The sequence below is a fragment of the Streptomyces sp. NPDC096176 genome, from assembly GCF_044763255.1.
Classification (GTDB): Bacteria; Actinomycetota; Actinomycetes; order Streptomycetales; family Streptomycetaceae; genus Streptomyces.
Window position 1 is genome coordinate 1 of the sequence record NZ_JBIWFV010000005.1, and the last position, 56699, is coordinate 56699.

Annotated in this window: 49 protein-coding genes (1 of these 49 running past the window's edge); 18 read left to right on the forward strand and 31 right to left on the reverse strand. The window is 70.5% G+C overall.

What is annotated here, in order from left to right; translation table 11 throughout:
* On the reverse strand, window positions 1–935 hold a 935-nt coding region (locus ACIQ7Q_RS14765), incomplete at its 3' end, for an adenosylhomocysteinase (RefSeq protein ID WP_403860610.1).
* Window positions 936–1313: 378 nt separating this feature from the next.
* Between ACIQ7Q_RS14765 and ACIQ7Q_RS14770 the strand changes: the two genes are divergently transcribed.
* The gene (locus ACIQ7Q_RS14770) at window positions 1314–3443 is read left to right on the forward strand and encodes a fructose-specific PTS transporter subunit EIIC (protein WP_403860613.1); all 2130 of its coding nucleotides are present in this window, start codon (window positions 1314–1316) and stop codon (window positions 3441–3443) included.
* A 205-nt stretch (window positions 3444–3648) separates the two neighbouring features.
* Here the strand turns inward: ACIQ7Q_RS14770 and ACIQ7Q_RS14775 are convergent, their stop codons facing one another.
* The 6 genes from ACIQ7Q_RS14775 to ACIQ7Q_RS14800 all read right to left on the reverse strand — a co-directional run bounded on the left by ACIQ7Q_RS14775 (window position 3649) and on the right by ACIQ7Q_RS14800 (window position 9602).
* Window positions 3649–4614: a cation diffusion facilitator family transporter gene (locus ACIQ7Q_RS14775; protein ID WP_403860616.1), complete on the reverse strand. Its 966-nt coding sequence runs from the start codon at window positions 4612–4614 to the stop codon at window positions 3649–3651.
* A 93-nt stretch (window positions 4615–4707) separates the two neighbouring features.
* On the reverse strand, window positions 4708–5886 hold the full coding sequence (manA, locus tag ACIQ7Q_RS14780) for a mannose-6-phosphate isomerase, class I (RefSeq protein ID WP_403860619.1): 1179 nt from the start codon (window positions 5884–5886) through the stop codon (window positions 4708–4710).
* Between the two features lie 99 nt (window positions 5887–5985).
* Window positions 5986–7125: an SIS domain-containing protein gene (locus ACIQ7Q_RS14785; protein ID WP_403860622.1), complete on the reverse strand. Its 1140-nt coding sequence runs from the start codon at window positions 7123–7125 to the stop codon at window positions 5986–5988.
* Window positions 7126–7206: 81 nt separating this feature from the next.
* Complete coding sequence (locus ACIQ7Q_RS14790; protein WP_403860625.1) at window positions 7207–7389, reverse strand: Trm112 family protein; 183 nt, start codon at window positions 7387–7389, stop codon at window positions 7207–7209.
* Between the two features lie 210 nt (window positions 7390–7599).
* A complete protein-coding gene (locus ACIQ7Q_RS14795; RefSeq protein ID WP_403860627.1) occupies window positions 7600–8961 on the reverse strand; it encodes a phosphomannomutase/phosphoglucomutase in 1362 nt (453 codons plus the stop codon).
* A 212-nt stretch (window positions 8962–9173) separates the two neighbouring features.
* The gene (locus ACIQ7Q_RS14800) at window positions 9174–9602 is read right to left on the reverse strand and encodes a DUF3499 domain-containing protein (RefSeq protein ID WP_053557230.1); all 429 of its coding nucleotides are present in this window, start codon (window positions 9600–9602) and stop codon (window positions 9174–9176) included.
* 275 nt (window positions 9603–9877) lie between these two features.
* On the opposite strand from ACIQ7Q_RS14800, the gene ACIQ7Q_RS14805 reads away from it, so the two are divergent.
* A complete protein-coding gene (locus tag ACIQ7Q_RS14805; RefSeq protein ID WP_403860630.1) occupies window positions 9878–10306 on the forward strand; it encodes a metallopeptidase family protein in 429 nt (142 codons plus the stop codon).
* A gap of 128 nt (window positions 10307–10434) precedes the next feature.
* Here the strand turns inward: ACIQ7Q_RS14805 and ACIQ7Q_RS14810 are convergent, their stop codons facing one another.
* The 3 genes from ACIQ7Q_RS14810 to ACIQ7Q_RS14820 all read right to left on the reverse strand — a co-directional run bounded on the left by ACIQ7Q_RS14810 (window position 10435) and on the right by ACIQ7Q_RS14820 (window position 16298).
* The gene (locus ACIQ7Q_RS14810; RefSeq protein WP_403860633.1) at window positions 10435–12030 is read right to left on the reverse strand and encodes a DUF5719 family protein; all 1596 of its coding nucleotides are present in this window, start codon (window positions 12028–12030) and stop codon (window positions 10435–10437) included.
* Window positions 12027–15839, reverse strand: coding sequence for a glycosyltransferase (locus ACIQ7Q_RS14815; RefSeq protein ID WP_403860636.1), 3813 nt, complete (start codon window positions 15837–15839; stop codon window positions 12027–12029). The genes ACIQ7Q_RS14810 and ACIQ7Q_RS14815 overlap by 4 nt, the downstream gene beginning before the upstream one ends.
* Window positions 15840–16034: 195 nt before the next feature.
* Window positions 16035–16298, reverse strand: coding sequence for a WhiB family transcriptional regulator (locus ACIQ7Q_RS14820; RefSeq protein ID WP_053557226.1), 264 nt, complete (start codon window positions 16296–16298; stop codon window positions 16035–16037).
* 636 nt (window positions 16299–16934) lie between these two features.
* Here ACIQ7Q_RS14820 and ACIQ7Q_RS14825 point away from each other — a divergent pair.
* The 3 genes from ACIQ7Q_RS14825 to ACIQ7Q_RS14835 all read left to right on the forward strand — a co-directional run bounded on the left by ACIQ7Q_RS14825 (window position 16935) and on the right by ACIQ7Q_RS14835 (window position 19798).
* A complete protein-coding gene (locus tag ACIQ7Q_RS14825; protein WP_403860639.1) occupies window positions 16935–17429 on the forward strand; it encodes a cysteine dioxygenase in 495 nt (164 codons plus the stop codon).
* 117 nt (window positions 17430–17546) lie between these two features.
* Complete coding sequence (cofD, locus tag ACIQ7Q_RS14830; RefSeq protein ID WP_403860642.1) at window positions 17547–18503, forward strand: 2-phospho-L-lactate transferase; 957 nt, start codon at window positions 17547–17549, stop codon at window positions 18501–18503.
* Window positions 18500–19798, forward strand: a complete 1299-nt coding sequence (locus ACIQ7Q_RS14835; protein WP_403860645.1) for a coenzyme F420-0:L-glutamate ligase — start codon at window positions 18500–18502, stop codon at window positions 19796–19798. Before cofD ends, ACIQ7Q_RS14835 begins: the two co-directional genes overlap by 4 nt.
* Before the next feature lie 39 nt (window positions 19799–19837).
* Here ACIQ7Q_RS14835 and ACIQ7Q_RS14840 read toward each other — a convergent pair whose 3' ends face one another.
* The 3 genes from ACIQ7Q_RS14840 to ACIQ7Q_RS14850 form a co-directional block, all read right to left on the reverse strand.
* Window positions 19838–20842 carry a DNA-3-methyladenine glycosylase family protein gene (locus ACIQ7Q_RS14840; protein ID WP_403860648.1) on the reverse strand — a complete coding sequence of 335 codons (1005 nt, stop codon included), beginning with the start codon at window positions 20840–20842 and terminating at the stop codon, window positions 19838–19840.
* Window positions 20843–20851: 9 nt separating this feature from the next.
* A complete protein-coding gene (locus tag ACIQ7Q_RS14845) occupies window positions 20852–21943 on the reverse strand; it encodes a sugar phosphate nucleotidyltransferase (RefSeq protein ID WP_403860651.1) in 1092 nt (363 codons plus the stop codon).
* Between the two features lie 115 nt (window positions 21944–22058).
* Complete coding sequence (locus ACIQ7Q_RS14850; protein ID WP_403860654.1) at window positions 22059–23597, reverse strand: peptidoglycan recognition protein; 1539 nt, start codon at window positions 23595–23597, stop codon at window positions 22059–22061.
* A 129-nt stretch (window positions 23598–23726) separates the two neighbouring features.
* Between ACIQ7Q_RS14850 and ACIQ7Q_RS14855 the strand changes: the two genes are divergently transcribed.
* From ACIQ7Q_RS14855 to ACIQ7Q_RS14870, 4 genes are all read left to right on the forward strand, one after another.
* Entirely contained in the window at window positions 23727–24479 is a 753-nt protein-coding gene (locus ACIQ7Q_RS14855; RefSeq protein WP_403860657.1) for a TIGR03089 family protein, read from the forward strand.
* A gap of 210 nt (window positions 24480–24689) precedes the next feature.
* The gene (locus ACIQ7Q_RS14860) at window positions 24690–26102 is read left to right on the forward strand and encodes an LCP family protein (RefSeq protein WP_403860659.1); all 1413 of its coding nucleotides are present in this window, start codon (window positions 24690–24692) and stop codon (window positions 26100–26102) included.
* Between the two features lie 222 nt (window positions 26103–26324).
* On the forward strand, window positions 26325–28112 hold the full coding sequence (locus ACIQ7Q_RS14865) for an LCP family protein (protein ID WP_403860661.1): 1788 nt from the start codon (window positions 26325–26327) through the stop codon (window positions 28110–28112).
* Between the two features lie 51 nt (window positions 28113–28163).
* On the forward strand, window positions 28164–29861 hold the full coding sequence (locus ACIQ7Q_RS14870; protein ID WP_403860664.1) for an LCP family protein: 1698 nt from the start codon (window positions 28164–28166) through the stop codon (window positions 29859–29861).
* Between the two features lie 63 nt (window positions 29862–29924).
* On the opposite strand, the gene ACIQ7Q_RS14875 is transcribed toward ACIQ7Q_RS14870, so the two are convergent.
* Window positions 29925–30953, reverse strand: a complete 1029-nt coding sequence (locus ACIQ7Q_RS14875; RefSeq protein ID WP_403860666.1) for a glycosyltransferase family 2 protein — start codon at window positions 30951–30953, stop codon at window positions 29925–29927.
* A gap of 110 nt (window positions 30954–31063) precedes the next feature.
* Here ACIQ7Q_RS14875 and ACIQ7Q_RS14880 point away from each other — a divergent pair, with 110 nt between their 5' ends.
* Window positions 31064–32551 (forward strand): LCP family protein, encoded by a 1488-nt coding sequence (locus ACIQ7Q_RS14880; protein ID WP_403860669.1) that lies wholly within the window; start codon window positions 31064–31066, stop codon window positions 32549–32551.
* A 34-nt stretch (window positions 32552–32585) separates the two neighbouring features.
* Here ACIQ7Q_RS14880 and ACIQ7Q_RS14885 read toward each other — a convergent pair whose 3' ends face one another.
* Window positions 32586–33134 (reverse strand): acyl-CoA thioesterase, encoded by a 549-nt coding sequence (locus tag ACIQ7Q_RS14885; RefSeq protein WP_403860671.1) that lies wholly within the window; start codon window positions 33132–33134, stop codon window positions 32586–32588.
* A 108-nt stretch (window positions 33135–33242) separates the two neighbouring features.
* On the opposite strand from ACIQ7Q_RS14885, the gene ACIQ7Q_RS14890 reads away from it, so the two are divergent.
* Together ACIQ7Q_RS14890 and ACIQ7Q_RS14895 are read left to right on the forward strand one after the other, a co-directional pair.
* A complete protein-coding gene (locus tag ACIQ7Q_RS14890; protein ID WP_403860674.1) occupies window positions 33243–34517 on the forward strand; it encodes an LCP family protein in 1275 nt (424 codons plus the stop codon).
* Window positions 34518–34612: 95 nt separating this feature from the next.
* A complete protein-coding gene (locus ACIQ7Q_RS14895; protein WP_403860677.1) occupies window positions 34613–35344 on the forward strand; it encodes an NADPH-dependent F420 reductase in 732 nt (243 codons plus the stop codon).
* A 96-nt stretch (window positions 35345–35440) separates the two neighbouring features.
* Here ACIQ7Q_RS14895 and ACIQ7Q_RS14900 read toward each other — a convergent pair whose 3' ends face one another.
* Complete coding sequence (locus tag ACIQ7Q_RS14900) at window positions 35441–36598, reverse strand: acyl-CoA dehydrogenase (protein ID WP_356630643.1); 1158 nt, start codon at window positions 36596–36598, stop codon at window positions 35441–35443.
* 187 nt (window positions 36599–36785) lie between these two features.
* Here ACIQ7Q_RS14900 and ACIQ7Q_RS14905 point away from each other — a divergent pair, with 187 nt between their 5' ends.
* On the forward strand, window positions 36786–38129 hold the full coding sequence (locus ACIQ7Q_RS14905) for a UDP-glucose dehydrogenase family protein (RefSeq protein WP_403860680.1): 1344 nt from the start codon (window positions 36786–36788) through the stop codon (window positions 38127–38129).
* A 63-nt stretch (window positions 38130–38192) separates the two neighbouring features.
* Here the strand turns inward: ACIQ7Q_RS14905 and ACIQ7Q_RS14910 are convergent, their stop codons facing one another.
* Window positions 38193–38696 carry a CGNR zinc finger domain-containing protein gene (locus ACIQ7Q_RS14910; RefSeq protein WP_403860683.1) on the reverse strand — a complete coding sequence of 168 codons (504 nt, stop codon included), beginning with the start codon at window positions 38694–38696 and terminating at the stop codon, window positions 38193–38195.
* 96 nt (window positions 38697–38792) lie between these two features.
* Here ACIQ7Q_RS14910 and ACIQ7Q_RS14915 point away from each other — a divergent pair, with 96 nt between their 5' ends.
* Window positions 38793–39164, forward strand: a complete 372-nt coding sequence (locus ACIQ7Q_RS14915; RefSeq protein ID WP_403860686.1) for a VOC family protein — start codon at window positions 38793–38795, stop codon at window positions 39162–39164.
* Between the two features lie 29 nt (window positions 39165–39193).
* On the opposite strand, the gene ACIQ7Q_RS14920 is transcribed toward ACIQ7Q_RS14915, so the two are convergent.
* The 4 genes from ACIQ7Q_RS14920 to ACIQ7Q_RS14935 form a co-directional block, all read right to left on the reverse strand.
* Window positions 39194–40303, reverse strand: a complete 1110-nt coding sequence (locus ACIQ7Q_RS14920) for a membrane dipeptidase (protein WP_403860689.1) — start codon at window positions 40301–40303, stop codon at window positions 39194–39196.
* A 119-nt stretch (window positions 40304–40422) separates the two neighbouring features.
* Entirely contained in the window at window positions 40423–41631 is a 1209-nt protein-coding gene (locus ACIQ7Q_RS14925) for a dipeptidase (protein WP_403860692.1), read from the reverse strand.
* A gap of 6 nt (window positions 41632–41637) precedes the next feature.
* Entirely contained in the window at window positions 41638–42174 is a 537-nt protein-coding gene (gene purE, locus ACIQ7Q_RS14930; protein ID WP_403860695.1) for a 5-(carboxyamino)imidazole ribonucleotide mutase, read from the reverse strand.
* Entirely contained in the window at window positions 42171–43310 is a 1140-nt protein-coding gene (locus ACIQ7Q_RS14935) for a 5-(carboxyamino)imidazole ribonucleotide synthase (RefSeq protein ID WP_403860697.1), read from the reverse strand. Before ACIQ7Q_RS14935 ends, purE begins: the two co-directional genes overlap by 4 nt.
* Window positions 43311–43486: 176 nt before the next feature.
* Between ACIQ7Q_RS14935 and ACIQ7Q_RS14940 the strand changes: the two genes are divergently transcribed.
* Window positions 43487–44005 (forward strand): GtrA family protein, encoded by a 519-nt coding sequence (locus tag ACIQ7Q_RS14940; RefSeq protein ID WP_403860700.1) that lies wholly within the window; start codon window positions 43487–43489, stop codon window positions 44003–44005.
* 38 nt (window positions 44006–44043) lie between these two features.
* Here the strand turns inward: ACIQ7Q_RS14940 and ACIQ7Q_RS14945 are convergent, their stop codons facing one another.
* Both ACIQ7Q_RS14945 and ACIQ7Q_RS14950 read right to left on the reverse strand, forming a co-directional pair.
* Complete coding sequence (locus ACIQ7Q_RS14945) at window positions 44044–45312, reverse strand: ATP-binding protein (protein WP_403860703.1); 1269 nt, start codon at window positions 45310–45312, stop codon at window positions 44044–44046.
* Between the two features lie 13 nt (window positions 45313–45325).
* Entirely contained in the window at window positions 45326–46003 is a 678-nt protein-coding gene (locus ACIQ7Q_RS14950; RefSeq protein ID WP_356630661.1) for a response regulator transcription factor, read from the reverse strand.
* 498 nt (window positions 46004–46501) lie between these two features.
* Between ACIQ7Q_RS14950 and ACIQ7Q_RS14955 the strand changes: the two genes are divergently transcribed.
* Window positions 46502–48007: a peptide MFS transporter gene (locus tag ACIQ7Q_RS14955; RefSeq protein WP_403860707.1), complete on the forward strand. Its 1506-nt coding sequence runs from the start codon at window positions 46502–46504 to the stop codon at window positions 48005–48007.
* A 63-nt stretch (window positions 48008–48070) separates the two neighbouring features.
* Here the strand turns inward: ACIQ7Q_RS14955 and ACIQ7Q_RS14960 are convergent, their stop codons facing one another.
* The 6 genes from ACIQ7Q_RS14960 to ACIQ7Q_RS14985 form a co-directional block, all read right to left on the reverse strand.
* Window positions 48071–49420, reverse strand: coding sequence for a hypothetical protein (locus ACIQ7Q_RS14960; protein ID WP_403860710.1), 1350 nt, complete (start codon window positions 49418–49420; stop codon window positions 48071–48073).
* Between the two features lie 14 nt (window positions 49421–49434).
* Window positions 49435–50520, reverse strand: coding sequence for a hypothetical protein (locus ACIQ7Q_RS14965; protein ID WP_403860713.1), 1086 nt, complete (start codon window positions 50518–50520; stop codon window positions 49435–49437).
* 2 nt (window positions 50521–50522) lie between these two features.
* Window positions 50523–51266, reverse strand: coding sequence for a hypothetical protein (locus ACIQ7Q_RS14970; protein WP_403860716.1), 744 nt, complete (start codon window positions 51264–51266; stop codon window positions 50523–50525).
* A gap of 3 nt (window positions 51267–51269) precedes the next feature.
* Entirely contained in the window at window positions 51270–51929 is a 660-nt protein-coding gene (locus ACIQ7Q_RS14975) for a peptidase (RefSeq protein ID WP_403860719.1), read from the reverse strand.
* 133 nt (window positions 51930–52062) lie between these two features.
* Complete coding sequence (locus ACIQ7Q_RS14980) at window positions 52063–52575, reverse strand: ATP-binding protein (RefSeq protein ID WP_403860722.1); 513 nt, start codon at window positions 52573–52575, stop codon at window positions 52063–52065.
* A 157-nt stretch (window positions 52576–52732) separates the two neighbouring features.
* Entirely contained in the window at window positions 52733–53101 is a 369-nt protein-coding gene (locus tag ACIQ7Q_RS14985) for an STAS domain-containing protein (protein ID WP_403862105.1), read from the reverse strand.
* Window positions 53102–53394: 293 nt separating this feature from the next.
* On the opposite strand from ACIQ7Q_RS14985, the gene ACIQ7Q_RS14990 reads away from it, so the two are divergent.
* Window positions 53395–54288 (forward strand): RNA polymerase sigma factor SigF, encoded by an 894-nt coding sequence (locus tag ACIQ7Q_RS14990; RefSeq protein WP_403862108.1) that lies wholly within the window; start codon window positions 53395–53397, stop codon window positions 54286–54288.
* Window positions 54289–54327: 39 nt separating this feature from the next.
* On the opposite strand, the gene ACIQ7Q_RS14995 is transcribed toward ACIQ7Q_RS14990, so the two are convergent.
* A complete protein-coding gene (locus ACIQ7Q_RS14995; protein ID WP_403860725.1) occupies window positions 54328–55065 on the reverse strand; it encodes a GNAT family N-acetyltransferase in 738 nt (245 codons plus the stop codon).
* A 92-nt stretch (window positions 55066–55157) separates the two neighbouring features.
* Between ACIQ7Q_RS14995 and ACIQ7Q_RS15000 the strand changes: the two genes are divergently transcribed.
* Window positions 55158–56060, forward strand: a complete 903-nt coding sequence (locus ACIQ7Q_RS15000) for an NmrA family NAD(P)-binding protein (protein ID WP_403860728.1) — start codon at window positions 55158–55160, stop codon at window positions 56058–56060.
* Here the strand turns inward: ACIQ7Q_RS15000 and hutI are convergent.
* A protein-coding gene (gene hutI / locus ACIQ7Q_RS15005; protein ID WP_403862111.1) for an imidazolonepropionase crosses the window boundary here: on the reverse strand, window positions 56057–56699 show its 3' portion. Its footprint extends 566 nt past the window's final position; only the last 643 of its 1209 coding nucleotides appear in the window; its start codon lies beyond the right edge, outside the window; it ends in the stop codon at window positions 56057–56059. The two genes, ACIQ7Q_RS15000 and hutI, sit on opposite strands and share 4 nt — an antisense overlap.

The following is a 56699-nucleotide window of genomic DNA, read 5'->3' on the forward strand; positions in this document are numbered from 1 at the left end:
GTCACCTGGTAGCCGTCCATCGCCGCCTGCAGCGCGCAGATCGGGTCGATCTCCGTGATGATCACCCGCGCGCCCTGGCCGCGCAGCGACTCCGCGCAGCCCTTGCCCACATCGCCGTACCCGCACACGACCGCCGTCTTGCCGCCGATCAGCACATCGGTGGCACGGTTGATGCCGTCGATCAGCGAATGCCGGCACCCGTACTTGTTGTCGAACTTCGACTTCGTGACCGCGTCGTTCACATTGATCGCCGGGAACAGCAGCGTCCCGTCACGGTGCATCTCGTACAGACGGTGGACACCGGTCGTGGTCTCCTCCGTCACACCACGGATCTCGGAGGACAGCTGCGTCCACTTCTGCGGGTTCTCGGTGAGAGTGCGGTTGAGCAGGCGCAGGATGTAGCCGAACTCCTCGCTGTCCGCCGTGGCGGGGTCGGGAGCCGTGCCCGCCTTCTCGAACTCGACGCCCTTGTGGACCAGGAGGGTGGCGTCACCACCGTCGTCGAGGATCATGTTCGGGCCGCCGGTGGGGGTGTTCGGCCAGGTCAGGGCCTGCTCGGTGCACCACCAGTACTCCTCGAGCGTCTCGCCCTTCCAGGCGAAGACGGGGACGCCCTGCGGGTCGTCAACGGTGCCGTTCGGGCCGACTGCGATGGCGGCGGCGGCGTGGTCCTGGGTGGAGAAGATGTTGCACGATGCCCAGCGCACCTCGGCGCCCAGTGCGACCAGGGTCTCGATGAGCACGGCGGTCTGCACGGTCATGTGCAGGGAGCCGGTGATGCGCGCGCCGGCGAGCGGCTGAGCGGCGGCGTACTCCTTGCGGATCGACATCAGGCCGGGCATCTCGTGCTCGGCGAGGGTGATCTCCTTGCGGCCGAAGGCGGCGAGGGAAAGGTCGGCGACCTTGAAGTCCTGGCCATTGGCGACAGTCGACATGCGAGCTGCTCCTCGTGGTTCGGGTCGAGGGGTGGGTTACGGCTGGCTCTGCGGCGGCCAGGGCATACGAATGCCCGGGAGTCCACAGGACAGTCCGTCGGAGGCCCTCTCTCCCTCGGCCGGTCCGCAAAGGGACCGCCCGACCGCCATCAGCAGCGACGTCTGACCGGTTACGAATCTACACCGATCGGCCCAGCCGACCCCAGCCGCCCCTGAGCGGGTTCCGGCCAGTTTGCAGGGGCCGTGGCGGGGAGAAGCAGCGTGACAGGAGCTTTGGCCGTTGCCGGAATCTGTTGCACGATGCTGCGACATCCTGCTGCGGGACCGGGGGCGTCCGCACCAGCGCAACCATCGCAGGACGAGCGTAAGGAGAACCATGTGACCAGTCCGGCGAGCGGGCAGCGGAAGTTGAAGCTGCTCGCGGTGACCGCCTGTCCGACAGGCATCGCCCACACGTATATGGCCGCGGAGAAGCTGGCACAGGCCGCAGAGGAGCTCTGCATCGAGATGAAGGTGGAGACGCAAGGGTCCATCGGCGCCGAGAATGTGTTCTCTGACAACGATGTCAGAGAGGCGGACGGCGTCATCATCGCCGCGGACAAGGACGTCGACCGCAGCCGCTTCGAGGGCAAGCGTGTCCTCGCCGTCGGCGTGGCAGAGGGCATCCGTCACCCCGAGCAACTGATCAAGCGGGTGCGGAGCGCGCCTGTGCACCGTACGGACGCCGGAGACGGGGCCCGGGCGGGAGCGTCCTGGACTCCTACGGGTGGCGGCGGAGGCAAGGAACGCAGCGTCGTCTACAAGGCGTTGATGAACGGCGTCTCGTACATGATCCCGTTCGTGGTCGTGGGCGGGTTGCTCATCGCCATCTCGCTGGCGCTCGGCGGTGACGCCACCGCCAAGGGCTACGTCATCCCGGAAGGCACCTTCTGGGCCCATGTGAACGCGGTCGGTGTCGTCGGCTTCGAGCTGATGATCCCGATCCTGTCGGGCTACATCGCCTACGCCATCGCGGACCGTCCCGCCCTGGTACCGGGCATGATCGGCGGCTGGATCGCCGGGCACGGAGAGTTCTACGACTCCGAGGCGGGCGCCGGATTCATCGGAGCCATCGTCACCGGTTTCCTCGCCGGATATCTGGTCCTGTGGATCAAGAAGGCCAAGGTCCCCAGGTTCGCCCAGCCGATCATGCCGATCATCGTGATCCCGATCGTGGCGACGACAGCGCTGAGTCTGTTCTTCATCTATGTCATCGGCGAGCCCATCTCGTGGATCTTCACCCACCTCACCGACTGGCTCAGCGGTATGACAGGCACCAGCGCGATCCTGCTCGGTGCGCTTCTCGGCCTCATGATCGCGTTCGACATGGGCGGGCCGGTCAACAAGACCGCGTTCCTGTTCGGAGCGGGGCTCATCGCCACCGGCAACCAGACCGTGATGGGCATGTGCGCGGCCGCCATCCCCGTCATGCCGCTGGGCCAGGGCCTCGCGACGCTGATCCGCCGCAAGCTGTACTCGGAGCAGGAGCGCGAGACCGGTGTGGCCGCGCTCTTCATGGGCATGTTCGGCATCTCCGAAGGCGCGATCCCCTTCGCCGCCGCCCGTCCCGCGCAGGTCATTCCGGCGAACATGCTGGGCGGCGCCGTCGCCGGTGCCATCGCTGGCATGGCCGGGGTCGAGGACGCCGTACCGCACGGTGGCCCGATCGTGGCGCTCCTTGGCGCGATCGGTGGAGTGCCGATGTTCTTCCTGGCGGTCGCTGCCGGCACGGTGGTCACCGCGATCACCACCAACGCACTGATCGGTATCAACGAGCGCGGCACCCGTGACACCGCCCCTGTTCTCGTCCCGGCGCGTGTCGCAGCCAGGGCCACGGCAGGACCCGAGACCCCAGCAGGCGCCGGAGCCCGGGCCGGAGCCGCGGCCCTGGTGCCCGAGACGGCGGGTGCTGGTTCGGCGTCCACAAGCGGCCCGAACGTCTTGGAAGGCGGGGCCGTCAGGACGACGGCGCCCGCCGCCCCAGCAGCGGCGGCCGAGGCGGAACCTGCGGACGAGGTCCTGTCCGGCCATCTGACCGCGGAGACCGTCAAGGTGCGGCTCGAGGCAGCCGACAAGGACGCCGCCATCCGCGAGATGGCCGCGATGCTCGCCACCACCGGCAAGGTCGCCGACCCCGAGGCGCTGGTGCAGGCCGCGTTCGCGCGCGAGGAGCAGGGCACGACGGGGCTCGGCGAGGAGATCGCCATCCCCCATGCCAAGACCGATGCCGTCACGTCGCCGATCGTCGGCTTCGCGCGGTCGTCGGAGGGCGTCGAGTGGGGGTCGCTCGACGGCACCAAGGCCAAGCTGATCTTCATGATCACGGTTCCGGAGGCCGCCGCGGGCGACGAACACCTGCGCATTCTCGCCATGCTGTCGCGCAAGCTCATGGACACGGAGTTCCGTGAGCGCCTGACCGCGGCTGCGGATGAGGCCGCGGTCCTCAGCGTGCTGCGCGAGATCCGGTAGCCCACCGGGACCACCCGGGCCTCGGGCCTCGGGATCTTGCCCCTGATCCGTCCCCGTAGGGTGCGGGCGCCGTGCATCGTCTCCGCGGCGCCCCGCGGTTCTGCGCCGTGCGGGCGGCCTTTCCCCACCCCGCACCCCGGGGTGAACGGGCAAGGCCCGGACCACCACGATCCGGGGCCTTGCCACGCGCTCTCACGCCTCGGGGTCAGTGGCCGTCGCCGCCCGGGGACTTGGCGGATTCTGCACCCGCGGCGGTCGCCGACTCGTTGTAGATGTCCGGCTCGAGGTAGATCACTCGCGCGATCGGCACGGCTTCGCGGATGCGGGCCTCCGCGGCATCGATCGCGTTCGCGACCTCGTCCGCGGTCTCGTGCCGTTCGACAGCGATCTTCGCCGCGACCAGCAGCTCCTCGGGGCCGAGGTGGAGCGTCCGCATGTGGATGATGCGGGTGACCGTCTCGCCGTCGACCGTCGCGGCCTTGATCTTCTCGATGTCGTCGATGCCCGCGGCCTCGCCGAGCAGCAGCGACTTGGTCTCCGCGGCCAGGACGATCGCGATCGCGATCAGCAGGACACCGATGCACAGGGTGCCGATGCCGTCCCAGACGCCGTTGCCGGTGCCCAGCGCCAGGCTGACACCGCCGAGGGCGAGGATCAGGCCGACCAGCGCACCCAGGTCCTCGAGGAGGACGACCGGAAGCTCGGGGGCCTTGGCGCGGCGCACGAACTGCGTCCAGCTGAGGTCGCCGCGCAGGAGGTTGGACTCCTTGATGGCGGTGCGGAAGGAGAACGTCTCCGCGATGATCGCGAAGACCAGGACGCCCACCGGCCAGTACCAGGCCTCGATCTCGTGGGGGTGCTTGATCTTCTCGTAGCCCTCGTAGATGGCGAACATGCCACCGACGGAGAAGAGCACGATGGAGACGAGGAACGCGTAGATGTAGCGCTCGCGCCCGTATCCGAAGGGATGCTGCGGCGTCGCCTCGCGCTGGGCCTTCTTTCCGCCCAGGAGCAGCAGTCCCTGGTTGCCCGAGTCCGCCAGCGAGTGGACGCTCTCCGCAAGCATCGACGACGAACCGCTGAACAGGAACGCCACGAACTTGGCCACCGCGATTGCGAGGTTGGCGGCGAGTGCCGCCACGATCGCCTTGGTACCGCCTGACGCGCTCATGTTTGCCGGATGTCCCTTCGTACGTACGCCGACCGGTCCTTTGCCCGGTCTTTGCGGTGCGCCATTGTTGCAGCACCCGCCGGCGGTGCCGACTCAGGCCACCACTGTTGCGCGGAAGACGGTTCCGGGACCTCCGCCCGTGCCCGAGATCTCCGCTTTCTCCCCTGCGGGCACGAACGCCGAGTCGCCGGGCGCAAGCGTCAGTTCGCCGGCGGTGACGCTGCCCGCCGTGCAGAGCAGGATCTGCGGCGTGGGCGCGGTGACGTCACAGGGCTCGGCGTCCGGCGCCAGCACGTAGCGCGACAGCCGGAACTCCTCGACAGGAGTGTCGTAGACCTCCTCACCGGACGGGGAGACCTCGGGGCGCAGAATGCCGGGCTCGCTCGCCTCGAACCGGACGATGCGCAGGAGTTCGGGGACGTCCACGTGTTTGGGGGTCAGCCCGCAGCGCAGCACGTTGTCGGAGTTGGCCATGATCTCGACGCCGAGGCCGTCGAGATAGGCGTGCGGGACGCCGGCGCTGAGGAACATGGCCTCGCCGGGCTGCAGTCGGACGTGGTTGAGCAGCATCGCCGCGATGACACCGGGGTCGCCGGGGTAGTGGTGGGCGAGTGTCGCGTACGGCGCGTAATCGCCGCCGAGCCGCTCGGCGGCCGCCACGGCCTCGGCGACCGTGTGCGCCATCTCCTCGCGGTCCGCGGTCAGTACGGCAGTCAGCACCTCGCGGAGGGCGCCCTCCTCCGGGTGGGCGTGCAGCAGGTCGACGTACGGCTTGAGTGAGTCGACGTCGAGACCGGCGAGCAGTTCGGCCGACTCCGCGGGCGCGCGGAAGCCGCACAGACCGTCGAACGGCGTGAGCGCGCAGATCAGTTCGGGCTTGTGGTTGGCGTCCTTGTAGTTGCGGTGCGGTGCGTCGATGGGGACGCCGGCGCTTTCCTCCGCGCCGTAGCCGTCCCTCGCCTGGGCGAGATCGGGGTGCACCTGGAGGGAGAGCGGGGCGCCGGCGGCCAGGATCTTGAGGAGGAACGGCAGACGCGGACCGAACTTGGCGACGGCCGCCTCGCCGAGTTCCCGTTCGGGGGCGGCGGCGATGACTTCGGACAGCGGCTGCTCGGCCGTGCCGCCGCGGGTCACACGGGACGGCGCTCCCGGGTGGGCCCCCATCCACATCTCGGCCTGCGGCTCGCCCGTCGGGGCGACGCCGAGCAGCTCCGGAATGGCGGTCGTGGACCCCCAGGCGTAGGGGCGCACGGTGTTGGCGAGGCGATCCATGATCTTCCTTGGTCCTTCATCGTTACGTCGTGGTGCGGGTGTGTCGTGATGCGGGGCCTGCCGGCGAGGCGCTGCTGCGGTGTGGAGACCGCGACGCGTCTACGTCTGGTGGTTGCCCGAGGACGCGAGGGCCAGGTACACCGCGGCGAAGTCGGTGATGGTGAGCAGCTCGGCGATCGACTCGAGCTGGGAGCCGTCCTCCGGTTCGAGTTCGCTGATCGGCGTGTCATGGCTGAGCGCGAGCTCACGCGCGGCGGGCGCCGCGGTGAGGCCGCCGATCGGCCGGTCGCGCAGCAGTACGACACGGGCCCGCAGCGCCTGCGGCTCGTCGACCCGGTCGCGGAAGAAGTCGTCGGGGTCGGCGCCTGCCGCGAAGTCGCCCACCAGGAGGACGCCGTGGGCCGGCAGCGCCTCCGGCAGTTCGGCGGCGAGCGCGGGGCGCCCCGCGAGTTCGGCGAGGACCGCGGCGAAGCGACGGCCCGCCGGGGCGGCCCCCGGGCCTTCGGTCCAGATGAGCGGCAGGCTGTCGGCCAGGTCGGCGGCGAGCGTCTTGGCCGGGTTGCTGTACGTCGCGATGGCGGGTCCGCACCGTTCCGCCGTGTGGTCGAGACGGTCGGCGACCTTGGCGACCGTCTCCGGCGGCGCCTCGATCAGACCCACGCGGTCGAGGAGCGCGAGAAGTGGCGTGAAGAGCGCCCACAGCACGCCGGGCGCGGCCGCCTGCACCTCCTCGTACGTCTCGTACGGCGCGGTGGCCATGGGGACGACCAGGCCGTGCACCCCGTCCACCGCCTCCGCCAGCGGTGAGCGCTGCGGAGAGACGGCGACGACGGTGCAGCCACGCCGGTAGGCCTGCTCCGCGAGCAGCGCGAGCCCCGGTTCGCTGCCGTCGGTGGTGATCAGGAGCAGCAGGTCGAGCGAGCCCGCCCAGCCGGGCAGAGCCCAGCGCAGGGCGCCTGCCGCATGCGCGACACCGGTGGGGCGCAAGGCGATGACGGGTGCGGAGGCGCCGGCCAGGGCGCCGATCAGGTCCGCGACTCCGAGCGCGGCGGTGCCGGGGCCGGCGACGAGGACGGCGCGCGGGCGGCCCTCCGGGGTGAGCTCGGCGATGCCGGCTTCGTCGGCGTGCCGGGCTGCGGTACGCACCCGTGCCCCTGCCTCGGCCGCGCCGCGCAGAAGACCTCTGCGGTCGGCGCGGGCGAGGGCTTCCGGAGCGTCGAGGAGCGACTCGTCGAGCATGAGGGTGGGTCTCCGATCGCCGTACGCGTGCGGGGAGTCTGTGCGGTGGTACGGGACGGATCCGTCCCGTACTGCCTCCGCCTAGGCGGGGCGGCGCGCCTCGTCCACGAGGAGCACCGGGATGCCGTCCCTGACCGGGTAGGCAAGGCCGCAGCCCTGGCCGGTGCAGATCAGCTCGGGTGTTTCGGCTGCCGTGCGGTCGTCGAGCGGGGCGCGGCAGGCCGGGCAGGCGAGGATCTCCAGGAGGCCGGCTTCGAGCGGCATAACAGCGGTGTCCCTTCGGGCATGTCACACATCAAACGGAGCGGTTGCGATCGCGTCGGACATGCGGTGACGGTCAAGCGGTTCAGGCGTCGTCAGCCTACCGCCGGGGGGCGGCGTGCGGCTCGTTCTGGAGGCACCCGCCGGACGCGGTCGCGCGAGGGCGGGGTGTGCACGGGTGGGGGCTGAACGTCCCCACCCGTTCGGGCGAACTCAGGCGCGCACCAGCGCCAGGACCTCGTCGCGGACCTTGCCCATCGTCGCCTCGTCGCGCGCCTCCACGTTCAGCCGCAGCAGCGGCTCCGTGTTCGAGGCGCGCAGGTTGAACCACCAGTCGGCGGCCGACACCGTGAGCCCGTCGAGTTCGTCGGCCGTCACGTCCTGCCGGGAGGCGAACGCCGCCTTCACCGCCGCCGCGCGGCCGGCCTGGTCCTCGACCTGGGAGTTGATCTCTCCTGAGGCCGCGTACCGGTCGTACTGCGCCACCAGGTCGGACAGCGTCCCGTCCTGGGAGCCCAGCGCCGCGAGCACGTGGAGAGCCGCGAGCATGCCCGTGTCCGCGTTCCAGAAGTCGCGGAAGTAGTAGTGCGCCGAGTGCTCACCGCCGAAGATCGCGCCGGTGCGGGCCATCTCCTCCTTGATGAAGGAGTGCCCCACCCTGGTGCGCACCGGGGTGCCGCCGTTCTCGCGCACGACCTCCGGGACCGACCACGAGGTGATCAGGTTGTGGATCACCGTGCCGCCGGGGTGCTTGGCCAGCTCACGTGAGGCGACGAGCGCGGTGATCGCCGAGGGCGGGACGCCCTCGCCCCGCTCGTCGACGACGAAGCAGCGGTCCGCGTCGCCGTCGAAGGCCAGGCCCAGGTCCGCTCCCTCGGAACGCACGCGCGCCTGCAGGTCGACGATGTTCGCCGGGTCGAGCGGGTTCGCCTCGTGGTTGGGGAAGGTGCCGTCGAGCTCGAAGTACATCGGGACGACGGTGAGCGGCAGGGACTCGAAGACGGTGGGGACCGTGTGCCCGCCCATGCCGTTGCCGGCGTCCACTACGACCTTCAGGGGGCGCATGGCCGACAGATCCACCAGGGAGAGCAGGTGGGCGGCGTAGTCGACCAGCGTGTCGCGCTCGGTCACGGTGCCGGGCGTCCCCGCCGGGGCCGGTGCGCCCTGCTCGGACCAGGTCTCCACGAGTTCACGGATCTCGGCCAGGCCGGTGTCCTGGCCGACGGGTGCCGCGCCCGCCCGGCACATCTTGATGCCGTTGTACTGCGCCGGGTTGTGCGAGGCGGTGAACATCGCGCCCGGCAGCCCCATGTGCCCGGAGGCGAAGTACAACTGGTCGGTCGAGCAGAGGCCGATGAGGGTGACGTCGGCGCCCCGGGCCGCGGCGCCGCGCGCGAAAGCGCCCGACAGGCCGGGCGACGAAGGGCGCATGTCGTGACCGACGACGATCGCGTCCGCTCGCGTCACCTGGACGAAGGCGGCACCGAACAGTTCGGCCAGCGACTCGTCCCACTGATCCGGCACCACCCCGCGGACGTCGTACGCCTTCACGATCGCAGACAGATCAACAGCCACGGCCCAACCCCTTCTGAAGTCCATGTTGTCACCACAAACTACCGGCACGGCAGGGTTCGACCGCCCGGCCCGGCCGGAAGAGCCCGTGCTCCGGCTCGATAAGGAGTCATGCGCGTCGTGCCGGGAGCATCGCCCGATGCGCCATGCGATCGCGCGGACGACGAACCAGGGATCGGAGCGAGGGACAGACAGAACCCGGAGACCGGCTGTGGTCAGGAGTCGGGCGAGCGCAGCACCCGCAGATGGCCGCGGCGGGCGACCTCCATCGGGTCCGCCGAGCGCCGGCCCCCCTGGCCGCCGGCCTCCGCCGTACGCCCCTGGGGGCGCGCCGCCTCGCGTACGGCGTTCGCGAGTGCTTCAAGATCGTCGCCGCTGGGGCGGGCCGGGGCGGAGCCGTCCGTGAGCCGTACGACTTCCCAGCCGCGTGGCGCCGTCAGCCGCTCGCTGTGCTCGGCGCACAGGTCATAGCAATGGGGCTCGGCGTAGGTGGCGAGCGGACCGAGGACCGCAGTCGAATCGGCATAGACGTACGTCAGTGTCGCGACGGCAGGGCGGCCGCACGCGGTGCGCGAACAGCGACGTACAGGGCTCACGACGTTGGACGGTACCGCACTCTTGAGCGGGCTGCGACGACTCTCCACCAGGTCACTCCCCCGTGTCGCCGTGTGACATCGGACATATGGGCAGCTCGAGCAACTGGCCTGACCTGCACGGAAAGAGAACCACATGGGCGACGGCCACACGCCGCGTGGTCATGAGTCGGGGTGAATCAGGTCAACGGCATCGAGATCACTGATCGCGAGAGCCTCCGAATCGAGCCCAACATCGGCCGGAAATGTTCAATTGGTGACATGCCTGCCGCCCTGCGGCTTCAGGGCGATCGTTGAATGCCCGAGAGGGCTACCCTGCGTCAGTGATGGACAGTCCTGTACCGCCCCGACCGGCAGAGCCGAGGTCCCGACGCCGTGACCGGCACGGGCGAGGCATGCGCGGCCCCGTCGCCCCTCCGCAGGTACCGCTCGCCGCGAGCCGCGCCGAGACCTTCCGTGACCTGGTCCTGGACTCCGTGGAGCGGCTCGAGCGGCGCTGGCCGCAGCTGGCCGACGTCGACTTCCTCGTGCTGGAGGTCCCGGGTTCGCCCGACGAGTCGGTGCCGCTGGGCAGCGCCGTCCCGGCGGACAAGGAGCGGCCCGCGCGGATCATGATCTATCGTCGCCCGGTCGAAATTCGGACAAAGAACCGCGACGAACGAGCACTTCTTGTTCACGAAGTCGTCGTCGAGCAGGTGGCGGAGCTGCTGGGGCTCGCCCCCGAGTCGGTCGACCCCCGCTACGGGCAGGACTGAGGCTCCCGACCCCGCTCCGGGCAGGAGCGGGTCTCCAGCCCGATCCGGGCAAAACCGGGCTTCCCCACGGCGACCCGCCGGACCTGAGCACGCGGGCGCGGCCCGGGCGCGAAGTACACCCGATCGCGTCAGTCGTCGAGCACCGACAGGTCCTGCTCCGCCTCCGGCACCGCCACAGTGCCCCGGTCGTCCGGCATCGTCTGCACGGTGAACATCGGGATGCCGTCCTCGGCGATCTCCAGCGACCTCGACGCGTGCACCGGACCGCCGACGACCGTCTCGACCGTGAGCGCGTACGAGCCCTTCAACCCGGCCGGCACGGGCGCGGTGATGGCCAATGTCGTGCCGGCCTTCACCTTGTACGTCTTGGAGGTCGGGCTGCCGCCCTCCGTGCCGGCCGATGCCGTGACCTTCACCTCCGCGGCCTTGGCCGGTGCCGTCAGCGACAGCAGAGCCCCCTTGGCGCGGTTGTCGGCCACCGAGGCGCGCTCGCCCACCGGCGCGCTCGCCGGGATGAAGGCGATCTCCTTCTTGTCACCCTTGCCCCGCACCACGCGCAGCGCGGCGACCACCGGAGTCGCCCGGCCGCTCTCGGCGGGGCTGAGGATCAGCGACCCGGCCTCGCCCCTGGTGATGTTCTCGAGGTCGACGCTCGCCGTCATCCCGGACTTCACGTGAAGCGTCTCGTGCCCGGCCGGGGTGATGGTGCCGGTCGCCCCCGCGAGCTGGAGCTTCAGCTCGGCGTCGTCGTCGCCGGGGGCGAAGGCCACCAGCTGCACGGAGGTCGCGTCCGCCGGGACACCGGGCAACACGGCCGTGCCGGACGGGTCGGAGGAGGCGCTGAGCCAGTCGCTGCCGCTGTCCTCGTCCGCGGACCGCACGACAGCGCCCACCCGGCCGGTACGGGTGGTGACATGGACGGTCACGTCCTGCGCCGGATCGGAGGTCAGGGTCGAGAGCAGGACGGGGACACTCGATCCGCCCGGGACCGTGATGCCCTCGGTCACATCGCTCTTGAGCGCGCCGTCCTTGCCGAACATCTCGATGTCGACGACGGCGGCGGCCTCGTCCGGGTTGGTGAGGTGGACGTAGTCCTGGCGCTTGTCGTCGATCGAGGCGGCGGGGAACCAGAAGTCCGTGTCCGGCGCGGTGCAGCTGACGCCGAGGAGGCCGCGGCCACCGCCCGCGGCGACCGTGGTGGTCTGCTGCGCGGTCCATCCGGGAGCGAGGCGGCCGGTGGCCGTACCGACGAGCGCCGGAGCCTGGCCGCCGCTCTCCTCCGCGGAAACGGGCTTGCCGGGCTCCTTGAGCGCGAGCAGGGGCTTGTCGGAGGCGGATTCCTTCGCCTCGTCCTTCTCCTTGTCCGCTGTGCTCTTGTCCTCGTCCTTGGCGTCCTTGGCGTCCTTCGCGGCGTCCGGGTCGGCCAAGGTGGCCGAGGACGGCTTCAGTTCGGCGGAGTCGGCCTCGGCGCCGTCCTTCGCGCCGTCCTTGGCGCCCGGATGCGCGCCGGGCTTCGCAGCCGGCGTGAACGACGTGTACTGCGTCTCCGCGAGATCCGAGCTGCTCGGCGCCGGACAGAGCAGGCTGGAACGTTCGACGGGCAGCCGTGCCGCCGCCTCGCCCGCCACCGGCTCGCCGCCGTCCGGTGCCGTCAGCGAGGCGAAGCCGGTCACCGCGGCGAGAGCCGTGGCAACTGCGATCAGGGAGATGGTCGTGCGCTTCACTCTGAATCGCCTCGCGTCCTGCCCGGGGCTTGTGCCGGGGGTTCTGGGTACTGGCCGCCGTTCGGGTCGCCGTAGCCGTAGGGGTCGTACTGGCCGTCCTGCGGAGGCTGCTGGTACTGGCCGTCCGGCAGGTACTGGCCGCTGCCGTACGCAGCGGTCTCGTACGGGTCGGACGGGTAGGGCTGCTGGTACTGGGGGTCGCTGTACTGCTGGTCCCCGCCGTACTGCTGCGCGTCGGTGTACTGCTGCGCTTCGCTGTACTGCTGACCGTCGCCGTACTGCTGACCGTCGCCGTACTGCTGCTCCCCGCCGTGGGACCGGCCCTCGTCGTACTGACCGCCGACCTGGTACTGCCCCTGGCCGTACGAGGGGTCGTAGCCGGCGTCGGCGTACGACCGCGTGTCCCACTCGCCGTACTGCTGCTGCGGCACCGCGGCATACGGTGCCTGCTGCTCGGCCGGACGATGCTCCTGGGCCTGCTCCTGCGACCCGCTCCGGCCGGTGCCCTCCGCGTCCGCATCCGCCTGTGCGGACTCCGCCTCCGCCTCCGCCTGGGCCCGCAGCCTGCGTGCCCTGCGGCCCTCCCCGGACACCGGCTGGTCCGGTACGGCGGCGGGCTCTTCCGGCAGATCGTCGTCGATCTCCCGCCGCCTGCCCGGCAGTGCGAGGACGAGCAGCACGAGCGCGAGGAACGCCTGGACCCAGATCCAGGCCGTGTGCGTGGCCGGGTCGTCATACGTGAGATCCAGGCGGCCGCCCTCGGCGGGCAGCTCGAAGCCCTGCGCCCAGCCGTCCACGGTGGTCTTCTTCAGCGGGGTCCCGTTGAGCGTGGCCCGCCAGCCCTCCGCGGCACGGTCCGCGATGCGCAGGATCCGGCCGCTGTCGCCGTCGGGGATGTCGGCGTGCGCCTCCACGGCGTCGGAGGCCACGGGCAGCGGATCACCCTTGCCGGTGACGATCGTGGCCCTGGCGACCTGGCGGTCCACACGCCACAGGGCGCTGCCGTCGAGCTGGCTGAGCCGGGTCAGGCCGGGGGTGGCGTCGAGGATGCGGCTGGTCTGGCGGGGCGCTCCGTCGCGCACGAGCACGTAGCGGATCGCGAAGCCGCTGAGCTGGCTGGTCTGGTCGGCGCCGGAACCGGCGACCAGGTTGGCGACGATCTTGTCGAGGCGGGCGTCGCCGCCTCCGGCCTCGGTCAGCTCGGCGTCGCCGAGACGGCCTCCGGAGCCCCGGACGAGCGTGTAGGACACCTTGGCCGCCGAGCTGCCTCCGAGGACGAGGGTGCGCGGCTGGTCCCGGGTGTCGCTCTCCTCCGCGACGAACGCCGGCACGTGGACCGGGTCGCGCCGCTCGAGCGGTCCGCCCGCGCCGCTCAGCATCCAGTTGGTCGCGGCGACGACGGGGGCGAGAGCTGCGGCCAGCGCGACGAGGGCGGCGACGGGCTGGCGCCAGCCGAAGCTCTGGGCGGCGACGCGGGTGCGTCCGCCCTCCGCGCCGAGCACGGCGGCGGCGAGCAGCGCGATGCCGTAGACGAGTGTGGCGGGTCCGGCCCAGCCGGCGCCGGTGTCACCGGAGCCGTTGACGAGCACCGCGAAGACGAGCGCGACCAGTGCGACGGTCCAGGCGCCGCGGATCGCGAACTGTCGCTCCTCGCGCAGCAGGGCGCCGAGCGCGGCCAGCACGATGCCGATCATCAGGAGGCCGCCGACCGTCCCGGGGCCGCCGGGGTTGATGCCGAGCAGGTCGGTCGCGCCGGCCGCGCCGCCCGCGTACTCGCGCCCCGCCTCGCGGAAGAACGCGGAGGGGCTGGTCAGCAGGGACAGCGACCAGGGGGCGAGGACGAGCACCGGCGTGCCGATGGCCGCGAGGAAGCGCAGCCCGTAGGCGGTGATGTCGTCCCGCCGCAGGACGAGAACGGCGATGCCGAGGACCACCGCGATCGGCCACACGACGGGCGTGAAGGCCATGGCGAAGGTGAGCAGCAGCGCGTACGCCCAGGTGGCCCGCCAGCTGCCGCGGCCGCCTCCGCGCTGGCGCAGACCGTGGGCGGCGACGGCCGCACGCGCGATGAGCGGCAGCACGATCGCGAGCACCGCGGTGCCGAGCCGCCCGCTTGCCAGCGCGCCGGTGGCGGCGGGCAGGAAGGCGTACGCGACGCTCGCCCAGGCCCGCAGCAGCCGCGACTCGACGATGGGGCGGGAGGCGAAGTACGCGGTGAGGCCGGCGAGCGGGACCGAGCAGACGAGCAGCACGGTCAGCGCCAGGCCGGTCGATCCGAGGAACAGCGCGGACAGCACGGCCAGGACCGCAAGGTAGGGCGGCGCGGTCTGGGTGCCGCCGGCACCGGTCGGGTGCCAGCTGTCGGCGTAGCGGCCCCAGAGGTCGGAGATGTCCGCGGGCGCCGGCAGCAGCGCGCCGCCGGCCAGCGCACCGCCGGCGAACAGTCCGCGGCAGGCGACGAGGGAGGCGACGAGCAGCAGGGCGAAAAGCAGGGGGCCCGGCTTGCGGGCGATCTTCTTCAGCCTGGCGAACTGCTCGATCTCGAGGAAGTCCGCGTCGTCGCCGCCCGGGCCGGTCTCGACGGCGCCGTGCCGGGAGCCGCCGGAGTCGGCGTCCGAGCCTCCGAAGTTGGAGACGACCTGCTCGACGGTGGCGCGGACGGTCGCACCTGGTGGCGGGAACAGGGGGCGCAGCTCGCTCGCCTCGACCGACCGTCCGGCCCGTCTGCGCCGCCGTCCCGCCAGGATGCGCTCGGGGCGCAGCAGGACGCCGAACAGGCCCATGACCTCGTCGACGGCCTGCCCGGGCACTTTGCCGACCAGGTAGGCGAGGGTGCGCAGCAGGGTGCCGAAGACGATGCGCAGCAGTACGTACGGCAGGGCGACGCCGCGGGTGTTGGTGAGCAGGGTGTAGACGGCGCCGGCCTTGTCGACGCGGTGCGGGCTGGCGACGGACCGGCCGGCGCAGTCGACGGTGCGGCGCTCGCGGGCGGCGGCCTCCGCGTGCCTGACGACGGCGTCGGGTGCGACGAGGACCCGGTGCCCGGCGGAGTGCGCGCGCCAGCACAGGTCGACGTCGTCGCGCATGAGCGGCAGTCGCCGGTCGAAGCCGCCGAGTTCCTCGAAGACGTCACGTCGGACGAGCATGCCCGCGGAGGAGACGGACAGGACGGAACGGATCTGGTCGTGCTGGCCCTGGTCCTGTTCTCGGCGGTCGAGTCCGGTCCAGCGCCGTCCGCTGTTGGCGATGGAGACGCCGGTCTCGAGGAGCTGCTTGCGGTCGTACCAGCCGCGGAGTTTGGGGCCGACGATCGCGGCGTACGCGTCGGAGTCGGCGACGCGCAGCAGCTCGGCGAGAGCGTCGGACTCGGGTGCGCAGTCGTCGTGGAGGAGCCACAGCCACTGGACGGGCTCGCCGTGCGGCAGTTCCGGCATGTCGTAGGTCTCGTCGCGCCAGGTCCTGCTCACCGGGTCCCAGCCGCTGGGCCGCTTCAGGTAGGGGAGGTCGTCGGGGCCGAGGACGCCGGCGGTGCGGGTGGCCTCGTCGACTGCGGCTCCGAAGCCGGTACGGCGTGCGAGGTGCAGTACGCGGTCGGCGCCAAGGGCGTCGGTGAGCAGCTGCGCCGAGTCGTCGGCGCTGCCGGTGTCGGCCGCGACGACGTTCTGCACAGGGCGTTCCTGGCCGATGAGTCCGGCGAGGGCGTCGGGGAGCCACCGCGCGCCGTCGTGGGAGACGAGCACGGCGGTGACGACGTGCCGCGGGAACTCGGGCGCTGCTGCCGGAACAAACTCGGCTGTGGTGGCGGACATTGAGGTACGGGCCCTCCGGCCGGGGTCGCCCTGTAGGGGCAGTGGTGCGTCACGGACGGGGCCCCACACTAACGGCTGGCATGTATGCGGTCCGCCGCCTGTGGACAACCCACAGACGGCGGACCGTTCGTTACGTATACAGTTGACACGCTTGTACCGTTTGACCGGACGGCGATCGGACGGTGATGCGGGCGTTCAGACCGCCGCCTTCTTGAGGCGCCGGCGCTCCCGTTCGGAGAGGCCGCCCCAGATTCCGAATCTCTCGTCGTTGTTGAGGGCGTATTCGAGACATTCGGAGCGGACTTCACAGGCGAGGCAGACCTTCTTTGCCTCACGGGTGGAACCACCCTTCTCGGGGAAGAAGGACTCGGGATCGGTCTGGGCGCACAACGCGCGCTCCTGCCAGCCGAGTTCCTCGTCCGCGTCCTCGACCAGCAGTTGTTCGAACAGCTCGGTCATGTGCGCCCCTCGTCTGTCTTTGCGTCCCCGTGATGTTGCCGCGATCGATTTCGGCCGAACGACACGAGTGAAATTACAAGTGTGTGGCTCCGAGCCAGTCAAGCCGAGATCTGCTATTGGGCCCGGTATTCACTCTGCGGAACCAAGGCTATGCGGAAAGTGTTCAAATCACCAAAAAGGTGACACATGCCAGCGGCCTGCTCCGCACCCTGCCCCCCTTGGAAGGGAAGACGCCTCAAACATCGATCTTGTTTCGGTCGAGCCGGCGAAGCGATCCGGATCACAGTCCGATCACTTCAGGCCTCGGTGGCGTTTACGAGCAGAGTTGCTGCCGCATGTCTCCGCGCCATCGAGTGCACAAACCTTTCTCCGCTCGCCGTAACCGGAAAAGGTGAAACATTGCCGCCAAATCGGGCATTGGGTTGACAGTGGACGAGCCGACACGTCACCTTTGATCCCATGCCAGCGACCACAGCGCCCCTTGCGACCCGTCACCGCGGGTTCCGCAGCGTTGTCCAGGCTCGCTGTTGCTGTTGCTGTTCCAGCTGTTGACGCCCACGTGCTCCAGCCGACGCTTCCGCGTCTTCTTTCCTGCTCTGCGACACCCCAGCACTTCTGCCGAGGAACCCCCGCACCATGAACAGCGACAGCGACCTCCAGATCGCCGGCGACATCCTCGCCGTCCAGCACCTTCTCCGGCCCGCCCCTGAGCACCCGGCCACCGTGGCCGAGTTCGCCGGGCTCGCCCGCTCCATCGCCGCCGACCGCGCGCAGTGGGAGCACCTCGTCGAATACGACGCCACCTCCCGCTGGTACCACCGGCTCCGCACCGGTCCCGGCTATGAGATCTGGCTGCTCAGCTGGGTTCCCGGCCAGGGCAGCGGACTGCACGACCACGGCCCCTCCTCCGGTGTGCTCACCGTCCTCGAGGGCGAACTGACCGAGCGCACCCAGAGCGACGAGCGGTCGCTCGCGGAAGGCTCCCAGCGGGTCTTCGCACCGGGCTATGTGCACGAGGTCGTCAACGACACCCTCGAACCGGCCGTCAGCCTGCACGTCTACTACCCGGGCCTCACCGAGATGCCGATGCACGCCGCCGCGCGCTGCACGGCGGACGCCGTTCCCGCATAGCGCCGGCTCAGATCCCGCCGGAGCCCGGATCGAGCCCGCGTAGTGCCCCTCTTCCGGATCCGGCCTGATCCGTAGGAGCGGCCGTGAGCCGTCGGACGGACCTGCAAGGATGTCCGTATGCGCATTGTGGTTCTGGCCGGCGGTATCGGCGGCGCCCGTTTCCTTCGCGGTCTCAAGCAGGCAGCGCCCGAAGCGGACGTCACGGTGATCGGCAACACCGGTGACGACATCCATTTGTTCGGGCTGAAGGTCTGCCCCGACCTCGACACGGTGATGTACACCCTCGGCGGTGGCATCAACGAGGAGCAGGGCTGGGGGCGTCAGGACGAGACCTTCCAGGTCAAGAACGAACTCGCGGCCTACGGAGTGGGCCCCGAGTGGTTCGGCCTCGGCGACCGCGACTTCGCGACGCACATCGTCCGTACGCAGATGCTGAGCGCCGGCTTTCCGCTCAGCGCCGTCACCGAGGCACTCTGCGACCGGTGGAACCCCGGCGTGCGGCTCCTGCCGATGTCCGACGACCGGGTCGAGACCCATGTCGCCGTGACGATCGACGGCGAGCGCAAGGTCATCCACTTCCAGGAGTACTGGGTGCGGTTGCGGGCCTCCGTGGCGGCCGAGGCTGTTGTGCCGGTCGGCGCCGAACAGGCCAAGCCGGCACCCGGCGTGCTGGAGGCGATCGCCTCCGCCGACATCATTCTCTTCCCTCCGTCGAACCCGGTCGTCAGCGTCGGCACCATCCTCGCCGTGCCGGGCATACGCGAGGCCATCGCGGAGGCGGGAGTACCGGTGGTCGGCCTCTCCCCCATCGTCGGGAACGCGCCTGTGCGCGGCATGGCCGACAAGGTGCTCGCGGCGGTGGGCGTCGAGGCGACGGCCACCGCTGTCGCCCAGCACTACGGCTCCGGGCTGCTCGACGGCTGGCTCGTCGACACGGTCGACGGGGACGCGGTGGCAGCCGTCGAGGCGGCGGGCATCCGCTGCCGGTCCGTGCCGCTGCTGATGACCGACGTGGACGCGGCGGCGGAGATGGCGCGTGAGGCGCTGGACCTGGCCCAGGAGGTACGGGCGTGAGCCAGGCGTCGTACCGGGTCTGGGCACTGCCCGGGCTCGGTGAGGTCCTGCCCGGCGACAACATCGCCAAGCTGATCGCCGCGACGTCGCCCGGGCTGGCCGACGGGGACGTACTGCTTGTCACCTCGAAGATCGTCAGCAAGGCCGAGGGCAGGATCGTCGAGGCGACGGACCGCGAGGCGGCCATCGACGCGGAGACGGTACGGGTCGTGGCGCGGCGCGGCCCGCTGCGCATCGTCGAGAACCGGCAGGGCCTCGTCATGGCGGCGGCCGGGGTCGACGCGTCCAACACCCCCGTCGGGACGGTGCTGTTGCTCCCCGCGGACCCGGACGCCTCGGCGCGTGCGATCCGTGAAGGGCTACGGGACGAACTCGGCGTCGACGTCGGCGTGATCGTCACCGACACCTTCGGACGGCCCTGGCGGACCGGACTGACCGATGTCGCGATCGGCGCGGCGGGCGTGCGGGTCCTGGACGACCTGCGCGGCGGCACCGACACGTACGGCAACCCTCTCGGCGCGACGATCGTGGCCACAGCCGACGAACTCGCCGCCGCCGGCGACCTGGTGAAGGGCAAGGCCAGCGGCCTGCCGGTCGCGGTGGTGCGCGGCCTGGCCCACGTCGTCGCCGATGACACCGAAGGCGCACGGTCGATGGTGCGTGGCGCTGCCGACGACATGTTCCGGCTCGGGACGTCGGAAGCGGTACGTGAGGCGGTGACGCAGCGCCGGACCGTACGGGAGTTCACGGACGAACCGGTGGACGGCGGGGCGGTGCGCCGTGCGGTCGCGGCGGCGGTGACGGCGCCGGCCCCTCACCACACGACGCCGTGGCGCTTCGTGCTCCTCGAGTCGTCGGAGTCCCGCGTCCGGCTGCTGGACGCGATGCGTGACGCGTGGATCGCGGACCTTCGGCGCGACGGCAAGTCCGAGGAGTCCGTCGGGAAGCGGGTCCGCCGCGGGGACGTCCTGCGCAACGCGCCGTATCTGGCGGTGCCTTGCCTGGTGATGGACGGCTCCCACGCATACGGCGACGAGCGGCGCGACGCTGCGGAACGCGAGATGTTCGTGGTCGCTGCGGGCGCCGGCGTGCAGAACTTCCTTGTGGCACTGGCGGGCGAGCGGCTGGCTTCGGCGTGGGTGTCGTCGACGATGTTCTGCCGCGAGGTGGTGCGGGACGTATTGTCGCTGCCGGCCTCGTGGGACCCGATGGGTGCGGTGGCGATCGGTCACGCGGCGGCCGCGCCGAAGGCACGCCCGCCGCGGGACGGTGAGTCCTTCATCGAGGTGCGGTAGGGCGAGGCGCCCGCTGGACACGCCGGAGGCGCGGCGTGTTCACCACGCGGCGATGTCGACCTTGCGCATCTTGGGTTCGCGGCGCGGTGGGGTGCGGCCCGAGAGCAGGATGAGACGGGCGGCGCGGTGGCGGTGGCCGGCGTAGGGGGCCAGGAGCGACAGCATCGCAGCGTCGTCCGTGTTGCGGTCGCCCGCCAACGCGTAGCCCACGATGCGCGGCAGATGCAGGTCGCCGACCGTGACCGCGTCCGCTGCGCCGTTGCTGCGCTGGATGACCTCCGCGGAGGTCCACGGCCCGATCCCGGGGATCAGCTCCAGCCGGGCCATGGCCTGTTCGGAGGCCATCGTCGCCGCTTCCTCCAGCCTGCGCGCCACCTTCACCGCGCGCAGGATCGTCGACGCACGCTTGTTGTCGACGCCGGCACGGTGCCATTCCCAGGAGGGAATGAGCGCCCAGGTGCGCGGATCGGGCATGACGTACAGGTTCTTGTCGGGGCCCGGCGCCGGTTCGCCGTACTTGCGGACCAGCAACCGCCAGGCCCGGTACGCCTCGTCCGTGGTGATCTTCTGCTCGAGGATCGAGGGGATCAGGGACTCCATGACGAGCCCCGTGCGCAGCAGCCGCAGGCCGGGCCTCCGGTGCTGGGAGGTGGCGACCAGCCGGTGGTGTGGGGTGAACGCCTCGGGTTCGTCGGAGGCGCCGAGCAGGTCGGGCAGCCGGTCGAGCAGCCACTCCGCCCCCGCCCCCCAGGCCTCGGCCTCCGCGGTGCCGCCGCGGACGGCGACGCGCAGGGTGCCGGGGCCTTCGGGGGTCAGGCTGGTCCGCCATACGGAGCCGTCCGGCGTCGTGCGGAAGGTCGGGTCGGCCGGGCCGCGGCGCAGCGGCCCGAGGACCAGGCCGAGGTCGAGCGGCCACGGCGGGGTCCACCGCCGAGTGCGGGCGGCGTGGGAGACCTGTCGCGGTACGGCGGCGGGCACCTGCGTCTGCGTCGCGCCACCGCGCACGGTGACGCGGTTCGTACCCGGTTCGAAGCGACCTGCCATGCGGTCAGGCTACTGGTCGGACGAGAAGCGGATCGCACCTGCGGGAATCACGGCGTCGCACCACACCCGCGCGCCGTCCTGGAGCTCGTTGTCCTCGCCCACGTCCGCACCGTCGCCGACGACCACGCCGGACAGCACCGTGCGTGCCCCGACCCGCGCCCCCGCGCCGACGAGTGAGTCGGAGATCACGGCGCCCGGCTCCACGACCGCGCCGGCCAGGACCGTGCTGCCGTCGACACGGGCGTCCTCGCCGATGCGTGCGTCCTCGCAGACCACCGTGCCGCCGGTGAGCTTCGCGCCGGGCGCGACGGACGCGCCCGGAAGCACCAGCCGGTCACCGCGCCGGCCCGGCACCGCCGGGGACGGGGCCCGGCCGAGCACCAGGTCGGCGGAGCCGCGCACGAAGGCGTGCGGTGTGCCGAGGTCCAGCCAGTACGTGGAGTCGACCATTCCCTGGAGGTGCGCTCCGGAGCTCAGCAGTTGGGGGAACGTCTCCCGTTCGACGGAGACGGGCCGGCCGGCCGGGATGGTGTCGATGACCGACCGGCGGAAGACATAGGCGCCCGCGTTGATCTGGTCGGTGACGATCTCCTCCGGCGTCTGGGGCTTCTCCAGGAACGCCGTGACGCGGCCGGTCTCGTCCGTCGGCACCAGGCCGAAGGCACGCGGGTCGTCGACCCGGGTGAGGTGGAGGGAGATGTCCGCTCCCGACGAGCGGTGGGTTGCGACGAGGGCCTCGATGTCGAGTCCGGTGAGGATGTCGCCGTTGAAGATCAGCACCGGGTCGTCGGGGCCCGACCTCAGCCGGGAGGCGACGTTGCGGATCGCCCCGCCCGTGCCGAGCGGCTCGTCCTCCGTGACGTACTCCAGGTGGAGGCCGAGCGCCGAGCCGTCTCCGAAGTGCGGTTCGAAGACCTCGGCCAGATAAGAGGTGGCGAGCACGATGTGCTCGACGCCCGCCGCCCGCGCACGCGCCAGTTGGTGGGTGAGGAAGGGCACTCCTGCCGCCGGAACCATCGGCTTCGGTGTGCGGACGGTGAGCGGACGCAGCCGGGTGCCCTTGCCTCCGACCAGGAGAATCGCTTCTGGGGCCTGGTTCAATGCGTTCTCTGCTTCCTGCTGGAATTCCGACGGGGCGGGGCGCGGTCGCTGGTTCGACCGGCCAGTGTATGAGTTGCGATTCCCGGCGAACGCCCCGTACCCGTTCAGGAAGCGGTCATCGGCCCTGGTACTTGGCCGAGGCCGATCGGGCGGTGCCGAGCTTGCTGTAGAGGCGGTTTCCGGGACAGTCCGTGAGGTAGCCGTCGCGGTGTCCGGAGATGGCGTAGAGCTTGACCTTCCTGCCCTTGGCGTATTTGCCGCTCCCGGCCGATGTGAGCGTCACTTTGCTCTTCGGATCGACCCCGCTCAGCCCGAGCTTCCACGCGGTCAGCTTGGCCACGGCGGTCACCACGGCCTCCGGCGGATTGGACGAACTGTACGTGCCGAGCACGGCGATGCCCGTGCTGTCCGTGTTGAAACCCAGGGTGTGTGCGCCGAGCACCGGCTTGGCCACGCCTCCGGCGCGCCCTTCGTAGATGTTTCCGCACTTGTCGATGGCGAAGTTGTAGCCGATGTCGCGCCAGCCGCTGCTCTTGACGTGGTAGCGGTAGATACTGCGGACAACTGAGGGCGCCTCCTTGCAGGTGTAGTTGTTGCCGGTTGCGCTGTGGTGCACGAACGCGGCCTTGGCCGAGCCCGTGTAGACGAACTTCTTCTCCCGCCACGACTCGTCCGCGCCCCACCCCTTGCGGGTGACGATGCGCGGGCGCGGGCCGATGTACGGCATGGCGCCGGCGGCGAGATCGCCCACGAGGAGGTCGCCGGCTGCCGCGGCCTCGGCCTCCGTGTCGGCCTGGTTGAGGGCGGGGATCTCGAGACCGCCGAGCGGGGCGCGGCCGATGGTGGTGTCGGTGTCGGTTCCCGTTCCAGTGCCGGTGCCTGTGCCGGTGCCGGTTTCGGTGTCGGTGTCGGTGTCGGTGTCGGTTCCCGTTCCAGTGCCGGTGCCTGTGCCTGTGCCTGTGCCGGTTTCGGGGCCGGTTTCGGGGCCGGTTTCGGGGCCGGTTTCGGGGCCGGTTTCGGGGCCGGCGGCGACGGGGTCGCTGCCCGGGTCGGGGTCCGATGCGTTGCTCGGATCGGGGGCCGGGTCCGTTCGCGGAGGCGTGTCGGGGGTGGTCGGTTCGTCGCCGGGATCGACGAGCTCGAGGCGCAGGCCGTCCGGCAGCCGGCCCGAGACGCCGTCCGCGGTACGTACGCGCACCTCCACGCCGTCCGATTCACCGACCCAGAGCGGAGCCGTGGAGCCGCGTACCGAGCGCGCCTCGCTCTCCGAGGTTCCTTGGTCAGGCGCGTGCTCCGAGTTGTGCGTCTCGATCTGCTGCCAGCCGGACCAGTTGCCGGTGCCGGCGTCGCGAGTACGCACCTCGACCGTGCCGTCGAGTTCGGTTTGGGCGTCCTCCCAGACGATCCCGACCAGTGAGAACGGGTCGACGTCCTGGCGGGGCAGGCCCTGCTCCACCGTACCGAGCGAACGGTCGGAGGGGGTTTGGCCTATGGACTTCAGTGGCAGGGACTGGGTCGAGCCGGGCACGTCCGGTACTTGTGGGACCGCGGCGGCCTGCAGGGGCGCGGCGACGGCGCCTGAAGCGAGCGAGAGCGGGATGGCGAGCGCGGTCGCGCACACCACTCCGACGGATGAAGCCAGGTATCCACGCATGGCAAAAATTGTGGGGCGGACCCGCGAACGGTGCCGTTCGGGACAAATTGACACCCCGTCGGTCCGACCGGGGGACCCGTTCACCCCAGCGGCGGCGGCCGTCCTGGGGCGCGGCGTACGCTTGCGCGGGTGAACGCCAGCGACCGCACCCCTGCCGACCTGCTGCGATCCGCGCTCGCCGCGGACCCCGCCCGCCCCTTGGTCACCTTCTACGACGATGCCACCGGTGAACGGGTCGAGCTGTCCGTCGCCACTTTCGCCAACTGGGTGGCCAAGACGGCCAATCTCCTCCAGGGCGACCTGTCCGCCGGGCCCGGCGACCGGCTCGCGCTGCTGTTGCCCGCGCATTGGCAGAGCGCGGTGTGGCTGCTGGCCTGCTCCTCCGTTGGAGTGGTTGCGGACGTCGGTGGCGACGCGGCCGGCGCGGACTATGTGGTGGCCGGCCCCGGTCAGTTCGACGCCGGTCTCGCCTGCACCGGCGATCGCATCGCCCTGTCCCTCGCACCGCTCGGTCGCCGCTTTCCCACGCCGCCTGCCGGTTACGCCGACTACGCGGTGGAGGTGCCCGGCCAGGGCGACAGGTTCGCCCCTTACGCGCCGGTGGATCCGGACGAGGCCGCGCTGGTGGTCGGCGACGTCGAGCTGACCGGTGCCGAACTTGTCGACCGCGCACGGGCGGACGCGTCGCGGCTCGGTCTGGCGCCCGGGTCGCGGCTGCTGAGCGGGAAGCCGTACGACTCCTGGGACGGCCTCTCCGCGGGGCTGTTCGCGCCACTCGCGTCGGGTGGGTCCGTGGTGCTCTGCCGGAATCTGGGCGAGCTGTCCCAAGAGGGCCTGGAGAAGCGCGTCGAGAGTGAGCGGGTCACCGGCACGGCGCTGTGACGAGGCGGTGTGACAAGCCGGTGTGACAAGCCCTGGACGTCCACTCGTGTGGCGCACACTCGGGCCGAGCCCTCCCCGTCCGGTGGTCGGCCCCGGTGGATGATCGGCGACAAGCGTGCTTCAACGCACAACCAAGCGCCGGGCTCAGCCGTCTAGACCAGCGATCGGCGACCCAGCGCGCCGCCGACGCCACGAAGGATGGACGCACACGTGACGGACAAGGCCGGCCGCCCGTCGGAGCCCACGGGCTCCACTGACGCGGACGAGAGCGCGGGGTCCGCGGGGTCCGCTGCCGAAATCGACTCCGCCGCGTCCACCGACCCGTCAGACGCCGCCGAGGCCGCGTCCGACGAGACCGACGCCGGCGCCGCCGCGAGCGCCGCGGCACCGGAGGGCGCCCCGGACGACGACGCCGACGCCACCCAGGACGGCAGGCCCGACAGCAGCGGCAACGGCAACGGGCAGGGCGACGGGTCGGCGCCGGGCGATGAAGGCGGCAGGCCGCGGTACTGGCTGCGCTGGACCGCGCTCGGGACCTCGCTCGTCGTACTCGCCGCCGCCGGGGTCGGCTGGTGGTTCTACCGCAAGCTCGACTCCAACATCACCACGGACATCACCGCCGCGGCCGAGCTCGAGACGTACGAGAAGGAGCGCCCCGCCCCCGTCGCCGTCGACGCCCAGAACATCCTGCTTCTCGGCTCCGACACCCGCACCGGTGAGGGCAACAGCAAGTACGGCCGCGACGAGGCCGGCGGCAGCGAGCGCTCCGACACGACGATTCTGCTGCACATCTCGGCCGACCATAAGAGCGCGACGGCGATCTCGATCCCGCGCGACCTGATGGTCACGATCCCGAGTTGCGGCAAGCGGGGCGGCGGCCGCACCAAGGAGCAGCGCGCGCAGTTCAACTGGGCGTTCCAGTTCGGCGGGGCGGCCTGCACGATCCGTACGGTCGAGAAGTTCACCGGGGTCCGCATCGACCACCACATGGTGATCGACTTCCGCGGCTTCAAGGACATGGTCGACGCGGTGGACGGCGTCGAGGTGTGTCTCGCGGAGCCGATCGACGACAAGGACGCACGCCTCAAGCTGCCGGCGGGGCCGCAGACGCTCCGTGGCGAGCAGGCCCTCGGGTTCGTGCGGGCGCGCAAGACGCTGGGCAACGGCAGCGACACCGAACGCATGGAGCGCCAGCAGCAGTTCATGGGCGCGTTGGTCAACAAGGTGCAGAGCGACGGCGTGCTGCTCAATCCGACGCGGCTCTATCCGGTGCTCGACGCGGCGACGAAGTCGATCACTACGGATGCCGGTCTGGACTCGCTCAGGGACCTTTACGATCTGACCCGGTCAATTCGCAGCATCCCCACGGAAAAGGTGCAGTTCCTCACCGTGCCGCGCCGGCCGTACCCCGCGAACCCGAACCGGGACGAGCTTGTCCAGCCCGAAGCGAGTCGGCTTTTCAAGAGCCTGCGCGACGACCTCCCGGTCACCGTCGTCCCGACGGACGAGCCGGAGGGCCCGGACCGCGCGGGAGAGGGGGCCGGAAAGCCGGAGACGGACGGCACCGACGGCCCGAGCCCGACGTTCCCCGGCACCAACGCCGCTGAAGGGATGTGCAAGTAAAGCAATGGCCAAACGGAAGCCGAGAGTGAATACGGATTGGGCGGATTGCCCGGTTGTGAGCAACGTGCAATTTGTCACGAGCGTCGCTCGACGCTGAACTGGGCGGATAGTGTGACGCGATCCGGTGCTTCCGACCCTGTGTCGCGCACTGCTGGATCGAAGGACCGAGCGCCTTTCGGGGGGAGGCGCCTCGCGTGGCACCGACGGAGGACTCAAGCAACCGTGGACGCGCAAAGCCGTGGGCGGGCGGACGAGATCGACCCCGCCGACCAGTGGGTACTCAACCCGCAGACCGGCAACTACGAACTGCGACTGGACCAATCCGCACCGCAGTCGGTTCCGTCCTCCAGAGGGTCCTCGAGAGGTTCGGGCCCTCGCGAGTCCGGGGCCGGAGCCGCGGGCAGTCGTCGCGACGCCGTGGCGCAGACCGCGTCGGTCGGCTCCGGCTCCCGGCGCCGTACAGCCGCGCCGGCCCCCGAGGTTCCCGGCCAGCGCAGCCGCCGCGCCGGTGACGCCTCCGGCGGCCGGGCCGCGCAGCAGCAGGCCGGCCGGCGCAAGCGCAATCAGGCCAAGACGCGCAAGAAGAAGGCGCTGCTGTGGACGGGTGGCACCCTGGCGTTCGTGCTCGTCGGCACCGCCGCGGCCGGTTACCTGTACCTCGAGCACCTCAACTCGAACATCACCTCTGTCCCCGACGACGGCGCCGGCACCGGCGGCTTCAGCAAGGACCGGGCCATCAACATCCTGCTGATCGGCACGGACAAGCGCACCGGCGACGGCAACGAGGGCTACGGCGACAGGAACAGCGCGGGCCACGCCGACACCACCGTGCTGCTGCACGTGTCCAAGGACCGCACCAACGCGACGGCGTTGAGCATCCCGCGCGACCTGATCACCGACATCCCGGACTGCCCGACCACGCAGGAGGACGGGACCACCAAGACCATCCCGGGATCGCCCGGCACCCGGTTCAACATCAGCCTCGGCCAGGGGGGCCGCACGCCGAGCTGCACGATGCGCACGGTCACGGAGATCACCGGAATCAAGCCGGACCACTTCATGGTGGCCGACTTCAACGCCGTCAAGACCCTGAGCTCCGCGGTCGGTGGCGTGCCGATCTGCCTCAAGAAGGACCTGAAGGACAAAGACTCCAAGCTGAACCTCCCGGCGGGTGACCACACCCTCGAGGGCGAACAGGCCCTCGCGTTCGTACGCACCCGGCACGCGGTCGGGTTCGGCGGCGACCTCGACCGGATCAAGATCCAGCAGCAGTTCCTCAGTTCGCTGATGCGCAAGCTCAAGTCGAACGACACGCTCACCAGCCCGACGAAGCTGGTGAGCCTGGCCGAGGCGGGCACCAAGGCACTGACCGTCGACTCCAAGATCGACGACGTCATGAAGCTCCGTGATCTCGGTCTGGAGCTCGGCAAGTTCGACATGAAGAACCTGACCTTCGCCACCGTGCCGGTGGTCGACAACCCGGCGGAGAAGGTCAAGGCCACGGTCGTGCTCGACACCGCCAAGGCCGAGTCGCTGTTCGCCATGGTCCGCGAGGACGTGTCGCTCACCGAGGTGGAGGGCCAGAAGAAGGCTGCCAAGGACAAGCAGAACGCACTCCTCGAGGGCACCAGGGCCGAGGCCTCCGATGTGCGCGTCGATGTCTTCAACGGCGGCGGCCCCACCGGCTCCGCCCAGAAGACCCTCGACTGGCTGCAGAACGCCGAGGGCGTCATCAAGTCCGCCAACAAGGGCAACGCCCCGGCAAAGGTCTCGAGGACAACACTGGAGTACGCGCCGAACCAGGCCGACCAGGCCCGCAAGCTCGCGGACCTGATGGGCCTGCCCGCCGCGGCGCTGAAGCCCGGCACCGAGGACGCGGAAGGTCTGGAAGCCATGACGCTGACCCTCGGCCCCGATTTCAAGGGCGCAGGGGTGCCCATCACCGGTCCGGCGAAGCTGCCGGACGACGTGACGCGAGTCGAAGCAGACAAGAAGGTGTGCGCCGAGTGACGCCGTAGGAACGGCTCATGCGGCCGGCCTGACAACAGGGGGGAACCAGGGGTGGGACAGAACAGCGTGCGTGGGGAGGGGACCCGGGAGCACGTTGCGGAGCCCGGCGATCTCGGCTGGGACGACGAGCTGTACGGCGAGGGGACCGGGCGTGTCCCCGGCAGCCGTACGGCTCCGGACGACGAGGACAGCGCGCCGGATGCTGCGGGCGACGGCCACCGGCGCGGTGGTCCGCGGCGGCGCGCGAAGCGCGGCAAGCGCCGGATACTCCGCGGCATCGCGATCACGGTGTCGGTGCTGGTGCTCGGCACCGCCGGGGCGGGTTACCTCTACTACGAGCATCTGAACAGCAAGCTCAAGAAGGACGACCTGACGCTCGGCGACGCGATGCCGGACCACAAGGCGAACGCTGCCGGTCAGACACCGCTGAACATCCTGCTGATCGGCTCCGACGCGCGGAACTCGAAGGCGAACCAGAAACTCGGCGGCGCCAAGGAAACGTTCGGCGCGCCACCGCTCGCCGACGTCCAGATGCTGCTGCACCTGTCCGCGGACCGCAGCAACCTCTCGGTCATCAGCATGCCGCGGGACACACTCGTGGACATCCCGGAGTGCACCGACCCGGACACCAAGAAGACCTTCCCCGCCACCCGACTCGCGCTCACCAACGAGTCACTGGGCCGTGGCGGGCCGGGATGCGCGGTGGCAACCTGGTACGAACTCACGGGCATCACCATCGACCACTTCATGATGATCGACTTCGCGGGCGTGGTCTCGATGGCCGACGCGATAGGCGGCGTCCCGGTCTGCGTCGAGGAGAACATCCACTCCCGCGCCTGGGACGGCAAGGGCTCCGGCCTGAAGCTGGAGAAGGGCACCACGCCGATCAAGGGCGAGCAGGCGCTGCAGTGGCTGCGTACCCGCTACGGCTTCGACGACGGCACCGACCTCGCCCGTGCGCACGGTCAGCACATGTACATGAACTCGATGGTCCGCGAGCTGCGCAGGAACACCAAGCTCACCGACCCGAACAAGCTGCGCAAGCTCGCGGAGGCGGCCATCGACGCGCTCACCGTCGACAAGGGCATCAACACCGTCAAGGACCTGTACGACCTGGGCACACAGCTCAAGAGCGTCCCGACCTCCCGCATCACGATGACGACGATGCCGAACGTCTACAGCCAGCGGCCCGAGGCCCGCTTCAAGGGCAAGGTGGAGCCCATGCCGGGTGACGCCGAGAAGCTGTTCCGGATGGTGCGCGAGGACACCCCGCTGGACGGCAAGGGGCCGAAGAAGCCCCCGGCCGAACCAGCCGAGTCCAAGGACCCCGCCGATGTCCCCGCGGAGATCGCCGTCATGGTGCGCAACGGCACCGGCGGCGACGGGCAGATCGCCGAACGCGGCCGGGCGACGGCCGTGACGGACATGCTGGCCGACAAGGGCTTCGCCGGCGCCAAGGCCGACAGCACGCTCGACCCGCAGAAGACGACGATCGTGCTGTACTCCAACGCCGAACTGGAGGGCGACGCACAGGCGGTCGCCAAGTCCCTGGGTATTCCCATGAGTTCGGTGAAGAGGTCAACGGACGCCACCGGCATCCAGCTGATCGTCGGCGCGGACTGGCGGAAGGGCGACACCTACCCGAAGTCGAACGCCAAGCCCGACAACAAGACCCCGGACACGGCGAACGTCCTCCGCGGCGACAACGACGAGGCGTGCATGCCGGTGCAGGAGGGCTTCACCTGGTAGCAGCCCGGGACGGAGAAGGGCCCGGTCGCGTCGACCGGGCCCTTCCTCGTGTCCGTGCGGGTATCAGACGGCGGCCCTGACCGACGGCCTCTTGCTCGCGATGACCTTCCTCGCCAGCGAACGCGGGCTCGTCAGGAAGCCGTACCCCCACGACATGTGCATCGTGGCCAGCGCCACCGGGATCTGCAGCCGGGCCTTCAGCGGGAGGCCCTTGCCGGCGGGCACCGAGCCGGCGGTGATCGCCGCGAGGTAGCCGGCGGGGACGACGAAGGCCCACGGCGTCAGCGCGGCGCCCACCACGACACCGGCGGCGATGGCGCACAGGGCCGTCGGCGGAGCCAGGTAGCGGAGGTTGATGGAGCCCTGGTGGTAGCGGGCGACGACATGGCGCCAACGGCCATAGTCCTTGTACTGCTTGGCGAGCGCCCGCACGGAGGGCCGCGGGCGGTACTGGACCTTCAGTTCGGGCGAGAACCAGATCAGGCCGCCGGCTTCCCGAATCCGGAAGTTCAGCTCCCAGTCCTGGGCGCGGACGAACTCCTCGTTGTAGCCGCCCTGCTGCTCCAGCGCCTCCCGGCGGAAGACGCCCAGGTACACGGTCTCCGCCGGGCCGGCCTTGCCGCCGGTGTGGAACGCGGCGTTGCCGACACCGACCTTGGAGGTCATCGCGGCCGCGACCGCGTCCTCCCAGGCGTTCTCGCCCTCGGCGTGCATGATGCCGCCGACGTTCTGTGCGCCGGTCTCCTCCAGGAGACGAACCGCGGTCGCGATGTAGTTGGGCGACAGCATGCCGTGGCCGTCGACACGCACCACGATCGGGTGCTTCGACGCCTTGATGGCGGCGTTCAGCGCGGCCGGGGTGCGACCGGTCGGGTTGGGCACCGTATGGACACGGGCTCGTTCGTTGGAAGCGGTCTCGCGTACCAGCTCGGCGGCGATCTCGTCGGTGCGGTCCGTGGACGGTCCGAGCGCGATCACCACCTCCATCTCGCCGTCGTAGTCCTGCTCGAGGATGTGACGGACGGAATTGCGGAGATGCCGCTCCTCGTTGAGGACCGGCATGATCACGGAGACAGCGGGCGTGGCGTTCATCGTCCGCCACGTTACCGCGAACGGGGGACTGTGAGGCGCGGCGGCCGGTGGACACAGATCGTATCGGCCTACGGTGCGGGGAATCCCCTGTCGTCCGCGGAGGTGTCCTCTTGCCCTCACCGCCCCGCCCCCGCCCCCGTAAGGCCCCGCAGCCCGGCACCGCACGGCCCGCCGCGCGGCGGACGTCGCGGCAGGGAGGACGGCCGCGCCAGGACGGGCGTCCGCGCTGGGGTCCTCGGTTCGTGACAACTCTCTCGGTGCTGGTGCTGGGAGTGGGCGGCATCGGACACGCCGTGGTCTCCAGCCTCGACACCGAAATCGCTCGGGTCGACCCCTTCAGTGACATGAAGAACCGGCCGGACGAGGGCCGCGGTATGAACGTTCTCATCGTCGGCACGGACGCCCGCGACAAGATCACGCCGGAGCAGAAGCAGAAGTACCGGCTCGGCGGTGCGCCCTGCAACTGCACCGACACGATCATGCTCGTGCACATCTCCCGGAACCGGGAGCGCGCCAGCGTGGTCAGCCTCCCCCGGGACAGTTACGCGGAGATCCCCGAGCACACGGACATCACCACGGGCAAGCACCACAAGCCGCATCCCGTGAAGCTCAACGCCGCCTACGCGGAGGGTGGTCCCGGCCTGACCGTCCGGACGGTCGAGCACATGACCAAGGTGAAGATCGACCATTACCTCGAGATCGACTTCACCAGTTTCATGAAGACCGTGGACGCGCTGGGCGGGGTGGAGGTCTGCACCACCCGGCCGATGAAGGACACGTACACCGGCCTGGATCTACCGGTCGGCACACACAAGCTCACCGGCGGGCAGGCGCTGCAGTATGTGCGCTCACGCCATATCGACGGGGCCGCGGACCTCGGCCGTATGCAGCGCCAGCAGCGCTTCCTGGCCGCTCTCGTCGACCGGGCGACCAGCAGCCGGGTCCTGCTCAATCCCGTGAAGTTCCGTCACATCTCTTCCACCATGCTGGGCTCGGTCCGCGCCGACAAGGGCTTCGGCACCAAGGAGATGCTCGCTCTCGGCAGGGCCATGCGGGGCTTCTCACCCGCGTCGTCCGAGTTCACGTCCGTACCCGTCGGCGACGTCGGCTACCTGGTCCCGGGCGTCGGCTCCACCGTGAAGTGGGACACGGCCAAAGCGGAGAAGCTCTTCGCGTTGCTGCGCGACGACCGGCCGCTGGCGCCGCACCGGCCGAAGCGGCAGAAGGCCGATGTGGTCGACGTCTCCCCCGACCGGATCCAGGTGCAGGTCTACAACGGCACCGGCATCAAGGGACTCGGCACCAAGGTCGACAAGGCCCTGGACGCCATCGGCTTCGACACCACCCGGGCCCCCGCGGACGGCGGAGGCGGCCAGGTGGAGCGCACGTACGTGACGTACGACCCTCGCTGGGACCGCTCGGCGAAGTCGCTCCAGGCGGCGCTGCCCGGTGCGGAACTGCGCCCGGTGAAGGGCCAGGGGCCGATGCTGAAGGTGACGGCGGGGACCGACTTCACCTCCGTCACACCGGTGCGGACGCAGACGCCGCACCAGGGGGAGTTCGGCGCCGTGACCGGCGACCAGGTGGTCTGTCCGTAGCCGCCCGGCCGGAGGGCGCCCGGGGCGTCGCGGCTCAGCCGTCCATGCCCTCCGCCGCGCGCTTCTCGCGCAGCTCCCGAATCGCCCGGCGCCTGGCCAGCCGGTGCGTACGCCGAATCTGCGCCTCCTGGTAGCGCCGCTGGTCCCGCTCGGTCTCCGGAACGACCGGCGGTACGGGCCGGGGCTTGCCGTCCGCGTCCACGGCCGCGAAGACGAGATAGGCACTGCCGACCTGCTGGGCCGGCGTCGACTCGTTCCAGCGCTCGGCGAGCACGCGCACACCGACCTCCATCGAGGACCGGCCCGTCCAGTTGACCTGTGCCTTCACATGGACCAGGTCGCCCACCCTGACCGGCTCGAGGAACACCATCTCGTCCATCGAGGCGGTGACGGCGGGCCCGCCCGAGTGCCGGCCCGCGACGGCTCCCGCCGCGTCGTCCACCAGTTTCATGATCACGCCTCCGTGCACGGTGCCGAGGAGATTCGTGTCACTTCCGGTCATGATGTGGCTGAGGGTGGTACGGGATGCCGAAGTGGGTTTACCCGGAATTTCGTCCTCCGGGCGCGGGGCCTGATCTGTCATGGCGCCCACCATATGCCGGGGCGGAAATGCATCAGCTTCGCTACAGCCCTGGTGCGATTCCCCACCCGCCCTGTCTGACCGGCTGCCGCGCCCTGCACACTGTTCCGCATGAATGACTGGCCCGATGGACGGACGGACAACGGCGGCAACGGCAGAGGCCGCGGCTACGGGCGCGGCAGCGCCGGTGCGCAGCCCGAGGGCGCGCGCGTCATGCGCCACGTCCAGCGACCGGCCGCACCGCAGCACGGCGGGGTTCCCCCGCAGCAGCAGCGGGGTTACGACCAGGGCTACGCGGAGCCCGGTTACGACAGCGGCTACAACACGGGCCAGGTCTACGGCGGGACCGACCGCGGAGGCGCCGGCATCCCCCCGCAGGGCCGGCCGCCCAGGCAGCCCGGCCCGGCGCCGGACTGGCGCCGCAGATTCAAGGTCGGCTCGATCCTCCTGCTCGTCGCCGTCCTCGCCACGTCCATCGGCACCTACTTCTGGGCCGACTCCAAAGTGCGGCGCGAGGTCGACCTCTCGAAGGTCGTCGAGCGGCCCGAGGAAGGCGACTGCACCACGTATCTGATCGTCGGCTCGGACAGCCGTGAGGGCATGTCCGCCGAGGAGAAGAAGAGGCTGCGCACCGGCTCGGCCGAAGGCAAGCGCACCGACTCCATGATGATCCTCGCGGCCTGCTCCAGCGGGAACACCATGGTGTCGCTGCCGCGTGACTCGGACGTCGAGATACCGACCTTCGTCGGCTCCGAGTCCGGCAAGACGTTCCAGGGCACCGGCCGGCGGGTCAAGCTCAACGCCGCCTACGCGGAGGACGGGCCCGAGCTGCTGGTCCGCACGGTCGAGCACAACACCGGTCTGCGCATCGACCACTACGCCGAGATCGGCTTCGCGGGCTTCGCGGGCATCGTCGACGCACTCGGCGGTGTCGAGATGAACATCGAGAAGGGCTTCAAGGACAAGAAGTCCGGCGCCGACTTCGAAGCCGGCAAGCAGACCCTCGACGGCGAGCAGGCCCTGGCCTTCGTCCGCACCCGGTACGCCTTCGCCGAGTCGGACCTGGCGCGCACCAAGAACCAGCAGAAGTTCCTGTCCGCGATGGCCAGCCAGGCCGCGACGCCGGGCACGGTCCTCAACCCGTTCAAGCTGTACCCCGTGATGGGCGCGGGCCTGGACACCCTGATCGTCGACAAGGACATGTCCCTGTTCGACCTGGGCGAGATGTTCTTCGCCATGAAGGGCGTCACGGACGGCGAGGGCACCTCGATGAACATGCCGACCTCGGGCAGCAACGGCGGCAACCTCGTGTGGGACAAGACGAAGGTCCAGCAGTTGGTGAAGCAGATCCAGAACGACGAGAAGGTCACCGTCAGCGACAAGTGACGACCACGTCGCAGGGCCCGCACCGCACGCGGCGGTTTCCAGCGGGCCCTTTCGCTTGAGCGGCACCGTCCTGGCGTCACGCCGGACGTACGGGAATGGGTCGCGTGCGAACCGGGGTTGCAGCGAGTGCGACGTCATGTCGCATCGGCAACGGAGGGCATCCCATGAAGATCGGCATCATCGGCGCCGGCAACATCGGCGGCAATCTCACCCGCAGGCTCACGTCCCTCGGCCACGACGTCTCCGTGGCCAACTCGCGCGGGCCGCACACGCTCACCGCGCTGGTCGAGGAGACCGGGGCGAAGCCGGTCCGCGTGGAGGAGGCGGCCCGCGGGGCGGACGTGGTGGTGGTGACCATCCCGTTCAAGAACGTCCCCGACCTGCCTTCCGGGCTGTTCGCGGAGGCCGCGGCGAACCTCGCCGTCATCGACACGGGCAACTACTACCCGAGGGAACGCGACGGGCGGATCGCCGGTGTGGAGGACGAGGGCCTGACCGAGAGCCGCTGGACCGAGCGGCAGATCGGGCATCCGGTGATCAAGGCGTTCAACGGCACTTATGCGCAGGACATCGTCGACAGGGCACTGCCCGCCGGCCACCTCGACCGCATCGCGATCCCCGTGGCCGGAGACGACGAGGCGGCGAAGGCGGTCGTCCGGCAGCTGATCGACGAGATCGGCTTCGACACGGTGGACGCGGGCGGTACGGACGATTCCTGGCGGCAGCAGCCCGGCACCCCGGTCTACGGGCTGCGCGGCGGTGTGAAGGCGGTCACCAAGGCGCTGGACGAGGCGTCGCCGCAACGGCCGGAGGCGTTCCGCGGATAGCCGCCCCGAGGGCATGCAGGAAAAGAGCCGGCGCCCTTGCCGATGACGGCAGGGGCGCCGGCTCGTTGACCGAAGCGATCTTGTACGCGCCGGAGATTACGGCAGGTTCCTCGCCATGACGATCCGCTGAACCTGATTCGTGCCTTCATAAATCTGCGTGATCTTGGCGTCGCGCATCATGCGCTCCACGGGGTAGTCACGGGTGTAGCCATAGCCGCCGAGCAGCTGGACGGCATCCGTGGTGACCTCCATCGCGACGTCGGAGGCGAAGCACTTCGCCGCCGCGCCCTGGAAGGTGAGATCCGCGTCGCCGCGCTCGGACTTGGCGGCGGCCGCATAGGTGAGCTGGCGGGCTGCCTCGAGCTTCATCGCCATGTCCGCGAGCATGAACTGGATGCCTTGGAAGTCGGCGATCGGCTTGCCGAACTGCTTGCGCTCCTTGACGTAGCCCTTGGCGTAGTCGAGGGCGCCCTGGGCGATGCCCAGCGCCTGGGCCGCGATGGTGATGCGGGTGTGGTCCAGGGTCTTCATCGCCGTGGCGAAGCCCGTGCCCTCCGCGCCGATCATGCGGTCGGCGGGGATGCGGACGTTGTCGAGGTAGACCTCGCGGGTCGGGGAGCCCTTGATGCCGAGCTTCTTCTCCGGGGCGCCGAAGGAGACGCCGGGGTCGGACTTCTCGACGACGAAGGCGGAGATCCCCTTGGAGCGCTTCTCGGGGTCGGTCACGGCCATGACCGTGTAGTACTCGGAGACACCGGCGTTGGTGATCCAGCGCTTCACGCCGTTGAGGACGTAGAAGTCGCCGTCGCGGACCGCTTTGGTCTTCATGCCGGCTGCGTCGGAGCCGGCGTCGGGCTCGGAGAGGCAGTACGAGAACATCGCGTCGCCCTTGGCGAGCGGTCCCAGGTACTTCTTCTTCAGCTCCTCGGAGCCGGAGAGGATCACGGGGAGCGAACCGAGCTTGTTCACGGCCGGGATGAGGGAGGAGGACGCGCAGACGCGGGCCACCTCCTCGATCACGATGACCGTGGCGAGCGCGTCGGCGCCCGCGCCGCCGTAGCTCTCCGGGACGTGCACCGCGTGCAGGTCGGAGGCGACCAGCGCGTCGAGGGCCTCCTGCGGGAAGCGTGCTTCCTCGTCCACCGCGGCCGCGAACGGCGCGATCTTCGCCTCGGCGAGGGAGCGGACCGTCTCACGGAGCATGTCGTGCTCTTCCGACGGGCGATACAGATCGAAGTCGGCCGATCCTGCCAAGACTCTCACTCCCCAAGGTGTTAACTACCGTTAAGTATTCGAATTTTAGACGCCTCTCCTCGCGCAGGCATACGTGAGTTTGCCGACAGCTCGGGGCGGTGGGCGACGCGTGCTGTGGGGTGCCCCGCAAAGCCCCGGATATGCTCGGCCCCGCACGTCCCCGGCCCGCGTCGTACTGGAGCACCCCATGGCCCTCAAGATCACCGTGATCGGCACCGGATACCTCGGCGCCACACACGCCGCGGCCATGGCGGAGCTGGGCTTCGAGGTCCTGGGCCTCGACGTCGTTCCCGAGAAGATCGAGATGCTCGCGGCGGGCAAGGTCCCCATGTACGAGCCCGGCCTCGAGGACCTGCTGCGCAAGCACGTCGCAGGCATCGAGGGCTCCAGCGGACGGCTGCGGTTCACCACCTCGTACGAGGAGGCCGGCGACTTCGGCGACGTCCACTTCGTGTGTGTGAACACGCCGCAGAAGCAGAGCGAGTACGCCTGCGACATGTCGTACGTCGACGCCGCCTTCGCGTCGCTCGCGCCGCACCTGAAGCGCGCCGCGCTGGTCGTCGGCAAGTCGACCGTGCCGGTCGGCTCCGCGGAGCGGCTGGGCGCCATGCTCGCGAGGACGGCCCCGGCGGGTGTGGACGTGGAGCTGGCCTGGAACCCGGAGTTCCTCCGCGAGGGCTTCGCGGTCGACGACACGCTGCACCCCGACCGGATCGTGGTCGGCGTGAACAGCGAGCGCGCGGAGAAGCTGCTGCGGGAGGTGTACGCGACGCCGGTGGGCGAGGGTTCGCCGTTCGTCGTGACCGACTTCCCGACCGCGGAGCTGGTGAAGACGGCGGCGAACTCGTTCCTGGCGACCAAGATCTCGTTCATCAACGCGATGGCCGAGGTGTGCGAGGCCGCGGGCGGCGATGTGCTGAAGCTGGCGGAGGCCATCGGCTACGACGAGCGGATCGGGAAGAAGTTCCTGCGGGCGGGCGTCGGTTTCGGCGGAGGCTGTCTGCCGAAGGACATCCGCGCCTTCATGGCGCGCGCCGGTGAGCTGGGCGCGGATCAGGCGCTCACGTTCCTGCGCGAGGTCGACTCCATCAACATGCGCCGTCGCGGGCACATGGTGGAGTTGGCGCGGGACGCGGTCGGCGGCGGCTCCTTCCTGGGCAAGCGGGTGGCGGTGCTGGGCGCGACGTTCAAGCCGGACTCGGACGACGTCCGGGACTCGCCGGCGCTGAACGTGGCGGGCCAGATCCATCTCCAGGGCGGCCAGGTCACGGTGTACGACCCCAAGGGCATGGAGAACGCGCGGCGGCTCTTCCCGACGCTCGGTTACGCGGAGTCCGCGCGCGAGGCGGTACGGGCCGCGGACGTCGTGCTGCACCTGACGGAGTGGCGCGAGTTCCGGGAGCTGGACACGGCCGAGCTGGCGACGGTCGTGTCGTCGCCGATCATCCTCGACGGCCGCAATGCGCTGGACCCGGCGGCCTGGCGCGAGGCCGGGTGGACGTACCGCGCGATGGGGCGCCCGCGGGCGTAACACCCCTTTTCCGAACGCCTGGCGGGGCTGCCGTGCGATGAACGGCCAAGGAGTCCCACCGGGTCAGCCGGATGCGGCGCGGCGGGCCCTGTATGCGCGCATCTTGGCGCGGGCGCCGCAGACGGACATCGAGCACCAGCGGCTGCGGCCCGCCGGGCTGCGGTCGTAGTACGCCCACTGGCAGTCCTGGGCTTCACATGCCTTGAGGCGGGTCCAGGTGCTGTCCGCGGCGGCCGCCGCGATGGCTTCGGCGATCCGCGAGAGCAGCGTCGGCGGGCCGAGGAGGCGCAGGCCGGCCGAGCCGTCGGCGGCGATGGCCACACGCAACGGGGCCTCGGACAGGAGCGTGTCGAGCACGGTGGAGACGCCGTGGCCCGCGTGGGCCAGGCAGGCGGCGCGCAGAGCCTCGCGCAGCTCGCGGGCCGCGGGGACGTCCGTCTCCGTGAGGTCGAAGCGCGCTCGGCCTTCGGGCGTGTCCAGGGTGTCCGCGCCCGTCTCGATGTCCAGTGTGTTCACCAGGGCCTCGACCAGCGCGAGGCCGCCGGGTGCGGAAGCCCTGTCATTCATGCTTGCGACGTTACCTCTTATGCGGGAGCATGCAGTAACCGTTACCCGTTAGAGGCTGGTAGCGGTAACTACCATGGTGACCATCGAGGAGAAGACATGGCTATCGCCAAGCTCGGGGCCGTTGTGCTCGACTGTCCCGACCCCGTCGCACTCGCGCGGTTCTACGCCGGGATCCTGGGCGGGGAGATCAAGATCCAGGCGGAAGACGACCAGCAGTGGGTGGATCTCGAGGGAGTCGCCGGCACGACTCTCGCGTTCCAGGCGGCGCCCGGTTTCGTACCCCCGAAGTGGCCCTCCGCCGAGGAGTCGCAGCAGTTCCATCTGGACCTGACCGTCGACGACATGGACGCCGCCGAGGCGAAGGTGCTGGAGCTCGGTGCCACCGCGCTGGAGGCGGACGACCGGAAGCGGTCGTTCCGCGTGTACGCGGACCCGGCCGGGCATCCGTTCTGCCTCTGCGCCGGCTAGAACCGTCCCGCAGTCTCGCCGCCCCGCCATCAGAGGTCCGGCGCGCCGATCGCCGATCGTGAGGGCATCCGGCGCGACTGGGCCGCGCGCGCCGCGAACTCGGTGTCGCGGAGCACCCGGACCACGTTCGACCAGGTCAGCCCTGCGATATCTGCCTCGGGCCAGCCTCGCTCCAGGAGTTCCGCGATGAGCCGGGGGACGCAGGAGATGTCCTGCAGAGCCGCGGCGTGCGGTACGCCGGTGTCGTAGGCGCCGCTCAGCGCGACGGACTCGGGGCCGGCGGCCGCGCGGATGCGGTCCAGCAGGTCGGCCGTCTCGGGCAGCGACCCGGCCGTGCACATCACCATGCACACCCCGTGGTTGGCGCGCAGGCTCCGCAGCACGTCTTCCGGCAGCGGCTCGGACTGGTGCGAGAAGAGCACCGGGGCCTTGGTGAGCGCGAGCGTGCGCCGCACGGTGTCGAGCGAGCAGCCGGAAAGATCCACGAGGACGCCGAGCCGGTTCATCTCGCGGACCAACTCGTGACCGAAGGGCGCCAGACCGCCGCTTTCGGTCCAGCGGGTGCCCGCAAGCGCGACGCTGCGGACGCCGAGTGCGTACACGGCGCGCAGCGTCGCGAGCGAGTGGCCGAGGGCGGCGCCCGCCATCGGGCCGAGGAGTACGGCGATCCGGCCGCAGTTGCGGATGTCCATGAGGTCGTCGGTGCTCAGCGCCAGCCGCAGGCCCTCGGGGCAGTCGTTCACCGTGGCCCGTACGAGGTCGATCAGTTCCAGCGTCGCCGCGAGCGAAGGGGCGCCGACGGTGGGGGCCGGTGCCTGCAGGGACCAGAACTGCGCGCCGACTCCACCACGCCGCAGTCGCGGGACATCCGTCTCCAGCAGGCCTTCGCCGGCCTCGAGGTCGCACCAGTGCATGCTCTGCAGCACCGGGGCAAGGCCGCTGTACCCGTCGATCAGGGGGTGGGCGCGCAGGAGGGCCTTGGCTCGTGCTTGCGGCTCGTCCACGGGGGCGGGCGGCTGGGGATCCGGGTCCGGCGGCGGGACCACGGCGTCCGCCGCTTCCTCGAGGGCGTCGAGGTCGTCGAGTGCGTCGAGGTCGTCGACGGCGGTCGGGACGGGTGCGGCGTTGTGATCTGCCATGCGCTGCTCCGGGTTCGCCGTCGTGTGCCGATACGCCAACCGTGGCACGGGAGCAGTACGGGGTCTCGGCGGGCGGTGCGTTCGGGGTACGCGGCCGGGAACCACGCACCCCTGGCGCGCTAGACGGCGTCGAGCTCGTCGATCGTCGCGTTCGACGGTCCGCGGCCCGACTGGAGGTCGCAGGCGGTGTCCTCCGCCGCGCGCAGTGCGCGGACCGCGTTCTGCCAGGTGAGTTTGGCCAGGTCCGCGTCCGACCAGCCGCGGTGCAGCAGTTCGGCGATCAGGTTGGGGTAGCCCGCGACGTCCTCGAGGCCGGCCGGGGTGAACGCCGTGCCGTCGAAGTCGCCGCCGATGCCGAGGTGGTCGATGCCGGCGACCTCGCGCATGTGGTCAAGGTGGTCGGCCACCGTGGCGGCGGTGGCGGTCGGCCGGGGGTGCGCGACCTCGAACGCCTCGTGGACCTTCATCGCCTGGGGAGTGGTGTCCAGGTGATGCAGTCCGTGGGCGCGCATGTTCTCCTCGGCCTCGCGGGTCCACTCGACGGCCGCCGGCAGGATGAACTTCGGCACGAAGGTCGCCATCGCCACGCCCCCGTTGGCCGGCAGCAGGGCCAGCACGTCGTCGGGGATGTTGCGCGGGTGGTCGCAGACCGCCCGCGACGACGAATGCGAGAAGATCACCGGAGCGACGGAGGTGGCGAGCGCGTGGCGCATCGTCGTCTCCGCGACGTGGGAGAGGTCGACGAGCATGCCGATGCGGTTCATCTCGCGCACGACCTCGTGTCCGAAGGCGGAGAGGCCGCCGACGCCGGGTTCGTCGGTCGCGGAGTCCGCCCAGGCGATGTTGTCGTTGTGCGTGAGCGTCATGTAGCGCACGCCCAGCGCGTACAGGGCGCGCAGTGTGGCGAGCGAGTTGTTGATGGAGTGCCCGCCCTCCGCGCCCATGAGCGAGGCGATACGGCCCTCGTCACGCGCGATCTCCATGTCCTCCGCACTCAGCGCACGCGCGAGGTCGGCCGGGTAGCGCTCGAGGAGCTGGTCGACGACGTCGATCTGCTCCAGCGTGGCGCTGACCGCGGCGTCGCCCGCCATGGTGCTGCGCACGTACACGGACCAGAACTGGGCGCCGACGCCGCCGCTGCGCAGGCGCGGGATGTCGGTGTGGAGCCGGCCCTTCTGGTCGGCCGCGATGTCCATCCGGTCGAGGTCGTAGCGGACGTGCTCGCGCAGCGCCCAGGGGAGGTCGTTGTGGCCGTCGACGACGGGGTGGGCGGCGAGCAGCTCGCGCGCCCGCCGCAGATGATCCGCGGCAGAGGTGGGGGTGTCCATTGGCTGTTACTTCCCGGCGCCCGGCTTCCCGAAGCCGAAGGACTCCGCGCCCGCGACCTTCGCGCGCAGCCGCTTTCCCTTCTCCGTTGCCTGGTCGTTCAGCTCCTGCTGGAAGTCCCGCATACGGGCGAGGAGTTCGTCGTCGTGCGTGGCGAGGATGCGGGCCGCCAGCAAGCCGGCGTTACGGGCGCCGGCCACGGAGACGGTGGCGACAGGCACGCCCGCCGGCATCTGCACGATGGAGAGCAGGGAGTCCATGCCGTCGAGGTACTTCAGCGGGACGGGGACGCCGATGACGGGCAGCGGGGTCACGGAGGCGAGCATGCCCGGGAGATGGGCGGCTCCCCCCGCGCCGGCGATGATCGCCTTGAGGCCGCGGTCGGCGGCCTCCTCGCCGTACGCGACCATCTCGCGCGGCATGCGGTGCGCGGAGACGACGTCGACCTCGTACTCGATCTCGAACTCGTCGAGCGCCTGGGCTGCCGCCTCCATGACGGGCCAGTCGGAGTCGGACCCCATGACAATGCCAACGACAGGACTCATTCGGTGATCGTTCCTCGCAGATAGCCGGCGGCATGGCGGGCGCGCTCGAGCACGTCGTCCAGGTCGTCGCCGTATGTGTTGACGTGGCCCACCTTGCGGCCGGGCTTTACGTCCTTGCCATACATATGGATCTTGAGCTGCGGGTCCCGGGCCATGCAGTGCAGATAGGCCGCATACATGTCGGGGTAGTCGCCGCCCAGCACATTGCACATGACCGTCCAGCGCGCCCGCGGTCGCGGGTCGCCGAGCGGCAGGTCCAGCACGGCACGGACGTGGTTGGCGAACTGCGAGGTGATCGCGCCGTCCTGGGTCCAGTGGCCGGAGTTGTGGGGACGCATGGCCAGCTCGTTGACGAGGATGCATCCGTCCGTGGTCTCGAACAGCTCGACGGCGAGATGGCCGACGACGCCGAGTTCCTTGGCGATCCGCAGCGCGAGTTCCTGCGCCTGGCCCGCCAGCTCGGGGTCGAGGTCCGGCGCGGGTGCGATCACGGTGTCGCAGACGCCGTCGACCTGCTGCGACTCGACGACCGGGTAGGCCACGGCCTGGCCGTGCGGGGAGCGGACGATGTTCGCGGCGAGCTCGCGCCGGAAGTCGACCTTCTCCTCGGCGAGGACGGGAACGCCGGCCTTGAAGGGGGCCTCCGCGTCGGCTTCCTCACGGACAAACCAGACACCCTTGCCGTCGTACCCGCCGCGCACGGTCTTGAGGATGACGGGGAAGCCCCCGACCTCCTCGGCGAAGGCGGTCACATCGGCGGGGTCGGCCACGATGCGGTGCCGCGGGCACGGCACGCCGATCTCCGTGAGCGTGGCCCGCATCACGCCCTTGTCCTGGGCATGGCGCAGCGCGTCGGGCCCCGGGCGGACGACGACGCCACTCGCTTCCAGGGCCCGCAGGTGCTCGGTGGGGACATGCTCGTGATCGAAAGTGATCACGTCGCAGCCGCGCGCGAACTCGAGGAGGGTGTCCAGGTCGCGGTAGTCGCCGACGACGACATCGCTCACCACCTGGGCCGCAGAGTCCTGGGGGGTGTCACTGAGGAGCTTGAATTTCAGGCCGAGGGGGATACCCGCCTCGTGGGTCATGCGGGCGAGCTGACCGCCGCCGACCATGCCGACTACCGGGAACGTCACTCTCCTAGGGTATCCGCCGAGAGGACACCCGCTGTCGTCCGTATGTTCCGACAGGACTCTGTATCGCACGTCACAACACTCTCAGGGCTCCCAGGCGGCGCAGGGAGTCGCTGGTTAGCATGGCGGAGTCGACGCTTGTCGGCCGGTCGCCGATCCGATGAGGCTGGGCTCTCACTATGAGTGAACGAGGCGGAAAGCTGCGCGAGCAGCTCAACCAGCTCATGCGCGAGATCGCCAAGTTCGGCGCGGTCGGCGGAGTCGGCCTGGTGGTCAATCTCGCCGTCTTCAACCTCGTACGGAACGTCACGGAGATCCCCGTTGTCCGGGCGTCGATTCTGGCGACCGTCGTCGCCATCGCCTGCAACTACGTCGGGTTCCGCTACTTCACCTACCGCGACCGCGACAAGAACGGCCGGACCAGGGAGATGACGCTCTTCCTGCTGTTCAGCGCGGTGGGCCTGGTCATCGAGCACGGCGTTCTGTACACGGCGACGTACGGCTTCGACTGGGACACCCCGCTGCAGAGCAACATCTTCAAGTTCCTCGGCATCGGCGTCGCGACGCTGTTCCGGTTCTGGTCGTACCGCACCTGGGTCTTCCGGGCGCTGCCCGCGCGGGGGGCCGTGCAGACCGCCGAATCGTTCCTGGAGCAGCGCCGCCCGGAGCCGGTGCCCGCCGACCGCGTCTCCCGCTGACGGCCCGTACCTCCTACGACCTCCCCCGCGGGAGGTCGTCACCTCAGGGTCGGCTTCTCGTCGTCGTTGCGTTTGCGTGCCACTCGGCTCAGGAAGAGCGCGAAGACGGGCGGGTGCTGCTGGAGCAGCTCCAGCCGGCCGCCGTCCGCCTCCGCGAGGTCCCGGGCGACGGCCAGTCCGATCCCGGTCGAGTTGCGGCCGCTGATGGTCCGCTCGAAGATGCGCGCCCCCAGGTCGCCCGGCACGCCGGGCCCCTCGTCGGTCACCTCCACCACCGCCTGGTTCCCGGTGACCCGGGTACGCACGGCGACGGTGCCGCCTCCGTGCATGAGGGAGTTCTCGATCAGGGCCGCGAGCACCTGGGCGACGGCGCCGGGAGTACCGACGGCCCGCATGCCCTGGCGGCCGGAGCAGACGATGGCGCGGCCCGCACTGCGGTACACCGGCCGCCACTCCTCGAGCTGCTGCTTGACCACCTCGTCCAGGTCGAAGACGACGGCGGACCCCGTGCGCGGGTCGCGGGAGTTCGTCAGCAGCCGCTGGACCACGTCGGTGAGCCGCTCCACCTGGGTGAGGGCGATGCTGGCCTCCTCCTTCACGGTCGGCAGGTCGTCGGTGACCGTGATCTCCTCCAGCCGCATCGACAGGGCGGTCAGCGGGGTACGCAGCTGGTGGGAGGCGTCCGCGGCGAGCCGTCGCTCCGCGGTGAGCATCCGGGCGATCCGCTCGGCACTGGCGTCGAGCACATCGGCGACCCGGTCCAGTTCCGGGACGCCGTAGCGGCGGTGGCGGGGCCGGGGGTCGCCGGACCCGAGGCGTTCCGCGGTCTCCGCGAGGTCGGTGAGTGGGGAGCCGAGCCGATTGGCCTGGCGCACGGCGAGCAGCACGGCAGCGACGACGGCGAGCAGCGCGACCGCGCCGATGATCAGCAGGGATCTGCCGACCTCGCGCGTCACGGTGGAACGGGACTCCTCGACGGTGACCGTCGTGTTCCGCTCACCCTCCGCGGTGCCTCGGATGACATTGCCGGACGGGGGCTCGCCGATTTCGATGGGGCCCCGGCCCGGAATGGTGATCAGGGCGTAGCGGGTGATGTCGCCCTGCTCGGCGAGGATGTCCGGATTGACCGGCTCACCGCCCACCAGTCGGCTCTCGACGATGCTGACCAGGCGCAGGGCATCGGAGTCCACGCTCTCCTGGGCGCTGCTGCTGATGGTGCGGGTCTCCACCAGGACGAGGGAGACGCCGAAGACGGCGATGACGACGAGCACCACGGCGAGCGTGGAAGTGATCAGACGGCGGCGCATGGTGCCTCACGTATCAGGACTTCTCGAAGCGGAAGCCCACGCCGCGCACGGTGGCGATGTAACGGGGATTCGCCGCGTCGTCGCCGAGCTTCTTCCGCAGCCAGGAGATGTGCATGTCGAGGGTCTTGGTCGACGACCACCAGGTGGTGTCCCAGACCTCGCGCATCAGCTGGTCGCGTGTGACGACCCGGCCGGCGTCCCGGACGAGCACCCTCAGCAGGTCGAACTCCTTGGCGGTGAGCTGGAGTTCCTCGTCGCCCATCCAGGCGCGGTGCGACTCGACGTCGATCCGCACGCCGTGCGTGGCGGGTGCGGGGACGGGCTCGGACGAACCACGCCGCAGCAGGGCCCGTACGCGGGCGAGGAGCTCGGCGAGCCGGAACGGCTTGGTCACGTAGTCGTCGGCGCCGGCGTCCAGTCCGACGACGGTGTCCACCTCGTCGGCGCGTGCGGTGAGCACCAGGATCGGGATCGCCTGCCCCTCCGCACGGAGCCGGCGGGCGACCTCCAGACCGTCCATGCCGGGCAGTCCGAGATCCAGCACGACAAGATCGACACCGCCCGCGAGACCCGCGTCGAGCGCGGTGGGACCGTCCTCGCGCACCTCGACCTCGTATCCCTCTCTGCGCAACGCTCGGGCCAGCGGTTCCGAGATGGATGCGTCGTCCTCGGCGAGCAGTACACGGGTCATGGGGTGATGGTAGTCCGCGCGGCACGGCCGTCGGGGCGTGATCCACAACCCCTGCGGGTGTGGGATGCGATCCTGCTTATGACCTTCGATTCGGGGCAGACGGTTCCACGTTCACCTGTGATCCATCTCTCAAGTCCTTCCATATGCCGCACTGTCGTGTCGTATGGTGGTGTGACGCCCGTAGTGCAACTCGGGGACCTTTGGCTGCCATGTGCACCAAGGGTCTCTTTTCTGTACGAAGGTTTTCTGCACGAAGGTCGACCCGATACCGTTTCAGCCGTTTCGAGCCTGACCTGACACAGCGAATGACCTGTTGGCCGGGCCCCGGGTGCGACACAGCGTCCGGGGCGTGGATCCCGACACGGACCGTTCCCGGCCTCCGCCCGCGGAGGAACCCCGAAGGCGTCGGGGTGGAGCGCCTTGTGCCGGTACCGGCCTCCCCCCACCGGGCGCGTACCGCTCACGAAGCGCCGCGTCCCGAGCGAGCAAGGATCGACCATGGCGTCCAGCCTGACGAAGGACTCTGCCAGTACCCCTGGTTCGGAGAAGACCTTCTTCGGCCACCCCCGCGGTATGGCCACCCTCTTCATGACGGAGATGTGGGAGCGCTTTTCCTGGTACGGGATGCGCGGCATCCTCGTTCTCTATCTGGTCGCGGGTGTCCTCGACGGACCACTGGCCGGCCGTGAGGCCCTTGCCGCCTCCATCTACGGCGTCTACAACGCCGTCGTCTACATGGCGGCCATGCCCGGCGGCTGGATCGCCGACCGGCTCTGGGGCGCCCGCAAGGCCGTGCTCGTCGGTGGCATTGTCATCGCCCTGGGCCACTTCACCCTGGCGATCCCCTCGGACACGGCGTTCTTCGCCGGCCTCGCGCTCATCGCCGCCGGTACCGGCCTGCTGAAGCCGAACATCTCGGCCATGGTGGGCGGCCTCTACGAGGGCCAGTCCAGCGCACGTCGCGACGCGGGCTTCACGCTCTTCTACATGGCGATCAACATCGGTGGAATGGCCGCCCCGCTGGTCGTCGGCTACCTCGGTGAGAACGTCAACTGGCACCTCGGCTTCGCCGTCGCCGGTATCGGCATGACCCTCGCCGTCGTGCAGTACGTCTTCGGCGGCCGTCACCTCGGTGACATCGGCAAGGAGCCGGGCACCCCGGCGACGCCGGAGGAGAAGCGCAGCGTCCTGCGCAAGGTCCTGCTGTGGAGCGGCGTCGCCGTCGCCGCGCTCGTGCTCGACATCGCGCTCGGCACGTACGACATCGAGCACATCGTCAACGTGCTCGCGGTGCTCGGCATCCTGGTGCCGGTCGTGTACTTCGTCTCGATGTACCGCAATCCGGCTCTGACCGCCCAGGACAAGCCCAAGATCCAGGCGTTCATGTGGTTCTTCGCCACGGCCGTCCTCTTCTGGATGATCTACGACCAGTCCGGCTCGCTGCTGACCCTGTTCGCGGACAACAAGACGGACCGCATGATCGGCGGCTGGGAGTTCCCGGCGTCCTGGTACCAGTCGGTGAACCCGGCGATGGTCATCGTTCTGGCGCCGATCTTCGCCGGACTGTGGGTCAGGCTCGCCAAGCGCAACCGCGAGCCCAGCACCCCGATGAAGTTCGCGCTCGCCATGCTCCTCATCGGCGGCTCCTTCGCGATCATGGGCCTGGCGGGTGCCGCTGCCGCGAACAGCGAGACCGGCAAGGTCACCGTCTTCTGGCTGCTGAGCGTCTACCTCGTCCAGACCATCGGTGAGATGTGCCTGTCCCCCGTCGGCCTGTCCCTGTCGACCAAGCTGGCGCCGAAGCAGTTCGTCGGCCAGATCATGGGTCTGTGGTTCCTCGCCACCGCGACGGGCAACGCCCTGAACGGCTGGACCACCAAGCTCAACGAGCCGCTCGGCGACGCCGTGTACTACTCGATGTGGGCGGTCGTCGCGGTCGCGGCGGGCCTCACGTTCATGATGGCGGGCCGCAAGATCCGCGCGCTCATGGGCGACGTGCACTGACACGTTCCTGGAGGCCTGAAGGGCCGCCGCACCGGTACGGTGCGGCGGCCCTTCGCCGTTGTGTCAGCGCATGCCGCGCAGCCGCTGCCACGGTGTGAAGGTGAACACCGCGCCGCCCAGCAGGATCACCGTGCCGGCGACCAGGGCGAGAGCGCGGAGGGCGCCGGTGTCCTCCGCTCCGGTCTCGGCGAGTCCCCCGGACGTGCCGCCCGAGGTCGTCGAACCGCCCGTGGCGCCGGAGCCGCCAGTTCCGGAGCCCCCCGACGCACCGCCCGGCTGGGCCGACGTGTCGAGCTCCAGGGAGAACGGGACGTTCGCCGGGGGTGTGCAGGTAGTCGTCGTACCCAGCGCCTCGACGGTGAGGACGCCGGGGCTCAGGGTCGTCTTCCCGGTGGCGCCCGGCTTGTACGTGCCCTTGAGATCAGGGATCTCGATCGGGTCGCCCGACTTGATGGGCTCCTTGTTGGTCGGTCCCTCGACATGGACGAAGCCCTTGTCGGCACCGCCCAGCTTCACCTCCATCGACGGCTTGACCGAGTCCGCGGGGATGTCGGCCGGGCTGTCCATGACGGACTTGGAGAACTTCACGGTCAGGTCGTAACTGCCGCCGTTCTTCCTGGCGTCGATGCGGACCGGGGAGACGGCGTTCTTGTCGCCGATGGGTGTCTTGCAGGAGTAGGCGACCTCGATCTCCTTGCCCTGGTGGTCGGTGGGGCCGCCGGGGTCGGTGCCGCCGGTGGTCCCGCCGTCGCTGCCGCCGTTCGTCGTACCGCCGGAGGTCGTGCCGCCGGACGACGTGGTGCCGCCGTTGGTGGTGCCACCGTTCGTCGTACCGCCCGACGTCGTGCCGCCGTTGGTCGTGCCGCCGTTGGTGGTCCCTCCCCCGCCGTCGGTCACCTTGATCGTCGCGCCGGCCTGGACCGGCTCCTTCGGCGCGCACTTCGTGTCCGTCGAGATCGGCTTCGACACGTTGATGTCGTACGCGCCCGGTGTCAGGGTGATCTCACCGGCCTTCTCCAGTTTCAGCGTGCCCTTCATGTCGGGCAGCACCATCGGGCTGTTCTTCGGGATCGGCGGGTTCTGGCGCGGTCCCTCCATCTTCAGGTCGCCCGTCGAGACGCCGCCCAGCGTGATCGTGCCGGTCGGTTTGACGGTGTCCTTGGCCAGATCCAGGACGTCCGGGTTCTTGGACGCCGCCTGGACCGTCTTCCACACCACCTCGATCGTGTCGCCGACCTTGGCCTCCGCCGGCGCGGTGATCTGCACCTTGGTGGTGCCCTGCACGGGCGGCAGGCCGGAGATGGGCGGCGGAATGCATTCCGTCGCATACGAGACCTCGGCGGCCTGGGCGGGGCTCGCGGCCAGCAGGATCCCCGCGCCGCCGAGCATCAGCGCGACTCCGGCCGCGCTCATCCTCCGTTGCGTACTCACGAATGTCCCTTCGTCGTCGTCGGTCGGTTCTCTGACGGTGCGGAGTCAGGGGTGAACCACGGCAGTGCGGCGGCCGTGGCCGTGGCGGTGCCGTCGGCCGGTTCGCCTGCGGCGCCGGCTCGTCGGGGGCGGGCATGACGTGAGCCCGGGGGGCGGATCCTGTCGACCACCGCCATGCCGGTACGGAACACGGCCGCCGGTACGACCAGGGCGACCAGAATCCAGAAGGCTGTGACGCCCCACGGCCGGGGCACCCCCCAGGGCTGCTCGGCGAGGACCTTCGTGCCGTACTTCACCGAGACCGAGTAGTCGCCGTGCGCGCCGGCGGAGAGCTGGACGGGCAGAGCGATGCGCGCCTTCTCGCCCGGCTTGATCGTGCCGCGCCACTGCTGCTCCTCCCACTGCGGGGCGAACACGCCGTGTGCGGTGCCGATTTCGAAGACGGGGTCCGTGACGGGGCCGGTGCCGAGGTTGCCGACCGTGAACTCGAGCCTGCGGGTGGGCGGCGCGCCGAAGAGGACCAGGAGACCCGACTCGCCCTCGAGGCGGGTCGCCGTGAGCACGGCGAGCCTGCCGTCGCCGGCCCGCTCCGGCAGCGGTGCGGTGGGGTGTCCGGCCACGACGAACTCGGCGTCGACGGATCGCTGTTCGCCGGTGACGGTGGCGACGTGCACGACGCAGGGGCAGGGCACGGGCGGCTCGGCGACCGGCAGTTTCTTGCGGAACGAGCCCTTGGAGTCGGTGGTGACGGCGCGACCGTCGGCGTTGGCGCAGGAGTTGGTGCCGCCGATCACGCCTTCGGCGGGGGTGGACCGGCCACAGACGAGCAGCATGAGGAGGGCGCGGGGGCGCCAGCCGCTGCCGCTGACGGTGATGTCGCCGCCCTTGCCGGCTTGGGGGGCGGAGAGCTTCACATCGGGGGCGGGCGGGGCGGCGGCGTTCACGGCGAGGGCGGGCGGGGCAGCGGCGTTCACGGCAGGGGCAGCAGGCAGGAGGAGGAGAGCGGCAAGCAGGGCGGCGGCGAGGCCGCGGCGCCCCCTGCCGAGAGCGGCGGCGGCGCGCGGTGAGGGCGGGGTCGGCATGGTCAGCAGCCTCCTGCTCGCGAAGAGCGGCGGCGGCCGAGCCACAGTGCCGCGGGGGCGGGCAGCAGAAGCAGCAGCAGCGCCGGCCAGGGGACGAAGGTCTGCGACACCGTCGACTCCGTGTGCACGCCACCACCCGCGGTGGCCTCCACACGCAGATCCACCCGGCCCAGCACCGGAGGATCCCACCTCTCCGTCAGCGAGACCCGTTGTGCCGGCGGGAGTGGGGCCGGCTCACGCGGCTGCCGGGCGACGGGGGCGCCGAAGAGACCGTCCGTGCGCAGGGTCACGCGCGGCGACAGAGGCGTGTTGCCGCGGTTGACGAGGGTGTAGTGCACGGAGCCGCCGGAGACGGACACGTCCTCGACCGTGAGCGCCGGCACCTTCGGGCCGCTCACGCGCAGGTGGATGCGGATCGGCTCGTCGCGCCCGCCGGCGGACGCCGTGATCGTCCCCGTCTGTTCGCCGGGGGGCGTGTTCGCGGGAACGGTCACCGTGAAGGGGACATCCGCCCGCGTACGGGCCGGGATGGTCACCTTTTCTCCGGCAAGCGCGATCCATGAGGCCGGGGAGCGGCCGGCGCGGAGGTCCACCGTGAGTGCCTTCGTGCCCGGGTTCGTCACGGAGACGCGGTCCTCGAGCACCATGCCGGGGCTGCCTTCCAGGTACACGTACGCCCGCCCGGGCTGCCAGCCTGGCTCGGGTGGCGCCGCGAGGGCGAGGACGAGCGCGAGCGCGGCCCGCACGGCTCAGCCCGTGGTCCGGCCGCCGCGCCGGGTCAGCCAGAGGACGCCCGCCGCCCCGGTCAGCAGCACTGTTCCGCCGAGCGTGCCGAGTGCCGTCGCGGAGTCGAGCGGGCCCGTTTTCGGCAGTTCGGAGGCCGGCGGTGCGGTGCCGCCACCCGCCGCCGTGACATCCAGTTCGAGGGACGGGCCGGGGCTGTTCTTGGGGGTGCAGGTCGTGGTTGTGCCGAGAGCCTTGATCGTCAGTACGCCCGCGGTGAAGGTGACCTTGCCGCTCTTCTTCGGGGTGTACGTTCCCGACAGGTCGCTGATCTTGATCGGGGTCTCGGCCGGGATGGCCGCCGCGTTGGGCGGCCCGCTCACCGGCACGTTCCCGGTCTCCGCGCCGCCCAGCTCGATGACCGCGCTGGGGTTCATGGCCCCCTTGCCCAGTTCGACCGGGCTGGAGGAGACGCCCTTCTTGAAGGACATGGTGAGCTTGTACGCGTCGCCGCTCTTCACGGCCTTGATGTCGATCGGCGAGACCGCGCCCTTCGGTCCGATCGGAGTCTTGCACTGGTAGTCGACGTCCACGACGGTGGCCTGCGCGGCCGGGGCGGCCATCAACACCACCGGGGCCGCCATCGCTGCTGCCAGCGCACATGCTGCTCGTTTCCGGTACGACACGTCGGGTCCCCTCGGCCGGCACGTAACTGACGACACATCAGATCGGGCGCTCAAGGTACGCCCGAGGCCTTGGGGAGGGAAGACAAAGAGCACGCCGTATCGACGGCGTGCTCCGGTGAGAGGTACGGGTGGCTCAGGCGGGGGCGGCGAGCTCCGCCCACACGGTCTTGCCCGGCGAGCCCGGCGATCGGGCAACCCCCCAGTCCATGCAGAGCCGTTGGACGATAAACATCCCGTGGCCGCCGGGCCGCCCGGCGCGGTGCGGGGTGCGCGGCGCCGGCTGCCCGGAACCGCGGTCGGTGACCTCGAGGCGCAGGACCTTGCCGTCGCAGCCGACGCGCAGTTCCTCGGGCCCCTCCGCGTGCAGGCAGGCGTTGGTGACCAGCTCGGAGACGACGAGCAGCACGTCCTCCGCGGCGGCCCGGCGGTCGGCCGTGGCGGCGGGGAGCCAGCCCCAGTCGTAGAGGGCCTGCCTCGTGAAGTCGCGGGCCAAGGGGACGATGCCACTGGCCGCACCCAGGGCGAGGCTGCGCACGGCACCGCCGGAAACACCGGAGTGCCCGGGCGCGGGCACCGCCGGCACCGCGCCGGCACCGCCGGGCTCTGGGCCGAGGTCGCCCGGCTGTTGCTGCCGGGTGGTGCTCATCAGCGCTTCACCTCACCGATTCACCGATTCACCATGGTCTGAGTACGCAGAGTGCTGGTCGTTCAACGTTCTGCGGGGTACTCCTGCCCGGCCGATTCGTGACAACACCCACGAGATCGCCCCGGTCCGCGTGACGCGGGCAACAGGAGGCGGTCCTTCAGTGGCCCAAGGCCGCTTCGACGGAGTCGTGCACGGTGAAGACCGCCTCGGCTCCGGTGATCTCGAAGACTCTCGCCACCACGGGACGCATCCCGGCCAGATGGACCGCTCCCCCGCCGGCCTCGGCCTTCAGCCGGGCGCCGAGCAGGACATTGAGTCCGGTGGAGTCGCAGAACTCGAGCTGTGAACAGTCGATGACGAGGCGTACACGCCCCTGCTCGATCGCCTCTTCCAAGGGAGCCCGCAGCAGGTCGGCGGTGTGGTGATCGAGCTCACCCGCCGGTTTCACAACCTCGCTGCACCCCTCGGTCCGAACCTCGACCTGAAGCCGGCCCCGGTTCACGCTGCCGACCGTCTCGCGGTCCATGCCGTCCCTTTTCGCCGTGTCGTTAGCTGCGTCGTCCACCGTTGCGTACTGCGCGCCGCCACCGTCGACGGACAGCGTCGGCGCTCGTCGAACCCTACGCCCTCGACGACCGGTCCGGTAGCCGAACTTATCGACAATACGGACATATAGGAGATACGCCACTTGCCATCGTCGTGGCGGAACCGGTAGGGCTAGTAAAGACACAACCGACACGGCCGGCTTTGGAGGCGCCGCTCACCGCAGCAGCATGTATGGGCTTCGGCAGCCATATGCCGAGAACGATGGAGGAGACCATGTCACCCCGGCTCGACGAATTGCGTACCCCCACCGCGCCGTCGACACTGTCCACCCCCACCGGCGAGCAGCCCGAAGGCCTCCAGGGCCTGGCAGGCCTTCCGGACATCCCGCCCTTCGCAGAGGTGGGAGCACTGGACGCACGAGAGCTCTCCAGGACGCTCTTCGCACGTCTCGAGTCCCTCGAGGAGGGCACGCACGAGCACGCGTACGTCCGCAACACCCTGGTCGAACTGAACCTCGCGCTGGTCAAGTTCGCCGCCTCCCGGTTCCGCACCCGCAGCGAGCCGATGGAGGACATCGTCCAGGTCGGCACGATCGGCCTCATCAAGGCGATCGACCGCTTCGAACTCAGCCGCGGCGTCGAGTTCCCCACCTTCGCGATGCCGACCATCATCGGCGAGATCAAGCGCTTCTTCCGCGACACCAGTTGGTCGGTGCGCGTGCCGCGCCGGCTGCAGGAGCTGCGGCTGGACCTCGCGAAGGCGGGCGACGAGCTCTCCCAGCAGCTGGACCGCGCCCCCACCCTCGACGAGCTGGCCAAGCGCCTCGACATCGGCAGGGACGAGGTCGTCGAGGGCATGGCGGCGAGCAACGCGTACACGGCGAGCTCCCTGGACGCCCAGGCCGAGGACGACGACAACGAGGGCGCGCTCGCGCACCGCATCGGCTACGAGGACCACGGCCTCGAGGGCATCGAGTACATCGAGTCGCTGAAGCCCGTCATCGCGAGCCTGCCGCCGCGGGACCGCAAGATCCTCTCCCTCCGGTTCGTCGCCAACATGACGCAGTCGGAGATCGGCGAGGAGCTCGGGATCTCACAGATGCACGTCTCCCGGCTGCTGGCCCGGACCCTGGGCAGGCTGCGCAAGAGCCTGACGCTGGACGAGTGAACGCCGGACCTCCGCACCGGCTTCGAAGGGCCCATTCCGTCAAGGAATGGGCCCTTCGACGTTATTGATGGGGCAGTTCTGATTGGTCCACATTGACCAGGGGCAAGTGGGGGGAATCACATGGCTCTTGGGGAGGGCTGCCCGCGCCCCCGGCCGCAGGGCCGCGCCCTCGTGCACACGCAGCTCGCCCGTCTTCAGGGCGTCCTTGTACTCGGCGTCGCCGCGCCCCAGGTCCACCATCCCGATGCCCTCTCGGGCCGCCGCCTCCGCCATCCGCAGGTGCAGGACGAGCCCCGGCGAGTACGTGGCGAACTCCGTCTCGTACGCCGGGAACCAGCACGACAGCACGGTGCGTGAGCGCGACCCGAAGTGTGCGGCGACCGGCCGGCGCCCCGCGTACAGCACCGACAGCACACCGCTGCAGCCGTCGGCGCGCGACTCGTGCAGACGACGCACCAGGGCACTGATCCACCGCTGTGCGAAGCGGTCACGACGGCCTGTCCTGCGGTACTGGGCCGACTTCCACCCGATGGGGTGCGCAGCGCCGCCGGGTCCCGCTCGTCGAAGACGAACCGTGTGTCGCCCACCTGCCGCCCGAGCCTGCGCTCCTTGGCGAGCGTGGTCCGAAGGAACCTGGGCGACTGCGCACGCAGCAGCTCCTCGTAGGCGGCGTATCCCGCGCCGACGTCGATGACGGGCGAGCCGAACCCCTCCGCCGCATCGTGCTCCGCCCACCCGTGCGCGGCCCGGGCCGCCGATCGGTCCGATGGTCCGCATCCGCCCGCTGTCGCATGTCGCGCTCCGCCCGCCAGGCGGATGCCCACGACACTGGGAGGGACGCCGGACGGACCACAGAAAAGGACACCGCCATGCCCCCACTCATCGCAGTCACCGGAGCGAGCGGCCGTGTCGGCGGCCGGGTGGCACGCCGGCTCTCCGGTGCGGACGTCCCGACCCGGCTCATCGGCCGCGACCCCACGCGGTTGCCCGAACTGCCGGGCGCGCAGCCCTCGCAGCCCGCGACGTACGGCGACAGCGAGGCGATGCGGCGGGCGATCGACGGGGCGGAAACCCTGTTCCTGGTCTCCGCACACGAGTCGCCGGGCCGGGTGAAGGAGCACTGCACAGCGGTGGACGCCGCGCTCGCGGCGGGCGTCGAGCGGATCGTGTACGTGTCGTTCGTCGGCGCCGCGCCCGACGCGACGTTCACCTTCGCCCGCGACCACTGGCACACCGAGCAGTACATCCGCTCCTGCGGAGTGCGCCACACCTTCCTGCGGGACAACTTCTATCTGGCCGCTCTCCCCGCGATGACCGGCAAGGACGGGGTGCTGCGCGGTCCGGGCGGCCAGGGCCGGGTCGCCGCCGTCGCCCACGACGACATCGCGGACGCGGCGGCGGCGGTGCTGCTGGACGGCACCCGCACACACGACAGGGTGGTGTACGACCTGACAGGTCCGACCGCGTTCTCGCTCGCGGAGGCGGCGCAGACCCTCAGCGAGGTCACCGGCCGCAGCGTCCGCTACCAGCTGGAGTCCCGGGAGCAGGCGTACGCCTCCCGGGCCGCTTACGGCGCGCAGGAATGGGAGGTGCGGGGCTGGGTCACCTCGTACGAGGCGATCGCCGTCGGCGAGATGGCAGCCGTCTCCGACGCCGTCCCCCGCCTGACGGGCCACCCGGCGCAGGGTCTTCGCGACTACCTGGCCGAGCATCCGAGCAGCTGGCGGCACCTGCTGAACGGGGCGCCCAGATCGGCTGAGCGGCGCGCCTAAGGCAGCCTTCGGCCCGCCTTCCAGACCTCGCTCACCAGGGGGACGCCGGGCCGATAGGCCAGGTGCACATGGCTCGGAGCGTCGAGCAGCACCAGGTCGGCGCGGGCGCCGGGGCCGAGGCGGCCGACGTCCGTGCGGCGCAAGGCCGCAGCGCCGCCGGCCGTGGCCGACCAGAGCGCCTCGTTCGGCGTCATCCCCATGTCCCGCACCGCGAGCGCGATGCAGAAGGGCATCGACGAGGTGAACGACGAGCCGGGGTTGCAGTCCGTCGACAGCGCGACCGTCGCGCCGGCGTCGAGGAGCCGGCGGGCGTCGGGCCACTCGGCGCGGGTGGAGAACTCCGCGCCCGGAAGCAGCGTCGCGACCGTGTTGCCGTTCGCGAGCGCGTCGACGTCCTGGTCGGTGAGGTGGGTGCAGTGGTCGGCAGACGCGGCGTCCAGTTCGACGGCGAGCTGCACGCCGGGGCCGTAGGTCAGCTGGTTGGCGTGCACGCGGGGCGTGAGGCCCTTGGCCCGGCCGGCCGTGAGGACCGCCCGGGCCTGGTCCCCGTCGAACGCACCCTTCTCGCAGAACACGTCCACCCAACGGGCGTAGGGGACACAGGCGTCGAGCATCTCGCCGGTCACGAGGGCGACGTAG

Bases quoted from the DNA above. Each gene is read 5' to 3' on its own strand.
- ACIQ7Q_RS14775 (WP_403860616.1), bottom strand. From the start codon at position 4,614: ATGAGCGCGTCAGGCGGTACCAAGGCGATCGTGGCGGCACTCGCCGCC.
- manA (WP_403860619.1), bottom strand. From the start codon at position 5,886: ATGGATCGCCTCGCCAACACCGTGCGCCCCTACGCCTGGGGGTCCACG.
- ACIQ7Q_RS14785 (WP_403860622.1), bottom strand. From the start codon at position 7,125: ATGCTCGACGAGTCGCTCCTCGACGCTCCGGAAGCCCTCGCCCGCGCC.
- ACIQ7Q_RS14790 (WP_403860625.1), bottom strand. From the start codon at position 7,389: ATGCCGCTCGAAGCCGGCCTCCTGGAGATCCTCGCCTGCCCGGCCTGC.
- ACIQ7Q_RS14805 (WP_403860630.1), top strand. From the start codon at position 9,878: ATGGACAGTCCTGTACCGCCCCGACCGGCAGAGCCGAGGTCCCGACGC.
- ACIQ7Q_RS14815 (WP_403860636.1), bottom strand. From the start codon at position 15,839: ATGTCCGCCACCACAGCCGAGTTTGTTCCGGCAGCAGCGCCCGAGTTC.
- ACIQ7Q_RS14820 (WP_053557226.1), bottom strand. From the start codon at position 16,298: ATGACCGAGCTGTTCGAACAACTGCTGGTCGAGGACGCGGACGAGGAA.
- ACIQ7Q_RS14825 (WP_403860639.1), top strand. From the start codon at position 16,935: ATGAACAGCGACAGCGACCTCCAGATCGCCGGCGACATCCTCGCCGTC.
- cofD (WP_403860642.1), top strand. From the start codon at position 17,547: ATGCGCATTGTGGTTCTGGCCGGCGGTATCGGCGGCGCCCGTTTCCTT.
- ACIQ7Q_RS14840 (WP_403860648.1), bottom strand. From the start codon at position 20,842: ATGGCAGGTCGCTTCGAACCGGGTACGAACCGCGTCACCGTGCGCGGT.
- ACIQ7Q_RS14850 (WP_403860654.1), bottom strand. From the start codon at position 23,597: ATGCGTGGATACCTGGCTTCATCCGTCGGAGTGGTGTGCGCGACCGCG.
- ACIQ7Q_RS14875 (WP_403860666.1), bottom strand. From the start codon at position 30,953: ATGAACGCCACGCCCGCTGTCTCCGTGATCATGCCGGTCCTCAACGAG.
- ACIQ7Q_RS14885 (WP_403860671.1), bottom strand. From the start codon at position 33,134: ATGACAGATCAGGCCCCGCGCCCGGAGGACGAAATTCCGGGTAAACCC.
- ACIQ7Q_RS14890 (WP_403860674.1), top strand. From the start codon at position 33,243: ATGAATGACTGGCCCGATGGACGGACGGACAACGGCGGCAACGGCAGA.
- ACIQ7Q_RS14895 (WP_403860677.1), top strand. From the start codon at position 34,613: ATGGGTCGCGTGCGAACCGGGGTTGCAGCGAGTGCGACGTCATGTCGC.
- ACIQ7Q_RS14905 (WP_403860680.1), top strand. From the start codon at position 36,786: ATGGCCCTCAAGATCACCGTGATCGGCACCGGATACCTCGGCGCCACA.
- ACIQ7Q_RS14910 (WP_403860683.1), bottom strand. From the start codon at position 38,696: ATGAATGACAGGGCTTCCGCACCCGGCGGCCTCGCGCTGGTCGAGGCC.
- ACIQ7Q_RS14915 (WP_403860686.1), top strand. From the start codon at position 38,793: ATGGCTATCGCCAAGCTCGGGGCCGTTGTGCTCGACTGTCCCGACCCC.
- ACIQ7Q_RS14920 (WP_403860689.1), bottom strand. From the start codon at position 40,303: ATGGCAGATCACAACGCCGCACCCGTCCCGACCGCCGTCGACGACCTC.
- ACIQ7Q_RS14925 (WP_403860692.1), bottom strand. From the start codon at position 41,631: ATGGACACCCCCACCTCTGCCGCGGATCATCTGCGGCGGGCGCGCGAG.
- purE (WP_403860695.1), bottom strand. From the start codon at position 42,174: ATGAGTCCTGTCGTTGGCATTGTCATGGGGTCCGACTCCGACTGGCCC.
- ACIQ7Q_RS14940 (WP_403860700.1), top strand. From the start codon at position 43,487: ATGAGTGAACGAGGCGGAAAGCTGCGCGAGCAGCTCAACCAGCTCATG.
- ACIQ7Q_RS14945 (WP_403860703.1), bottom strand. From the start codon at position 45,312: ATGCGCCGCCGTCTGATCACTTCCACGCTCGCCGTGGTGCTCGTCGTC.
- ACIQ7Q_RS14950 (WP_356630661.1), bottom strand. From the start codon at position 46,003: ATGACCCGTGTACTGCTCGCCGAGGACGACGCATCCATCTCGGAACCG.
- ACIQ7Q_RS14955 (WP_403860707.1), top strand. From the start codon at position 46,502: ATGGCGTCCAGCCTGACGAAGGACTCTGCCAGTACCCCTGGTTCGGAG.
- ACIQ7Q_RS14960 (WP_403860710.1), bottom strand. From the start codon at position 49,420: ATGAGCGCGGCCGGAGTCGCGCTGATGCTCGGCGGCGCGGGGATCCTG.
- ACIQ7Q_RS14965 (WP_403860713.1), bottom strand. From the start codon at position 50,520: ATGCCGACCCCGCCCTCACCGCGCGCCGCCGCCGCTCTCGGCAGGGGG.
- ACIQ7Q_RS14980 (WP_403860722.1), bottom strand. From the start codon at position 52,575: ATGAGCACCACCCGGCAGCAACAGCCGGGCGACCTCGGCCCAGAGCCC.
- ACIQ7Q_RS14985 (WP_403862105.1), bottom strand. From the start codon at position 53,101: ATGGACCGCGAGACGGTCGGCAGCGTGAACCGGGGCCGGCTTCAGGTC.
- ACIQ7Q_RS14990 (WP_403862108.1), top strand. From the start codon at position 53,395: ATGTCACCCCGGCTCGACGAATTGCGTACCCCCACCGCGCCGTCGACA.
- ACIQ7Q_RS14995 (WP_403860725.1), bottom strand. From the start codon at position 55,065: ATGCGGACCATCGGACCGATCGGCGGCCCGGGCCGCGCACGGGTGGGC.
- ACIQ7Q_RS15000 (WP_403860728.1), top strand. From the start codon at position 55,158: ATGCCCCCACTCATCGCAGTCACCGGAGCGAGCGGCCGTGTCGGCGGC.